This window comes from Paractinoplanes brasiliensis, from assembly GCF_004362215.1.
GTDB classification, from domain to species: Bacteria; Actinomycetota; Actinomycetes; order Mycobacteriales; family Micromonosporaceae; genus Actinoplanes; species Actinoplanes brasiliensis.
The window spans coordinates 3,672,965-3,730,635 of the sequence record NZ_SNWR01000001.1; the positions used below are offsets into that span (position 1 = coordinate 3,672,965).

Sequence of the window (57,671 nt, forward strand, 5' to 3'; positions counted from 1 at the left end):
ACCGCCGGATCCATGCCGACCCCGTCGTCCTCCACGGTGATATGGCATTCGGCGCCGGCGTCCTGGGCTTCGATGCTCACCATACCGACGCCCGGCTTGCGCGACAGCCCGTGGCGGACGGCATTCTCGACCAGCGGCTGCAGGCAGAGGAAGGGCAGGCCGACCGGCAGCACCTCGGGGGCGATCTGCAGGCGTACCTGCAACCGGTCGCCGAACCGGGCGCGTTCGATGGTGAGGTAACGGTCGATCGAGCGCAATTCCTCGGCGAGCGTGGTGAAGTCGCCGTGGGCGCGGAACGAGTAGCGGGTGAACTCGGCGAACTCGAGGATCAGCTCGCGGGCCCGCTCCGGGTCGGTGCGCACGAACGAGCCGATCGCGGTGAGGGCGTTGTAGATGAAGTGCGGGCTGATCTGCGCCCGCAGCGCCCGCACCTCGGCCTTGGCCAGGCGTTCGCGCGACGAGTCGAGTTCGGCCAGCGCGAGTTGGGAACCGGCCCAGCGGGCGGCCTCCAGGGTGGCCTGCACGAGACCAGGGGCGGGCTGGTCGTCGGCCACCGCCACCAGCGCGGCCGCGGCCCGGCCCTCGTCGCGGCTGGCCAGCGGCGCGATCACGGCGCCGCGCACAACGCAGTCGACCCGGTCACAGGGCAGGTCGGCACCGGAGAGCACCACCGAGCGTTGCGAGTCGAGGGCCCGTACGGCGGCCGCGGTGAACTGGTCGCTGTGGTGGCTGCCGCGACCGTCGAAGGCCAGGCAGGTCTCCCCGTCGGTGATCGTCAGCCCGGCCGCGCCGACCAGTGTGCGCAGCGGGCGGGCGGCCTTGGCGGCGGTTCCGGGGCTGAGCCCGGCCCGCAGTGGCTCGGCGGCAAGGGCGGCCGTGTGCAGGACGTCATAGGTGGCGCGTTGCATGGCGGTGGCGATGCCGCGGCGGGCGCGCAGGCGGACGACGGCCACCACCGCGGCGGCCAACGCGGCGAGAACAGCCACTACCGCCAGCACATTGCCCACTTGTCCCGCCACGGAGCAGATAGTAGGCGCAGCTAGTAAGCGCCCTTGCGCTTGAGCACCACGAAGATCGTGCGCCAGAGGATGCCGAGGTCGTACGTGAGGGACCAGTTGTCGACGTAGTACAGGTCCAGGCGTACGGCCTCGTCCCACGACAGATCGGAGCGGCCGGACACCTGCCACAGGCCGGTGATGCCCGGGCGCACCAACAGCCGGCGCCGAACGTCGCCCAGGTAGTCGCCGTCGTCGGCGGGCAGGGGGCGCGGGCCGACCAGCGACATCTCGCCCTTGAGCACGTTGATCAGCTGGGGCAGCTCGTCGAGCGAGGTGGCCCGCAGCTTCGCCCCGAACGCGAAGATCCGAGGGTCGTTCTTCATCTTGAAGAGCATGCCGTCGGACTCGTTGAGCTCTTCCAGCGTGCGCTTGCGTTCCTCGGCGTCGACGTACATCGTCCGGAACTTCCACACCCGGAACGTGCGGCCCTCGTGGCCGACGCGGGGCTGGCGGAAGAAGACCGGGCCGGGGTCGGAGAGCTTGATGCCGATCGCGATGGCGACCAGGACCGGGCTGATCAGCAGCAGGCCGAGGCCGGCGGCGACCCGGTCGAGCAGGTTTTTCACCAGCCAGCCAGGGCCGGACAGGGTCGGTTCCTCGACGTGCAGCAGCGGCAGGCCCTCGATCGGGCGGATGTGCACCCGGGGACCCGCGATGTCGGTCAGCTGCGGCGCGACGACCAGGTCGACGCCTGTGCCCTCGAGCTGCCAGGCCAGCCGCCGCAATTCACCGGGCTCGGCGCTGGCCGAACCGCACACCGCGATCGTGTCGGCGCCGACCTCACGCACCAGCGAGAGCACGTCACGGGCGGCGTAGACCGGCACGGGCGTCTCGATGCCACGAGCGGCCGCGTAGCCGTCGGTGATGTGGATCGCGACCGGGATCAGGCCGGCCGCGGGGCTGCGGGTGACCGCGGTGTAGACCTCGAGGGCCTCGGGCAGGGTGCCGACCAGGACCATCCGGTGGGCGCCGTGGCCCGTCCGGCGGCGGGCGAAGTGCAGCACCTGGCGGGCGGCGACCCGGCCGACCAGCAGGAACGCCACCGCCATCAGCGAGACCGCGGCCACCGTGCCACGCGACAGCGGCGCCTTGGTGGCGAACGCGAGCAGCGAGACGCAGGCGACGATGGTCACCGAGGTGCGGACGACGCGCTTGAACTCCTCGCTGCCCAGGCCCAGATAGCGCCGGTCGTACGTGCCGTTGGCCCAGAGCAGGATCATCCAGCCGAGCGGCAGCACCACGTACGCGAAGAAGATGAACAGCTCTTCGTTGTGCAGGAAGAACAGGCTCTTGCCGTAGAAACCCGAACGCGACTTCTCGATGTACGTGGCGGCCAGGTGGCTGGCCAGGACGACCGAGATGAGATCGAGGAACAGCAGGACCAGGGTGTACGGGCGGTGCCAGCGCGAGAGGCGCTTGTGCTGCCGGTTCCACGCGGATCGGGGTACGCCGTTGCTCGGTGACGGCTGCTGCTGCCACTCGAAGCTGTCGTACGGCACGCGTTTGCTCCGGCTGCTGTCGGTAACCGGGCGATGCAGGCTAGCGGTCACCTCGCCTACGTCCTCCCGCATCCGGAAAAGATTACGCACCGCGACGGGTTCGCAGGAAAGCCGCGCCGCAGAAACGTGGGACCGGGCCACTATACCGATGGATCGGGCGGAAAGAAGCCGACCTTGTGCACGCTTTCGCAAGCATGTACGTAGCGTGACCGATACACCGCTATCGGATCAACTTGGACAGCCGTCGATCGGCCAGCGGCTTGCCACCGGTCTGGCACGTCGCGCAGTACTGCAGGCTCTTGTCGGCGAACGAGACCTCGCGCACCGTGTCGCCACAAACCGGGCAGGGCAATCCCGTACGAGCGTGAACGCGCAGCCCGGCCCGCTTTTCGCCCTTGAGTTCGGCCGCCTTCATGCCCACCGACCGGGCCACGGCGTCGGTTTCGACCTCGCGCATCGCCGCGAACAGGGTGTCGATCTGCTCGTCGGTGAGTTTCCCGGTGAGCGCGAACGGCGACATCTTCGCCACGTGCAGGATCTCGTCGGAGTACGCGTTGCCGATGCCGGCCAGCACTTCCTGGTCGACGAGCACGCCCTTGACCTGCCCGTTGCGGCCCTTGATGCGCTCGGCGAACTCGTCGCGCGAGACGGCCAGCGCGTCCGGGCCGAGCCGCGACACTCCCGGAACGGCGGCGGGATCCCGTACGAGGTAAGCCGCCAGCGACTTCTGGGTGCCGGCCTCGGTCAGGTCGAACCCGGAACCGTCGTCGAGCCGCACCCGGATGGCGATCGGCCCGCTGCCCGGCTTGAGCGGCGCGGGTGACTTGAAGGCCTCGCGATAGTGCAGCCACCCGGCCCGGGCCAGGTGGACGACGAGGTGCAGGTCGTCGCCCAGTCCCACGTCGAGGAACTTGCCGTGGCGGCCGGCCGAGGTGACGGCCAGCCCGGCGACGGCGGAGGCCGGTGGGTCGTACGTCTTCAGCGCGCTGAACGAGGACACCTCGAAGCGCTGCACGGTGTGGCCGACCGCGCGCTCGCGCAAGTAGGCCGCGAGCGCCTCGACCTCAGGAAGTTCGGGCACGACCTCAACGGTAGCGTCTCAGGGCGTGAAGGTCGTCGTTGCGCACAACCGGTATCGGGAAGCGATGCCGTCCGGCGAGAACGTCATCGTCGACACCGAGATCGCCCAGCTCCGCGAGGCCGGCGTCGAGGTGCTGCCGTTCCAGCGCAGCTCCGACTCGATCGGTGACCTGCCCCTGGCCGAGAAGGCGTTGCTGCCGCTCTCCCCGATCTACGGCCGTGCGGCCCAGCGCGACCTGGCCGAGCTGCTGACGGCCGAGCGTCCGGACGTGCTGCACCTGCACAACCCGTATCCGCTGCTCTCGCCCTGGGTGGTGCGCACGGCTCATGCGTACGGGGTGCCGGTGGTGCAGACCGTGCACAACTACCGTCAGGTCTGCTCGTCGGGTCTCTACTTCCGCGACGGGCACAACTGCCAGGACTGCCGGGGCAAGCTCGTGGGCTGGCCGGCGGTCAAGCACAAGTGTTACCGCGGCTCGGCGGCGCAGAGCGCGCTGATGGCGACCACGCTGGCCGTGCACCGCCCGACCTGGCGCTCGGTCGACCGGTTCGTCGCACTGACCGACCGGATCGCCGCCCACCTGCGCGACTACGGCATTCCCGACGACCGCATCGTGGTGAAGCCGAACGGGCTGCCCGACCCGGGTGAACCCACCCCGTCGGGGGACGGCTTCCTCTACGGCGCCCGGCTCTCGCCCGAGAAGGGGCTGGGCCTGCTGGTCGAGGCGTGGCGGCGGCATCCCGAGGGATCGCTGGGCACGCTGCGCATCGCGGGCGACGGGGAGCTGCGGCCGCTGGCCGAGCAGGTGGCCGCCGAGCGTACGGACGTGGAATATCTGGGCATCCTCGACCGCGAGGGGATGCGCAAGGTCCGTGACGCGTCGGCCGTGGTGATCGCGACGCCGACCTGGAACGACGTCCTGCCCACGGTGATCCTGGAGGCGATGGCCGCGGGCCGGCCGGTGCTGGGCACCGCGGTGGGCGGCATTCCGTACCTGGTCGGCGAGGACGCCGGGTGGGTCGTCGCGCCGGAGGCTGATGCGCTGGCCCCCGCCCTTGTGCGGGCCCGAGCCGAGGCCGCGGCCGTGGCGCCTGCCGCTCGAGCTCGCTACCAGCGGCTGTTCCACCCCGAGGTGCTCACCCCGAAGCTGATCGGGATCTATCAAGGTCTGCTCCGCGGATAGATCTTGCACCGCTCGGGGAATGCCGCTGGAGGTGAGCATCTCTCGAAGGAACGTTCTGCTCGGTGTGGGTGGCGCCGCTGTGACCGGCGTCGGCGGCTATGCGCTCGGCCGTGCCCGTGACCCCGTTCCCCCTTCGGCATCTCCTCCTCCTTCTCCTCCTCCGAAATATCGCTCTCGCCCCGATTTACGCGCCTTGCCCGACGTCACGATCACCGTGGCGGCCGACGGCACCGTCCCGGGCTCGATCTTTCTCACCCCGGCCTCCGGCGCCGGCCTGTGGGGCCCGCTCATCGTCGACGAGACGGGCTCGCCGGTCTGGTTCAAAAAGGTGCCCGACCCGGCCACCGTCGCGATCGACCTCAAGGCCCAGCGATATCGGAACAAACCCGTGCTGACCTGGTGGGAGGGGACCATCGGGGGCACCGGAGGGCAGGGCGTCGGCCAGGGTGAGTTCGTGATCGCCGACCAGTCGTACCGGGAGATCACCCGGGTCCGCGCGGCCGGCACCGAGCAGGCCGACCAGCACGACCTCGTGATCACGCCGCAGGACACGGCGCTCTTCTGGGTCTACGACCCCATCCCGTACGACCTGAGCCCGCTCGGCGGTCCGGTCGACGGCGTGCTGCACGACGGCGTGCTCCAGGAGATCGACATCGCGACCGGGAAGAAGCTCTTCGAGTGGCGGGCGAGTGATCACGTGACGCTCGACGAGTCGTACGCGCCGCGCCCGGTCGGAGAATCGGAACACCTCCCGTACGACTATTTCCACGCGAACTCGGTCGGCCTGGCCGCGGACGGCAGCATCATCATGTCGGCCCGGCACACGTGGGCCGTCTACAAGATCGATCGCAGGTCCGGCGCGGTGCGGTGGCGGCTCGGCGGCAAGAAGTCGGATTTCGAGGTCGACGAGCGGACCAGGTTCTCCTGGCAGCACGACTTCCGGCAGCGGCGCGACGGGTCGTACGGGCTGTTCGACAACGGCGCCGGGGTGACCAAGGAGAAGGAGTTCTCGCGCGGCCTGGTGTTCCGGGTCGACGAGACCGCGCGGAAGACGACGTTCGTGGCCGAGTTCCTGCACCCCGAGCGCCTGTCCGCGCCCACCCAGGGCAGCTTCCGGGAGCTGGCCGACGGCGGCTCGTTCGTCGGCTGGGGACAGATGCCGCACTTCACCGAGCACAACCCGGACGGCACCGTACGCCTCGCCGGGCACCTGCCGCTCGACAACCAGTCGTACCGCGCCTACAAGGCCGAATGGGCCGGCTCCCCGCTCGACCAACCCGCCCTGGGGCTGCGGGTCGAGGGCGGCAACGTGATCGTCTCGGCCAGCTGGAACGGCGCCACCTCGGTGTCGCGGTGGCGGGCGCGGTGGGGCACCCAGCCCGGCGCCCTCGCCGGTGGCCAGGTCGAGCAGGCCCGGACGGGCTTCGAGACAACCCTGACCGTGCCGGGAATGCCCGAGTACGTGGTGCTCGAGGCGCTGGCCGCCGACGGAAAGGTGCTGGGTGTCTCATCGGCGATCCCCGTACGCGTTTGACATCTCCGGCTAACGGTATTAGCTTTTAGCTAACAACATTAGCTAAGGGGAGTTTGTCATGACCGAGTTCCTGACCGTCGACGGCGGCACCATCGCCTACGAACTGACCGGCGCAGGGCCGCTGGTCGTCCTCGCCCACGGCATGGGCGACAGCCGCGACGCCTACCGGTTCGTCGTACCCCAGCTCGTGGCGGCCGGCTATCGCGTCGCCAACGTCGACATCCGCGGCAGCGGCGAGTCCAGCGCCGCGTGGCCTTCCTATTCCCGTACGGACATCGCCGGTGACCTCATCGCGGTGGTGCGCCACCTCGGCGGTCCCGCCGTGCTCGTCGGCCACTCGATCTCCGGCGGGGCCGTCACCATCGCCGCCGCGCAAGCGCCCGACCTGGTCGAGGGGATCGTCGAGCTGACCCCGTTCACCCGCGCCCAAGCCATCAAGCCGGCCGACATACGGGTCAAGTCGTACCGGAGCGGGATGACGCGGCTGCTGATGACGAACGTCCTGGGCAGCGTGAAATGGTGGCACCGCTACCTCGACGCGGCCTTCCCCGGTCGCAAACCCGCCGACTGGGACTCACAGTTACAGCGCAACGCCACGTCACTGGCCGAACCCGGACGCATGAAAGCGCTGCAGAAAATGGGCCGCACCACACCGGCCGACGCCGCGGCGCAGCTGGCCAACGTACGCTGCCCCGTCCTGATCGTCGAAGGCTCGCTCGACCCCGACTGGGCCGACCCGCGCGCCGAAGGCGAGGCGATCGTCGCCGAGCTCCCCACAGGCCTGGGCAAACTCGAAGTGATCGAGGGGGCGGGTCACTACCCGCACACGCAGTACCCGGAGGAGACCGTCGCGGTGCTGCTTCCCTTCCTCAAGGCGTACGCCCGTGCCTAGGGCCGGCCTCGACCCGGCGGCCGTGACGCTGGCCGCCGCAGGCCTGGCCGACGAGGTGGGCCTGCACAACGTGACCATGGGCACGCTGGCCCAACGGCTGGGGGTGCGGGCGCCGTCGCTCTACAAACACATCGACTCACAGGCCGACCTCAACCGGCGCATCGCCCTGCTGGCCGCCGAGGAACTCGCCGACACGCTGCGCGAGGCCCTGCAAGGACGCGCCGGCCGTGACGCGCTCGCCGCGGCAGCCCACGCCATGCGCGCCTACTTCGTCGACCACCCCGGCCGCTACGCGGCGACTGTCCGGCTCGGCGTGACCGGGCCGGACGACCCGCTCGCGCTGGCCGGGGGCCGGGTATTCAACTCCTTGGCGGCGGTGCTGTCCGGCTACAACATCGACCCGGCCGACACCGTGCACGCCTTGCGGTTGCTGCGCAGCTTGTTCCACGGGTTCGCCACCATCGAGGCCCAGGGCGGCTTCGAGATGGACACCGACATCAACGAGTCCTTCGAGTGGCTCATCGACTTCATCGACCGGGGCCTTCAAAGCCCCAAATAGTTACGCAACTCAGGATGATCTGCGTTGCGCCTACCTTGGCCAGTATGGCGGCGGATTCCGGCGCGGGTCCACGATCGTGTAACGCTGACGCGTGGGGTCAATCCCCGTAATCGCGATCAACCGTTGGCCGTCCGCGTTGGCCAACTCCGCGACCACATCCGGCATCGCCGCTACCAGCGACGCGACCGCAGTGGCCAGGCCGCGCAAACCCGGGTGGCGCTGCCTGTAGGACACCCGGTGCATGCCGGTTTTCTTTACCGCCCTGCATTCGTCCGGGTCCGACATCTGAGCGGCATCATTTGTGACCACCACGTCGTAGCCGGCCCGCTTTGCGTCCTGGTAGAGCACCAGATCCTTCTTGCCGGCCCACTTGATCTCCTGGACGTGGTCGACGTCATGCCCTCGGAGCACGTGGCGCAACAGAGCTACTACCGGCCGCGGGACATCCTCATCAAGCAGAATCCGCATCAGGCTGCCGTGCGCCCCGCAGCACGATCAACGTAGTCAGCGAACGACACCGCATCACGGGCCGCCTCAGCGCTCACGCCGGGGTAGTACTCCTTGATCTCGGCAGGAGAAACCCCGTCACGGACCAGACCGGCAACGAGGTCATATCCCACCCGCGTGCCTGCGACCACCGGATAGCCTCGCCGCACCGCGGGGTTGACAGAGAGCTTCGGGCGAGGATGGGCAAGGTTCGGCACCTCGATGCTGTCGAGGGGGAACGACCGCAGCACGTCACCGAGCGCGAGCACAGTCAGTTGGTGTCCCGGCCTCTCGACCAGTTCAACGGCGCCCTCACCACTGCTCTGTACCAGAGCGATCCCGCGCCTGCCCTGCGTGACAAACCGATACTTCGAGAGATGCTCGGTCTCGCCAATGTCACGCAGGCTGTTCATTGCCTTGCGGATGGTCTGAAGCGGCCGAGACTCACGCAGGTACACGAACGTCCGCAGGGCGATCAGATCACGGAAGGAGTACAGCAGCGGTCGAGTGGCTGACACCTCAGGAACCAGCAGCTCCTCCCGGCGCCAGTAGTCCAACTGGCTACGAGTGGCACCGGACAGCGCGGAGGCGATGCGCGGTTCGTAGGCCATGGAAACAGGGTGTCACATTCACGTGTGTTCAAGACAGTTGCGCATGTCGGCAACTCTCCCGTGGCCTCAGAACCGGCTTCGTCAAGCGGGCGTCAGCAGGCAGAACTCGTTGCCCTCGGGGTCGCGCAGCACCTGCCAGTGGACGTTGGGGTCGTTCAGCTCGACGGGGGTTGCGCCGAGCTTCTGCAAGCGGGCCGCCTCCGAAGGCAGGTCGTCACCCTTGTAGGGGCGGATGTCGAGGTGCACCCGGTTCCACACCGTCTTCTTGTCCGGCACGCGGATGAACTCCAGGTACGGCCCCACCCCCTGCGAGGACCGTAACGAAGCAGCCTCAGCGTTCACCGCATGCACCGTCCAGTCCATGGCCTGCCCCCAGAAGTCGGCCAGCACCTGAGGGTTCGCGCAGTCGACCACCACGGCGGCGATGGGGCCTGTGTCCATGTACTCGGTCCGCGGCTCCAGGACGCAGAACTCGTTGCCCTCAGGGTCGGCCATCACCACGAACGGCACGTCCCCCTGGCCGATGTCCACCAACCCGGCTCCGAGGGATTGCAGGCGGGACACCTGGGCGGCCTGGTCGGCGAGTGAGGTCGAGGCCAGGTCGATGTGCACGCGGTTCTTGACCGTCTTGGGCTCAGGCGACGCGACCAGGTCGATGCAGACAGCAGTCGGGTCCGGATAGGAGAAGCCCACCGGTTCGAGGTTGGCCACGCCGGGCGCCTCACTGTCGAGGCCCCAACCGAGCGCGTCGGCCCAGAAGCGGCCCAGGGCGGCGTCGTCGTGGGCCTTCATGTTGATCTGCACGAGCCGGGTTGCCATGTGACCGATCTAAGCAGGCCGCAGCAGGACTCGGGGGCCTGTCCCCTCCGCGGCCAGGGCGTCGTCGGGGTTGATGAGTTTGCAGCGGTGCAGGGAGAGGCATCCGCAGCCGATGCAGCCGGACAGGTCGTCTCGCAGGCGCTGCATGAGGGTGATCTTCTCTTCCAGGCGGTGGCGCCAGCGGTCGGACAGGCGGGCCCAGTCGGCGCGGGTGGGCGTACGGTTCTCGGGCAGTTCGGCCAGGGCCGCGCGGATCTCGTCGAGGGAGACGCCGACTTGCTGGGCGATCCGGATGAAGGCGACTCGCCGCAGTTCGGCCCGTTCGTACCGGCGCTGGTTGCCGCTCGTACGGGTGGAACGGATCAGGCCTTCGCGCTCGTAGTAGCGCAGAGCGGACGGCGCGACCCCGCTGCGGGCCGCGAAGTCACCGATGCTCAGCGTCTCCAAAGCAGCTCCTTGAGTTGAAGTGAGCTTTAAGTTGCACTCTATCGCCATGACAGCGACAGCAGTGCACACCGACCGGCTGGGCCCCCTGCTGCACCGCATCACGGGGGACGAGAAACACGCACCGAGCGCCCATTCGACGCTGGACGTGCTGTGGGTGCTCTACGACCGGGTGTTGCGGATCACGCCGGAGACCGTCGACGCGCCCGACCGCGACCGCTTCCTGCTCTCCAAGGGGCACGGGCCGGCCGCCTACTACGCCGTTCTGGCCGCCAAGGGGTTCTTTCCCGAGTCGTGGCTCGACGACCTCGCCGGGTGGGACAGCCCGCTCGGCCATCACCCCGATCGCGTCACCGTTCCGGGTGTCGAGGTCGGCACCGGGTCACTCGGTCACGGTCTCGGGCTCGGCGTCGGCATGGCGCTCGGCCTGAGGGCCCAAGGCTTTGCCCGTACGCGGGTCTTCGTGCTCGTCGGGGACGCCGAGCTCGACGAGGGCTCCAACCACGAGGCCATCGCGTACGCCGCCGCGACGTGCCTGCCGATCACGGCGATCGTCATCGACAACCAGTCGTCGACGCACGGCTGGCCGGGTGGGATCGCCGCTCGGTTCCCGGGGTGGGACGTCGCAATTGTCGACGGACGTGACCGGAACAAGCTGGAACGGGTGCTGAGCCCGCGCCACGACCGTCCCAACCTGGTCGTCGCCACCGTCGAACGTAAGGGGAGCTGAGCCATGATGCGGGAAACGTTCGTCGCGGCCACGACCGCGCTGCTCGACGAGGATCCGCGGACGGCGCTGGTGCTGGCCGACATCTCCGCCGAGGCATTCGCTCCGGCGCGGCGCAGGCATCCCGACCGGGTGCTCAACGTGGGCATCCGGGAGCAGCTGATGACGGGCGTGGCGGGCGGCCTGGCGCTCACCGGGCTGCGGCCGTACGTGCACTCCTACGCACCCTTCGCGGTCGACCGGGCGTACGAGCAATTGAAGTTGGACCTTGGACATCAGGACGCGGGCGCCGTGGTGGTGACGATCGGCGGCTCCTACGACGGGTCGGCCGAGGGCTACACGCACCAGTCGCCCGGCGACGTCGCGCTGCTCGGCACGCTCGACGGCTGGACCGTGCACGTGCCCGGGCACCACGACGAGGTGCCGGCGATGCTCCGCGAGGCGGCCCGGCACGACGACCGGGTCTACGTACGGCTGAGCGTGCAGGAGAACAGCCAGGCCTACCCGGACGGCGGTCGGCTGCGCGTGCTGCGCCGGGGTGGTCCGCTGGTGGTGGCGGTGGGGCCGATGCTCGATCCGGTGCTGGAGGCCACGGCGGGGCTCGACGTCACGGTGGCGTACACGAACACGCCGCGCCCGCTCGACGCCGACGGCCTGCGGGCGCTGACCGAGGGCGAGGTCGTCATGGTGGAGCCGTACCTTGCCGGCACCTCGGCCGCCGCGGTGAGCAGCGCGCTTGAGGGCCGGCCGCACAGGGTGACGCACCTGGGGGTCGGGCGCACCGAGATCCGGCGGTACGGCAGCTGGCAGGACCACGCGCGGGCCCACGGCCTGGACGCCGCCGGCCTGCGGAAGTCGATCGTGGACTTCCTCGGGTGACGGACCTTACGCGGCGAGCGCATGCCGGGCGTGGAAGACCTGGCGCAGCCGCGCGTCCATGGTCCACACCGCCTCCGGGTTGGTCAGCCGCACCCGGAAGCGCTCGCGCACCCCGTCCACCGCCGTCGCCGCGATCTCGCACGTCGAGCGCGACACCTCCGGGCTCCACGAGACGTTGCTCAGGTGGCGCAGGTTGGCGTTGAGGTGCAGCCGCAACCGGTGCAGCACCCTGGTCTCCTGCGTCACCACGAGCCGCCGATGCGTCAGCACCAGCATGAACTCGCCCGACAGCGGGGCCTCGGGGCGCTGGCACCGGCCGACCAGCACGGTGGTCTCGTCCGGCTCGACGCAGCGGCGGAAAACGGGCATGTGCCGGCTGACGGTCGGGATGGCGACACCGGCCTCGGCCGCGGCGGGAAGGAACGTACGGGAGAACACGTCCATGTGGCGTTCAACGGTGACCGGACGAACAAGTCGCTGCCACCGGCCGATGAATGTCGAATTACAGAGCCTCGACAATTGTTGCGTTCGCCATGCCGGCGCCCTCACACATGGTCTGCAGGCCATACCTGATGCCGGACTGTCGCATGTGGTGCAGCATCGTCGTCATGATGCGCGCGCCCGACGCCCCGAGCGGGTGACCCAGCGCGATGGCGCCGCCGCGCGGGTTCATCCGTGCGCGGTCGGCGCCGGTCTCGGCCAGCCAGGCCAGCGGCACCGGGGCGAACGCCTCGTTCACCTCGTACACGCCCAGGTCGTCGATCTTCAGCCCGGCTCGGGCGAGCACCTTGGCCGTGGCCGGGATCGGCGCGGTCAGCACGATCACCGGGTCATCGGCGGCGATCACCGCGGCGTGCACCCGGGCCAGCGGGCGCAGGCCGTGCTCGGCGGCCCACTCCGACGTCGTGACAGCCAGCGCCGAGGCGCCGTCGGAGATCTGTGAGGCCGTGCCGGCGGTGATCCGCCCGTCCTCACGGAACGGTGTCCTGAGGCCGGCCAGCTTCTCGAGCGTGGTGTCGCGGCGGATGCCCTCGTCCTGTTTCACCCCGGCCAGCGGCTCGATCTCGGCGTCGAACTCGCCGGCGTCCTGGGCTCGCGCTGCGGCGGCATGGCTGGAGAGCGCGTACTCCTCCAGCTGGGCGCGGGAGAAACCCCACCGCTCGGCCATCATCTCGGCGCCGATGCCCTGATCGAACGAGTCCACGCCGAATCGGGTCCGGAGCGTTTCCCCGTACGGGTCGGCGCCCTGCCCGCTCGAACCCATCGGCACCCGGGTCATCGACTCGACGCCGCCCGCCACGACCAGGTCGGCCTGCCCCGAGATCACGGTGGCCGCCGCGAAGTGCAGCGCCTGCTGGCTGGAGCCGCACTGCCGGTCGATGGTCGTGCCCGGCACCGCCTCGGGCCAGCCCGCCGCCAGCACCGCGTTGCGCCCGATGTTCCACGACTGCTCGGCCACCTGCGAGACGCAACCCCACATCACGTCGTCGACGTCGGCCGGGTCGAAGCCCGTACGCTCCGACAGCGCCCGCAGCACGTGCGCCGACAGATCGACCGGGTGCACTGCGGCCAGGCCACCGCCGCGCCGGCCGATCGGGGTCCGTACCGCTCCGACGATCACAGCATCACGCATGACTCGACGGTAGCCCGGACTGCCATAGTGGTGACATGCAGTGGCGCATCAAGCCCGTTCTTCCGGTCAGCAAACTCATCGGCGCGGTCGCTGTCGGCGTACTGGCCGTCGCTTTCGCCGGTATTGACCCGGTTCGGTGGATTCTGACGGGGGTGCTTGTGGCGGCCCTGCTGCTGTGGGCGCTGCGTGACCTGCTGCGGCCGGTGCGTCTGGCCGCCGACGCCGAGGGGGTGACGGTGGTGACGGGTTTCCTGGGCCGACGCCGCCTCGGCTGGGACCAGATCGAGCGCGTACGGGTTGACCGCCGCACTCATCGAGGCCTGCGCAGCGAGTTCCTCGAGCTGGACGCGGGGGACGCGATCTACCTGTTCAGCGCGAACGACCTGGGCGACCTGCCCGAAGACGTGGCCGCCGCGCTGGCCGACCTGCGGGTCGCGAGCTAGCCGACAAGCACCATGGTGCGCATGATCGCGGCGATCAGCAGCGCCACGAACACGGCCGCACAGCCGGCCGCCTGGATCTGACTACGGTGCTTGGTGGGGGCGTACGCGAGAATGAAGGCCACCATCCCGCCGATCACCAGGCCGCCGATGTGCCCCGCGACCGAGATGTTGGGGACGCTGAACGTGAACAGCAGGTTGATCACGAGCAGCGGGATGAGCTGGCTGATGTCCAGCCGCAGCCTCCGGTTGACCACGATCATCGCCAGGACCAGGCCGAAGATCGAGGTCGAGGCGCCCGCGGCCGGGGCGTTGGGGACGGTGAAGACGTACGCCGCGACGTTGCCGCCGATGCCCGCGAGCAGATAGAGCGCGGCGAACCGCAGCGGTCCCAGCTTCTCTTCCAGATAACGGCCCAGCTGCCAGAGCAACATCATGTTGAGCAGCAGGTGCAGCACGCCGTAGTGCACGAACATCGCGGTGACCAGGCGATACCACTCGCCGGCGGCAATGCCGTGGGGCTCCCCGCCGATCACGTACGGCGCGTAACCCAGCACCGACGCCCAGCGGGTGACGTCGGTCTGGCCGCCCATCAGGCCGAACCAGCCGCCCGCGCCGGCGATCGCCCGGGGGCCGCCCACGACGGCCGACAGCACCATCACGGCCACGTTGATCCCGATCAGGGCGCGGGTCACGTAACCCGCCTGACCGAGGCGGCTGCCGCCGAACGCCGTACGGGCCTGGCGCTGGGTGCGCTTGCCCTCGGCCACGCACTCGGGGCACTGGTGACCGACCGACGCCTCGTTCATGCAAGCGGGGCAGATCGGCCGGTCACACCGCGTGCACCGGACGTAGGTCTCCCGGGACGGATGGCGGTAGCAGACCGGGACCGTCGAGGGAGCCTCACTCATGCGTCAAAGGTACTTCAGTGAGAATTATCCAGGGCGGTGGATCTGGCCGTCGCCGGCTGCGGCAAGTCGGTGGTCGCCGTATGCCCTGAACAACTCTCAGTCCTGAACGCGCTCGATCTCCACGCGCTCGATCACGACGTCCTCGCGCGGACGGTCGCCCGGACCGGTCGGCGTGTTGGCGATCGAGTCGACGACCTTGGCCGACTGCTCGTCCGCGACCTGGCCGAAAATGGTGTGGCGACGGTTCAGGTGCGGGGTCGGGCCGACCGTGATGAAGAACTGCGAGCCGTTGGTGCCCGGGCCCGCGTTCGCCATGGCGAGCAGGTACGGACGGTCGAACTGCAGCTCCGGGTGGAACTCGTCGGCGAACTGGAAGCCCGGTCCGCCGCGGCCGGTGCCCGTCGGGTCACCCATCTGGACCATGAAACCGGCGATGACGCGGTGCGAGATCGTGCCGTCGTAGTACGGCCCCGAGCCCTTCTGACCGGTGCGCGGGTCGGTGTAGTCCTTCGTGCCCTCAGCGAGCTCCACGAAGTTGCGCACAGTCGCCGGGGCGTGATCCGGGAACAGCTGCAGCCGGATCGGGCCATGGTTGGTGTGCAGGATGGCGTAAAGCTTCTCGGCCACGGGTACTCCTGTCTGTGTCACGGTCGCCCCGTGGCGTACCTCGGCGGGGCGATTGGACAGTTCCTTGCAGTTCGGATCCTCCCCCATGTGCCTGAAGCGGCAGCGAGGGGGTACCGAAACAGGGCACCATGCATGGCAAAGACATAGGAGGTGGGCACTGGTGATCACGACTATGCGCCGCAAGAGCCGCGGCCGGCGGATGAAGAACGAGCTCGGACAGGGCGTTGACCACTTCAAGCGCGCGGCTTCGCTCGCGGCGCAGGAGACCAGCGCGACGGTCGGACCGACGCTGAGCGCCGCGGTCGACCGGGTGCAGCCGGCCGCGGTCAAGGCCAAGGATGTGGCGTCGAGCGGCTGGGGCAGCGCGGTGGCGACGATCACTCCGCTGGTGGCGGCGGCGGGCGAGAGCGCCCGCAAGACGAGCGAGCTCAGCGGGCGCAAGGCCAAGAAGGCCGCCAAGCAGAACAAGAAGGCGGCCAAGACGCTGCAGAAGCGGGCCGACAAGGCGGTCGGCCGGGAGCGTGGCGGCCGGGGCAAGAAGCTGCTCGGCTTCGCGCTGCTGGGCACCGCGATCGGCATCGCCGCCGCGTACGCCGCCAAGCGCCGCCAGGCCGCGCAGTGGGACGAGTACGACCCGGCCGCGCCGATCACAACCGCTCAGACCGGCGCCGACGACGCCGCGTTCGAGCCCGAGGTCACCGAGAAGGAGATCCCGCAGGCGTACAGCTCGCAGAACGGAACCTCGCCGAACACCCCTCGGTAGAGCCGTGCTCGCCCGATCGGGCGGGTTGCCCATCGGTGACCCGCCCGTTTGTGGCGCCTACAACCAGCCGCTGCGGCGGAACACCCGATAGAGCAGCACCGACGCGACCAGGATGACCGTCCACCACGCGGGATAGCCGTACTGCCAGCGCAGCTCGGGCATGAAGGAGAAGTTCATGCCGTAGATGCCGGCCCCCGCTGTCCAGACGGTCGCGATGGCCGCCCACGCGGCGATCTTGCGCATGTCGTTGTTCTGGTCGACCGTGACCTGCGCGAGCCGGGCCTGCAGGATCGAGTTGAGCAGATCGTCGAAGGACGAGACCTGTTCCACCGTACGGGTCAGATGGTCCTGCACGTCCCGGAAGTACCGGCCGATCCGCTTCGGCACGATCGACACCACCATGCCCAGCGGACGCTGCAGCGGCACCACGGCCCGCCGGAACTCGACCAGCTCACGCTTCATCTGATAGATCGCCGGGATCGGGCTCGCGTGATCGCGTGAGAACACGCCCTCCTCGATCAGGTCGAGGTCGGCCTCGACCCGGTCGGCCACCGCCACGTAGTGGTCGACCACCCGGTCGGTCACCGCGTACGCCACCGCCCACGGGCCCTGCTCGATCAGGTCGGCCCGCTGCGACTCCAGGTCGGCCCGGACTGAGCCCAGCTCCGAGGCGTCGCCGTGGCGGACCGTGATGACGAACTGCTCGCCGACGAAAACCATCATCTGCCCGGTCTCGACCACCTGCGACGTCTCGGTGATCTCGCCGTGCGGCACGTACCGGGCGGTGCGCATGACCAGGAAGTGCACCGAGCCGAACTGCTCCAGCTTGGGCCGCTGCTCGGCCTTGACCGCGTCCTCGACAGCCAGCTCGTGCAACCCGTACGTACGGGCGATCGCGCTCATCTCCTCCAGGCCCGGCTCGTGCAGGCCGAGCCAGACGAACGCGTCGTCACGCTCGCGCGCCGCGCCCAGCGCCTCGTCCGGGGAGAGCCGGCCCGGCAGGCGCTGACCGGCGACGTAGACAGCGCAGTCGACGACCGCGCTGCCCTCCCGGCGCCTTGAGTTCCGGTCGTCGTGGCCGTCGGCCGTGCCGAGGATCCGGTTCATCGCGCGGACCGGGGCGGTGAAGGCCCGCGACAACGGCCGGGTCCGAGAACGATCGCTCACGATGACCTCCCCACTCGGACGACACAAACCGACCGAGGCTACGCCCGGCGGGCTCTTCCCGTACCCACCGGGCGTCCGGTCATCGCTGCCCGATCAGCCGCGTACCTCTTCGATGGCCTCGGCCAAGCGGCGTACGCCCTCGTCGATCTGCTCGACGGTGACGGCCGAGTAGGCCAGGCGGACCGAGCTGTGGCCGCCCTCGAGCAGGAAGTCGCTGCCCTTGACGATGGCCACACCCTTCTTCATCGCCGCCGGGAAAAGCTTGTCGACGTTGACGTCCGAGGGCAGGTCGACCCAGAGGAAGTAGCCGCCGTCGGGCTCGGTGAAGGTGGCGCCGGGGATGTGCTTGCGCAGCGACTCGCCCAGCACGCGGGCCCGCTCGCCGAGGGCGGCGCTGACCGTCGCGACCGAGCGCTCGATGTCGCCCGAGACGCAGAACTGGTGCACGATCGCCTCGGACACCATGCCGGGCGAGATGTAGAGGTTGGTGGCCTTCTTGGCGATCGCGTCGATCAGCGCTGCCGGGCCGACCAGGTAGCCCACGCGGACACCCGGGCACACCGTCTTGGTGAAGCTGGAGGCGTGCACGACGAGGTTTTCGGCGCCGTTGATCGATACAGCCTGCGAGAGCATCGAGGGCAGGGCGTCGCCGCGGAACCGGATGTCCACGTACGGGTCGTCCTCGAAGATGGTGAATTCGTACTGTGCGGCCAGCGCGAGCAGGGCCTGGCGCTTTTCGACCGACAGCGTGATGCCGGCCGGGTTCTGGTAGTTCGGGATGATGTGGGCGAGCTTGGGGCGAACGCCCGACTCGAGAAGCGTGCGCAGCTCGTCGACGTCGATGCCGTCGCTCTGCAACGTGACCTGGTGCACCTTGGCGCCCAGGTTCTGCAGGCTCAGCAGCGTACGGTCGTAGGTCGGCTTCTCCACCACGACGTCGTCGCCCGGCTGCACGAGGTGGTTGAACAGGAAGGCGTCGGCCTGCAGAGAGCCGTTCGTCACAATGACCTGATCGGGCGAGACGCCGTGCTTCTCGGCGATCCACTTGCGCAGCGGGACGTAGCCGACGGACGTGCCGTACGCGGTCACACCAGCGGGATCGGCGTCAAAGGCGCGCGCGGCGGCGGCCTTGAGGCCCTCGACGTCGATGATGTCCAGCGACGGAGCGCCCCGGGCGAAAGAGATCAGCTGCTCAGCGGTCATGCCGTCAAGCTTACGAGCCGCGTCCGCCGAATTTTTCTCCGCCTCGCACCGTCCGAGCCATGAGACTCCACCGGCTATTCTCCTGGGGTTCACCAGATAGAGGGAGAAACTCCGATGATCGGTCTGATACTCGCCGCCGGCGCCGGACGCAGGCTTCGTCCGTACACGGACACCCTGCCCAAGGCGCTCGTCCCGGTCGACGGTGAGACGACGATCATGGACATTTCGCTGCGCAACCTGGCCGCCGCCGGGCTCACCGACGTGACGATCGTGGTCGGCTACCGCGCCGAGGCCGTCGAGCAGCGCCAGGCCGCCTTCGAGTCGAAATACGGCGTCAAGATCTCGCTCGTGCACAACGACAAGGCCGAGGAGTGGAACAACGCGTACTCCCTCTGGCTCGCCCGCGACCACTTCGCGCAGGGCGTGTTGATGGTCAACGGCGACACGGTGCACCCGATCAGCGTCGAGGAGACCCTGCTGGCCCAGCGCGGCCCGAGCATCCTGCTCGCCATCGACGACGTGAAGAAGCTCGCCGACGAAGAGATGAAGACGACCTTCGGCGACGACGGGCGGCTGACCCGGATCACCAAGCTGATGGACCCGTCCGACGCCTTCGGCGAATACATCGGCGCCAACATCATCGAGGGTTCGATCGCCGGCGAGCTGGCCGACGCCCTCAAGGCGACGTGGGAACGCGACCCGAACCTCTACTACGAGGACGGTTTCCAGGAATTCGCGAACCGCGGCGGCGAGGTCCGTGCCGCCACCATCGGCGAGGTCGACTGGGTCGAGGTCGACAACCACGACGACCTGGCCAAGGCGCGGGACATCGCATGCCTCTACTAGCCCGGAGCGTTCAGGCCCCGCTGCACATCCACGTGCGCCGCGGCGCCATCGCCGACCTGGGCCGCCTCCTCGCCGACGGACGCATCTCGGCCGGCGGCGACGTTGCCGTGGTCGTCGGGCCCGGGCTGGGCGAGCGGGTTGTCGAGCTGATCCGGCCCTCGCTGCAGTCGGCCGACGTGTTCACCACCACCGGAGGCACCCTCGACGCCGCCCTCGAGCTGGCCGACAAGCTGCGCTCCCGGCAGTACGACGCGGTCGTCGGCATCGGCGGCGGCACCACGGTCGACACCGCCAAATACGCGGCCAACCGCTGGGGCCTGCCGATGATCTCGGTCGCCACCAGCCTGGCCAACGACGGCATCGCCTCCCCCGTGGCCAGCCTGATCAACGAGGGCGTCAAGGGCTCGTACGGGGTGCACATCCCGTTCGGCGTGATCGTCGACCTGGACTTCGTCGAAACCGGCCCCGACCGGGTCAACCGGGGCGGCATCGGCGACACGATCAGCAACATCAGCGCGCTCGCCGACTGGGAACTGGCCCGCGAGATTCGCGGCGAGCCGGTCGACGGCCTGGCCGCGTCGCTGGCCCGCATGGGCGCCGAAGCGGTGCTGACCATGCCGGGCGACCTCGAGGACGACGCGTTCGTGACGGTGCTGGCCGAGGCCCTGATCTCCAGCGGCCTGGCCATGGCGATCTGCGGCAGCAGCCGCCCGGCCAGCGGCGGCTGCCACGAGATCATGCACGCCGTCGACTCGCTCTACCCCGGCACGGCCTCCCACGGCGAGCTGGCCGGCCTGGGCGCCCTGTTCTGCACGTTCCTGCGCGGCGACGAGCGGCGCTTCGCCCAGATGTCCGACTGCCTGCTGCGCCACAGCCTGCCCCGCACCCCGTCGGACGTCGGCCTGACCAGCGAACAGTTCGTCGAGGCGGTCCACTTCGCGCCGCGGACCCGCCCCGACCGCTACACGATCCTGGAACACCTCGCCATGACCCCCGACGAGATCAGCAGAAAGCTGGCTTCCTATGTCGCAGCCGTCGCCGCCCGCTGACTCCGGCTCCGCCCCCACCGCAGCCGACTACTACGCCGTCAACCGCGGCGGCGGCCTCTTCAGCGAGGCGCTCAGCCAGCGACTGGGCGCGCAGGTCGCGGTGCACGCCCACAAACACCGCCTCGCCCCCACCGTGCTGACCGTGCTCAACCTGGGCCTCGGCGGCCTCGTCTCGATCGTCGTGATCGCCGCCGCCGAACCCATCGCCGACGGCCGCGTCTGGGCCTGGCCGATCGGTTTGCTGGCCCTGCTCGGCTGGCAGGTCGCCTACGCCTTCGACTGCGCCGACGGCCAGCTCGCCAGGGTCACCGGCCAGACCAGCCTCGCCGGCGCCCGCCTCGACGTCCTCTGCGACGTGGCCGTCCAGATCTCCCTGGTGGCCGCCCTGGCCGCGACGGCCGAGGCCCAGGTGCCCGACACCCCCGCCTGGCTGCTGGCCGCCTTCGCGGGCACGTGGATGGTCAACCTGGTCACCTCGGTCATGCAAACCGGCGACAAGGCCGCCAGCATGGTGACCAGCCGCTCCTTCCCCGTCCGCCTGATCAAACTGGTCCGCGACTACGGCGCGGTGATCGCTCTGGCCGGGCTCGTGCTGACCGTCGCCCCACAGTGGACGATCTGGTTCGTGGGCTTGTTCACGCTGGTCAACGCGGCCTTCCTGGCCGCCAGCGTCATGTTCTCAGCCCGCGAGGCCCTCCACTCCTGACGGCGGCGTCGCGCTCAGCCATCCCATGAACCGAAGATTCGTCGGCATCTCCCCGCACATAGCGAAGTCGTCGAACGCCTCCCGGTGACTGTTGGCTACGAGTGCTGTCCACCGAGCCCATGAGGCGTTGGGGAAACGCCTGCGCGACGTCCGGGGGTGACGCTGGACCGACCGACCGAGGACTCGCTGTCCTCGCCGATTGGCACAGCCCCAAGGTGTCCAAGATTGAATGCGGCAGACAGAGGCCCGCGTCGGCTTCGTACGTCATGCCCTCCAACCAATTCATCATGTTCGACAATGGCTGGTGCACGTGGAAGCGGTGCCGGCCGAGATCGCTGTTCCTCAGCCGCGAGAGATCGAGCTCCACTCTCGTTCGTTCGCGGCCTGGCGGTGCACGGCGTCGAAGCCCGGCCCGTGATCGTCGGGTGAACTGGACAGTCTCGACACCACATTGCCGCTCGATCGTGCGGAGGGCGTGGGATTCGAACCCACGAAGAGTTTCCCCTTACCGGTTTTCAAGACCGGCGCCATCGGCCACTAGGCGAGCCCTCCCGATGTTGCTGTCCCAGTGTGCCAGATCCGGGCCCGCAGCCATGACACAGGCCATGACGGAACTTTGTTCACGACCCTGAAAAGGGGTCTGAGCTGCTGAAACAAAGGATCAGTAACTGTTATAGGCGGTTGACACGGCATCGATGGATGTGGTTACAGTTCACGGCCTTTACCTTTTCCGGCCTAGGCCCCCCACCTCCGGCAAAGGAGTCCCCACCCATGTCCATCCCCAGGAAGATCGGGTGCGTGGCAGCAGCCGCACTCGTCTCTACGACCGTCCTTGTGGCGTCCGCCGCCGAAGCCGCCGGCGAGTCCGTGAACGTGTATCTGACCACCACCAGTGACAGCGGCGGACGTATCGTCACGCGCGGTTTGCAGCAGCAGTCGCCGGTGGCGTTCGGCAGCGGCGGCGGCTCGGCCAACCAGACGATCACGGTCAACGAGAACGTCACCTATCAGCAGTTCGAGGGCGCCGGCGCGTCGATCACGGACACCGCGGCGTTCAACATCCGGAGCACCACCGCCGCCACGCAGAACGATGTGATGACCAAGCTGTTCAGCCCCACCGCCGGCATCGGGGTGAGCGCGATCCGCAACGTCATCGGCTCGTCGGATCTGGCGCAGAACAACTTCTCGTACGACAACACGTGCTGCGACGTCAACGACTTCTCCCTCGCGCGGGATGCCGATGTCATGGCGCTCACGAAGCAGGCGGTGGCCCTCAACCCGTACGGCTTCGTGATGGCCTCGCCGTGGACGGCGCCGCCGTGGATGAAGGACAACAACGCGTACAGCCAGGGTTATCTGCAGGCGCAGTACTACAAGACGTACGCGCAGTACTTCGTGAAATACATCCAGGGCTACCAGTCCCAGGGCGTCCCGATCCGCTATGTCACCTCGCAGAACGAGCCGGGGTGCTGCCCGGGTTACCCGTCGATGCAATGGCCCGTTTCGGGTCTGCAGTCGTTCGCGAAGAACGACCTCATGCCGGCTTTGCAGGCGGCTGGGCTGAACACGAAGCTCCTCATCGGAGACTGGAACTTCGACACGTACGACCAGTGGGTGGCCCCGCTCGTGGCGGACTCCGCGATCCGCAACCACCCGAATTTCGGGGGCATCGCGTGGCACGACTACGGCGGCAACCCGTCGACCGCGAGCACCGTGCGCAACCAGTATCCGAACGTCAACATGTACATGACCGAGCATTCCGGCGGCACCTGGGTCAGCAACCAGCACGCCGAGGACATGGGCGACCTCATCGAGTATTTCCGGAACTGGGGCCGCGCCTGGACGAAGTGGTCGCTGGCGGTGGACCAGAACATGGGCCCGCACAACGGCGGCTGCGGCACCTGCACCGGCCTGATCACCGTGCAGCGCGGCGGCAGCCGTAACGGACAGGTCGACTACACCGTCGAGTACTACACGATGGGGCACCTGACGAAATTCGTGAGGCCGGGAGCCGTACGGATCGACTCGAGCGCCAACGCCACGGTTCCCAACGTCGCGTTCCGCAACAGCGACGGTTCGAAGGCCCTGATCGCGTACAACACCACCACAGGCACCCAGTCGGTCAGGGTGAATTGGGGTGGGCAGTCGTTCGTCCACAACCTTCCCGCCCGTACGTCGGTCACGTTCACCTGGAACGGCGCGCAATCGGGCGGCGGCGCCAGGACCGGCACCATCACCGGGCTGGGCAGCAAGTGCCTCGACGTCACCGACGGGTCGACCGCGAACGGGAATCAACCGCGGCTGTGGGACTGCACGCCGGGCAACACCAACCAGCAGTGGACGATCGGCGCCGACGGCACGATTCGTGGTCTGGGCAAGTGCCTCGACGTGGCGAGCAACTCGACGGCCGACGGCGCGGTGGTGCACCTGTGGGACTGCGTCGACGCGGTCGCCAGTCAGAAGTGGACGGTCACCGCGGCCCGCGACCTCGTCAACAATGCCTCCGGTAAATGCCTGGACGTGAAGGACAACAACACCGCCAACGGCGCGAAACTGCAGTTGTGGAGTTGCACCGGTGGCGCGAACCAGAAGTGGACGACGCCGTGACAGGGCAAGCTAGGAGCCATGCACGCGATCACTGTCGAGGACAAGCAACTCGTCCTGTCTGAGGTTCCGGATCCCGAGGCCGGCGACGGTGAGGTCGTCATCGACGTCACCGCCGCCGGCGTCAACCGCGCCGATGTCTCCCAGCGCCAGGGTCTCTATCCGCCCCCGCCCGGGGCCCCGCCCTACCCGGGCCTGGAATGCGCCGGTGTGATCAGCGCGGTCGGCCCGGGTGTGACCGACCGGCACGTGGGCGAGCGGGTCAGCGCGCTGCTGTCCGGCGGCGGATACGCGGAGAAGGTCGCGGTGCCGGCCGGGCAGTTGCTTCCGGTGCCGGCCGGGCTCTCGCTCACCGAGGCGGCCGCGTTGCCCGAGGTGGCCTGCACCGTCTGGTCGAACGTCGTCGATCGGGACCGCCTGCGCAAGGGACGGACGCTGCTGGTGCACGGCGGCGGCAGCGGCATCGGCACGTTCGCGATCCAGCTCGGCAAGGCGCTCGGCGCCTCCGTGATCGCCACCGCGCGGGCCGGCAAGCATGAGGCGCTGCGGGCCCTCGGCGCCGACCTGGTCATCGATTACACGACTGAGGACTTCGTGAGCGCCACTCGCGACTTCAACGGCAAGGGCGCCGACGTGATCCTCGACATCGTCGGCGCGAAATATTTGAGCCGCAACATCGACGCGCTCGCGCCCGACGGCCGGCTCACGGTGATCGGCATGCAGGGCGGCCGCAAGGCCGAGCTGGACCTGGGTCAGTTGATGGCCAAGCGTGGCTCGGTGTCGTCGACGTCGCTGCGGGCCCGGCCGCCCGCGGACAAGGCACGGATCGTCGCCGCCGTGACCCGTGACGTCTGGCCGCTGGTCGAGGCGGGGGCGATCAAACCGGTCATCAACGGCACGATGCCGCTCGCCCAGGCGGCCGAGGCGCATGCGCTCATGGAGTCGAGCGACCACCTCGGAAAGATTCTGCTAACCCCTTGAAATCCTCCTAAACCTACACCTTTGGGCGATTGATACGCGGATTTTGTGTGGGTTTGGACCCTTTTTGCGGCGCGGCGTAACGGTCTTGGAGGACAGGCCGCTCAGCATGGTGTCACTCGGGCCGAGTGATCGGCCGGCGGTCTCGCGGCTGGCGGGACCGCCCGACGAGCGACACCGGGAGGTCTCGTGACCAACACGCCGTTGCGCCCCGCACGATCGGCGCACGCCGATCGAGAACCGGCCGCCGAGCCGGTTCGACGCCGAAGGGCGCCGTGGGTTGTGGGTGGAGTGTTCGCCCTGCTGGTGGCGGGGGCTGGGGGGTATGCCGCGATGAGCCCGGGCGGTGAGACGGCCCCGGTCGAGACGACGGCCGCGGCGACCGCAGCGCCCGCGCAGGCGGCGCAACTGACCGTGGACGCCGAGCCCGCCGCGCTTCCGGAAGGCCGGAAGGGCACCGAGGGAACACTTTCGATCGTGGTCACCAAGACCGAGTGCGGGGTCGCCGAGATCGGCCCGCCCGACCTTCCGCTGGCCGCCGATGGCGAGTTCTGCCTGGTCAGCGTCGCGGTGCAGAACACCGGGAAGGAACCGCGCCTGCTCGACCCGGGCGCTCAGCGCGGACTCGACCGGCGGGGCCGCGCCTATCAGGTGGCCGAGCAGGCAGCCGTCTTCCTGAACGACCAGGACCCGTCGCTGCTCGACGAGATCCCGCCGGGTGCGATCCGCCAGGGCGTGATCCCGTTCGATGTCCCCGAGGGGGTCCGGCTGGCGCAGTTCCTTCTGCACAAGTCGCCGTACAGTACGGGCGTACGGGTTCCGTTGCCCTGATTGCGGGCCATTTTCGGGTATCCATCATCACCGATGGAGTGCGTAACTCGCATTCTTTTCTCGATTGAGTGCGGGTGATTGTGTGATTTCGGCCGCGCAACATTCCTGATGTGTGTTGGCATGGTCGACGGAATTAACCAGCAGTCCGGGTTCCCATTGCCGTCCGTACGGGTGGCGCCGGCGCGGTGCACGCCATTGCCACGCCGACGGGATTCGCGCGAGAGCCCCGGACCGATGTCGGAGGCAACACTGCACTGTCCGTCCCCGAGCCGGGCCTTCACCGCCGGCGCACTCGCGCTGGCTGTCCTCTCGCCCGCTCTTGACCCGACCGAGCACGCTGCCGAGGCCGTGCCGCCCACGAATCCGATGGGACCCCAGCCCTCGGACGACATTCGAATCGAGGAGCGCACCAATACTGCCGAGCGTGCCTCACGCGCCGCTCCCCGGCGTTTCTCGCTCGCCCGAGCCGCGACGACGACCCGGGCCCGGATGAATCCCTTCGCCGCTCCGGACGGTGGCCAGGCCCTGCGGGAAGCCGTGCAGCTGGCCGTGGCCGACGAGCGTGAGGCCTTGCGTACCGCCGAGACCGCGGCTGCGGTCGAGATGCGGCAGAGTTTGCGCGGCGGCAAGGTAAGGACCGAAGAGGCCGTTCCCGTCACCGCCGAACTGCTCAGCGAGGCCGACAAAACCGCTCGGGAACTGGCCGCGCGGCGAGCCCAGGCCGAGCGGAAAGCCCGGGCGGCCGCCCGGGAGGCCGCTCGAAGCGCCGCTCAGAGCGCCGCCGAGGCGGCCGTTGGTGTCGGCGGCGAGGCGCCCCGGGCCCGTGCCGCCGGGCGCCACCAGCACCGGCGCCACGTGACGGTCCGGTACGCGACCGCCAAGCCACAGGGCCAGCGGGTCGTGCAGCTGGGCAACGGGATGAACGCGGTGATCGCGTTCGCCCGGTCGCAGGTCGGCAAGCGCTACGTGAGCGGCGGGACGGGCCAAGGGGGTTTCGACTGCTCGGGGTTCACCAAGCGGGCGTACGCCCTGGCCGGCATCAGCCTGCCGCACTCGTCGGGGGCGCAGGCGGCCCGTTCGCGCGGCGTCTCGCGTTCGCAGGCCCGTCCCGGTGACCTTGTCGTCGGGCCCGGCCACGTGGGCATCTACATGGGTCGCGGAATGATGATCGACGCGGGCAACCGCCGCACCGGAGTGGTGTACCGCAAGGTGTATTCCGGATTGCGGGTCGCCCGTGTCGCCGGCCGTTAGCCGTTAGCCGTTCACCGGAAAGCGCCGGGCGCCTACAGCAGTCGGCACCCGCCTCGATGGCGGGTGCCGACTTGCGTATCGCCACCGGGCACGGGGATCTCTGCCGCTCGCACCCGGTCGGATGTCAGACAGAAGCATCACCTGTCACCCTGGTTCGCGTGCGCACCGGCTGTGCGTCCGCCCGATCGGGTGACGGCGGCCGGCAATCGATGTGAAAGGCAGGCGATACCCGAACGGACTACTCTTCGTCCGGAGAAGGCCTGCATATCGCCGGAGGACATCACGATGAGTCTCGAACGCGCCGTTGCCCCCGATCCGTACGATCTTCTGCCCGCTGTCCCGTCCTTCACGGTGACCAGCGCGGACATGACCGACGGCCGGCCGCTCGACGAGTTGTTCGCCCATACCAGCGTGGGCGGCAAGAACCTCTCACCCCAGCTGTCCTGGTCGGGCTTCCCCGACGATACGCGCGGCTTCGTGGTGACCTGTTTCGATCCCGACGCCCCGACCGGCAGCGGCTTCTGGCACTGGGTGCTGGTCAACGTGCCGGTAACCACGACCGAACTGGAACGCGGCGTCGACCCCCTGCCGGGTGACGCGTTCTGCGTCCGCAACGATTACGGCGACCGGGCCTACGGCGGTTCGGCCCCGCCGCCCGGTGATCGTCCCCACCGTTACGTTTTCGCGGTGCACGCGATCGACGTCGACAAACTCGAGGTCCCGTCGGAGGCGTCGCCCGCGTACGTCGGCTTCAACCTGGCCTTCCACACGCTGGCGCGGGCCACCATCCGCCCGACCTTCCAGGTCAAAGGCTGAGTTTCCCCGTACGGGGTGAAGGCCGCCGTCCATCGGACGGCGGCCTCTCGATTCCTGTCGTCAGGCGGGTGTGCGCGCCACGACGAAGACGGACTGCCCGAACGGCGGCTTCACGACGCTCTCGGCGGCCTTGGTCACCGGCAGCACGAGCGTGTCGTACACCTTGACCATCGGGCCTTCCTTCGGGGCCAGCTTGAAGATGCTGGTCGCGCCGTAGTAGCCGATGAGGCCCAGCGCGTTCGCGTAGTGCATCTTCTCGATCTGCAGGCCGGCCTCGGTCATCGCGGCGCGCATCGTCTTCTTGGTGTAGCGGCGGATGTGCCCGGTGGCGATGTCGACGTTGCTCATCGCGAACATGAAGGCCGGGACGATGATGATGATCCGCCCACCCGGGCGCACCAGGTCGGCCATGCTGCGCAGCGCGCCGACGTGGTCCTCGATGTGCTCGAGCACGTTGTACGAGACGGCCGCGCTGTACTCGCCGTTGGCGTCCGGCGACGGCAGCAGCATCTGACGCACGTCGATGTTGGGGCGGTCGGCCATGCGCTCCTTGAGCAGCACGAGCCTGTCCGGGTCGGCTTCGGTCGCCGTGAACCGCGGAAGGTGCTCCGCCCACTCGAGCGCGTAGTCGCCAAGACCGCTGCCGATCTCGATCGGGTTGTCGCCGAGATACGGAAGAGCGAGCTCGACGAACCACCGGCGGTGGTTCACGGCCGTGGCAAGGCCCTCGAGCACTTCGGACTGGATCCGCTGGTCTCCAGTGATGTCTGCCATATGTAAGGTTCCCTCGTCTTGCCGATCCGAGCTGACAGCGGGACCGGAAGAGTTAACCATCCCGTCGTGACAACCGAAAGTTGAGGCCGGGGCAGGCCCCCATTATTTGCCTGATTGAGACATGGCGAGCTGGGTACTGCCCGAGGTCGCTTCCCATGCGCCGGACCGTACGGATGTCGTGAATACACCGTTGATATCGGCTCGATCACGCATGGGGCTCTCGTCACTGCAACGTTACCAACCTCGGTTAGGCTCGCCCTCGCTATGACGATTACGGGTAATGCCTCGACAGGCCAACCGGCCGGCGGGAACGTGCTGCCGCCCCGGCAAGTGACCGAAACCGAGGATCTCGACGCGGAGCTCATCGCGCTCCGGACCGACGTCGCCCCGACCGTCCCGGTGCCGGTCGCCCCCGATGTCGAGGTGGCCCCTGAGCAGGGTGAAAAGCCTGCCAAGCGCTGGTGGAGGCGGCGGCCGGACTGGCGCGACGTCCTGGCGACAGCGACGTTCGTCGTTGTCGCGCTCTACCTGACGGCGCCTTTGTGGCTCAATCTCGATCATCAGTTGCGGGACGATCCACAGGATCAGGCTTTCTTTGAGTGGATGATGGCTCATGGTGCGCGCGTGCTCACCGATGGCGCATATCCGTTCTTCTCCGATCGCATGAATTACCCCGATGGGGTGAACATGATGGCCAACACCTCGGTGCTGGCCGTTTCGTTGCCGATGACGCCTGTGACACTTCTGTTCGGGCCGCATGTGGCGTTCAACTTATTTCTTACGCTCGCGTTGGCACTTACCGGCATCTCGTGGTATTTCGTGCTGTCCCGCGTGTTCGTCTCGTCACGTCTCGCGGCCTGGGTAGGAGCGCTCTTCTGCACATTCGCGCCGAGCATGGTTTCGCACGCCGGCGGTCATCCGAACATCGTCTCGCAATTCCTGGTCCCGCTGATCATCTGGCGGACCCTGCGCCTGCGGCAGCCGGGCCGGGCGGTGCGCAACGGCCTCATCATGGCGGCGCTGCTGATCTGGCAGGCGTTCATCAACCTCGAGGTCTTGTTCATGACCGCGGTCGGGCTGGGCGTGTTCTGCCTGATCATGGCGGTCGCGCGGCGCAAGTCGCACCCGGGTGAGACCCGCCGGTTCCTGCGCGGTCTGGCCGTCGCCGGCACGGTGACGCTGGCCGTCCTGGCCTACCCGCTGTCGGTGCAGTTCTTCGGCCCGCAGAGCTATCACGGCCTGCCGCAGTTCGTCCGTAACTTCGGCGCCGACCTGGGCTCGTTCACCGCCTATTCGAGTCACTCGGTCGCCGGTAATGCGGTCATCGCCGAGCGGCTGGCGCAGAATCCGGCCGAGGAGAACGCATTCTTCGGCTGGGGTCTGGTCATTCTGTTCTTCGGCTTGATCGTGTGGATGCGCCGCTCGGTCGCGGTTCTCTCGCTGGGCTTCGTGGCGCTGCTGTTCGCGGCAATGTCGCTCGGTCCGCGAATTTTCCTCAACGGCATCAACACCGGCATCCCGGGCATCTGGGCCGTTCTGCACAGTGTGCCGGTGCTCAACTCGGCCGTGCCGACCCGCTGGGCCATGGCCATCGCGCCGGTCGTCGGGATCCTGCTGGCCCTCGGCGTGCAGCGCGCGATCGACCTGGTGAAGGCCCAGCCCGCCGCCCGCGGCCCGATCCGGGTAGCGATGATCACGGCGGTCGCGATGGCCCTCGTACCGCTCGTGCCGGTGCAGCTCAAGACCGCGCCGATGGCCCCGACGCCGGAGTTCGTCACGTCGGGCGCCTGGAAGCAGTACGTCGACGACAACCACACCGTTGTCACGCTGCCGCTGCCCGACTCGGGTTACCCCGACCCCCTGCGGTGGACGGCGATCACCGGGCAGGACATGCGCATCGCCGGGGCGTATGCGCTGCTGCCCAACCAGAACCCGCTCAACCCGGGCGACCGTACGGCGTTGTTCTCGCCGCCGTGGCGCCCGACCAGCGGCCTCATGGCCTCGATCCGTCAGGGCAATCCGATCCCCGAGATCAACGACACGCGCCGCGAGATGACGCTGGCCGACCTGCGTTACTGGAAGGCCGCGGTGATCGTGCTGACGCCGCAGCTGCGTGACACCGAGATGCTGCGCGCGATGACCGGCCTGCTCGGCTTCCAGCCCGCCTGGACGGGCGGCGCCTGGGTCTGGGACGTCCGCCACCTGGTCGACGACCCGAACGCGGTGCTGACCGGCCCCGACATCGGCTGATCGCGACGACGAGGAAAGGCGGCCCCAGTCCGGGACCGCCTTTTCTCACTCATGTGCCGGTCGGCGGCGGCACCTGTGTGCCGATCAGCGGCGCCGGCTCTGGAATCTGGCCAGCAGGCTGCGCAGCTTGCGCTGATTCTCGGGCTTGGCGAGCTGCCGCCGCCCCTCGTCGATCATGCGCCGGCCTTGGGGACCGGCAACAAACGCGCGGACGCGTTGGGAAAACGACGGCATCCGTGGCTCCTTTCGTCGGGTGCGGCGAGTGAACACGGATCCTTCTAGGTATGCCCACTTCTGCGCCTCGTTACGCCGCAGCCCTCAGCGGAACCGGGCCCGTCAGGACTTGATGCAGCAGCCCTGGCAGACCTTGGGCTGGGGCAGCGTGAAGGCCAGGCAGCACGTCTTGCGCTGGACGTCGAGCTTGCCGTTGCTGCCCGGCACCAGCTCGATCAGGTCTTCGACGCCGAGGGCGTTGTGGAGCTGGGCGATAGTCTCGGCGGAACGGCCGGGCAGCACGTCGGCCGAGCGGAGCACCCCGTACGCCACGCCGGAGGAGAGCGAGCCCAGCAGGGTGCGCTTGCCGAGGCGTACGCGGTCATGAATGGCATCGAGCAGCGGGGACAGATGCTGGTCGAGCAGCGAGCGTCGCAGTTCGACCAGCAGGGCGGCCTCGTCGGGGACCACGCGGACGTGCGGCAGGCCGGAGAGCGCGAGGGGATCGCCGGCGAGGACGGCGACCGGGGTGCCGGCCCGCAGGCCGACGGTGATCAGCGGCCGGGGGTCGTCGAAGTGCGTCAGCACGTTGTCGGCGGTCAGCAGGGGCACGCGGCGGGCCGAGGCGTAACCGAGCACGGCCGGCAGGGCCACCCAGTAGGTGTACGCCTTCCACGCCAGCGCGGCGGCGGCGTGCGGCTGGGCGTTCCAGCGCCGACGCGACGACTCGAGCAGGATGTCGAGCTGTTCGCCGGCCAGCGCGCTCGCGGGTGTCCAGTCCGTGGGATCGTGGACGACCAAATCGGGAGCGACGCCGGGCAGTTCGGTGCTGGTGCCGAACATCGCGCGCAGAGTCGCCTTCACCGGGGCCAGAGGGTCGGCGACGGTGACGGTGCGTGTGGTGCGGTGGAGAGCGGTGGTCACCGGTGGCACCCGCTCCGCGGTGACGTCAGCACCTGGGTCACCGCATTCACCTCGCCAAATTCGATAGCGGTCGAAGAACTGACACGCAGGCCGAAACGCCTCCGTGACGACGACCCACCGTACACCTGTAAGGCTAGCCTAACCAAGCCCTCTGTTCGGACGAATACCCGGCGCAAGGGTCACCTAACCGGTCGCGCGCACGTTGCCTGATTCGTCAAGGTATCTGTCGTGTACGCGCTACTAGCACCATCCGGACACGACCGGCGGCGACACTGAAATTCTCGTCCGCGAAGGGGACATCGATGATGACCACCTCGCCCGTCGAGCGGGCCGCTGACCAGTTCGTGACGGCGCTGGCGCATTGGCGGGTCGAGCGGGGCATGAGCAAGAAGCAGCTCGCCGCGCGCATGGGTTTCGACCCCTCGTACGTCAGCCATGTCGAGGGACGCCGGCACAAGCCCACCGAGGACTTCGCCCGCCGGGCCGAGGCGGTGCTCGGGGCGGGCGGGGTCATCTGGCAACGTTTCCAGGAGTACGACGAGCTGCGACACGCCCGCAGCACGGCCCTGCACAGGGACCCGCCGGTGCCGGTGCAGTGGCTCCCGCCCGGAACCGGGCTCATCGTCGAGCGTGAAGTGGCCGAACTCACGTACGAGGAAGGGGTCTATCGCTGCCGGGTGCGGCGAGCCCTGTACAACGCCGGGAGCGAGCCGGTGACGCGCTACCTCGTGAAGATCGCCGTCGACCGCTACCCGAACGACCCGACCGGCTCCAACCGCCACCACCGGGACAACCCGCTCACCTTCGACGAGCTGGCGCTGAGCGCGTGCGCGGGCGAGGGCGACGCGGTTGAGCCCATGCAGTGGCGGATCAAGCTCGACCGGGACGCGTCCAAGGAGGTGTGGCTGCTCTTCGCCAACGAGCGCGGGCAGTTCGCTCTCTATCCGGGCGAGCGGACCACCATCCAGTACGAATACACGATCGGTGTGGAGAAGTGGGGCCAGTGGTTCCAGCGCGCGGTGCGGCTGCCCACCCGGCGGCTGACCGTCCGGCTCAACTTCCCGTCATCCTTCGACCCGCAGGTGTGGGGCGTCGAGACGTCGCTCGCGGCCGAGGTGCCCGTGCGTACCCCCATGGAACGGCACAACGAGGGCGACCGGGCGGTCTTCGAATGGTCGACCGACTCGCCGCAGCTGAACGCGCGCTACCGGCTCGAATGGCGGTTCCGGGCCGCGGGGGCCCCGGCCTGCCCCGCGCTGGCGCCGGAGAGCAACGGCAACGGCCAGCCCCGGGTGTCCGGGCAGATGCGCGGCATCGGGATCGTGCAGCGCGGCTCGGAACTGCTGCGGCAACGCGCCCGGCACTACCAGTTGCCGCGTGAGGCGACGGCCGCCCGCGAAACGGTGGCGGCGTTGCACGCGGCGCTCGGCCGGCTCGAACAGGTGCACGACTTCACCAAGGGCGTGGGCCTGTCGGCGCCGCAGATCGGACGGTCCGCGGCGGTCGCGGTGGTGCGGCCGGCCGACCGCGACGCCGATCCGGTGGTGCTGATCAACCCCCGGGTGGTCGGCGAGTCCGGCGAGCGCGACGAGCAGTACGAGGGCTGCCTGTCGTTCTTCGACTACCGCGGTCTGGTGCGGCGGCCGCTGACCATCGACGTCGAGCACGCCCGGTACGACGGCACCCGCATGATCACGCGGTTCGAACGGGCGCTGGCCCGGCTGGTCGCGCACGAGATCGACCACCTCGAGGGGCGGCTGTACGTGGACCGGATGAACGCGGAGTCGAACCTCGTTCCGGACTACACCCAGAGCGGGCGGCCCTGGGCGTACTGAAAGATCTGCTCAGAGGTCGCTGAAACTGTCGTACTTGATGCGGATCGACGGCACCTGCAGCTCGGCCAGCGTCTTCAGCGTGGCCTTGACCATCTGGCCCGAACCCGAGACGAAGAAGTCGTGCTCGCTCCACGGGCCGTAGCGCGCCACCACGTCAGAGATTTGCCCCTGCTCGCCCGGGAAGGTGGGATCGTCGCTGCACGCGGTCACCACCGACAGCCACGGGTAGCGCGCCGCCAGCCGGTTCAGCTCGGCCATGTCGTACAGGTCCTCGCGGTTGCGGGCGCCGAAGAACAGGTGCACCCAGCGGGTCCGGTTGTAGCGGGTGAGCTCCTCGAGCAGCGACTTGATCGGCGCGAGGCCGGTGCCGCCCGCGACGAACACGGTGTCGCGAGTGGAACGGCGGTCGAGGTTCATGCTGCCCATCGGCGCGGCCAGCCGGACCATGTCGCCGACCACGAGACGGCGTACGAGGGCACTGGACACCCAGCCGGCGCCGAGGGCCCGTACGTGGAACTCCAGGGTGTTGTCGCGGCGTGGGGCGTTCGCGACCGAATAGGTGCGCCACAGCCGCGGCTGTATTCGTGGGCACTCGACGCTCAGGTATTGGCCGGCGCGGAACTCCAGGGGTTGCAGGGGCTGGACCGTGAACACGGCGATGTCCTTGGCGCGGCGCTCGTGAGCGACGACCTCGGCGTACCAGTAGGGCGGGTTGGTGTCGGCCTCCGCACCGCTCAGCATCTTCGAGGCGATGGTCGCGTACGCGTCGGCCCAGGCCTGGTCGTACTCGACGCTCCACCGCTCGCCCGCGTACTGCCGCATCGCCTCGATCAAGGCGCCACCCACCACCTCGTAGTGTTCTGGTTCCACGTGGAACTTGCGATGATCGCGGCCGAGCGCGCGCAGGTACTCGTCGAACTTCTCCGGATCCTCGAGCGTCTGCACGGCTCGCACGATGGCGTCCAGCAGCCGCGAACGCTGCACGTCCATGTGCACCGGGAACAAGTCACGCAGCGCCGGATTGGACAGGAACAGCCGCGCGTAGAAATAGCTGGCGACCTTGTCCTGATGCTCCTCGACGAGGCTCCAGCTCTCCTTGAGCATGCGTCCGAGGTCTCCCATGCCCTCAGCGTGGTCAGAAGAGTCGGAAAGACGACGCACGGCACGTGCGACTCGTCTCCTTTGCGCCGCGACGCTTGCCCGGATTCGTCCGTTTACGTGGAGGGTCGGAGTGCCCATGCTCCTACAGTTGGCGCGTGACTCTAGAGCGCCAGCAGGCCACCCGGCCGATCCTCACCGCCGAGATCGTCATCGTGCTGTTGCTGTCGCTCGGGCAGAGCGCGGTCTATTCGGTGGTCTCGCTGATCGCCAAGCTGACCGCCGACAAGCCGCTCTCCCAGCAGGCGGCCGTGCTCAACGCGTCCCAGTCGCCGCGCCCCTACCTCGACCTGACCTACCAGCTGCTCGGCACGTTCTTCGACCTGATCCCGGTGGCGTTGGCGCTCTACCTGCTGCTGCGGGACCGCATCTCGCCGCGCGACGAGCTCGGCCTTTCCTTCGACCGCACACGCTTCGACTGGAGCCGGGGCGCTTTGCTGGCCGCCTGCATCGGGATTCCCGGACTCCTTCTGGTGTACGTGGCCAAGCTGCTCGGCATCAACGCCCAGATCGTGCCGGCGGCGCTGCAACCCGTGTGGTGGGCGGTGCCGGTGCTCATTCTCGCGGCCATCCAGAACGCTGTTCTCGAAGAAGTGATTGTCGTCGGGTACCTGATGACCCGGCTCCGGCAGTGGGGCATGTCCACCGTCGCGATCGTGGCGACCTCGGCCGTGCTGCGCGGGTCCTATCACCTTTACCAGGGGTTCGGCGCGTTCATCGGCAACGCCGTCATGGGGGTGGTGTTCGCGCTGTTCTACCTCAGGTACAAGCGGGTGATGCCGCTGATCGTGGCGCATACCCTGCTTGATGTGGTGGCCTTTGTCGGTTACGCCCTGTTGCCCGAGTCCTGGTTCAGTTGGGTGTAGTTGCGGACTGCTCCAGCCGCGGGCCGCTCAGCTGTGCGTGGCGGGGGGCTGTTCCGGCTGTGCGTGGCGGGCCGCTCAGCTGTACGTGGCGGCGGGCTGTTCCGGCTGTGCGTGGCGGGTCGTTCCGGCTGTGCGTGGCGGGTCGTTCCGGCTGTGCGTGGCGGCGGGCTGTTCCAGCTGTACGTAGTGGCGGCCACTTCAGCCGTTTGTACTGGTGGCCGTTTCAGCTCTGCGTAGTGGCGGGCCGTTCTTGCCGGGCGTAGTAACGGGCGGCGCGGGCCGCGGTGGCCTGAGCGTCCGCTGCGCTGGTGAGCACGGCGCCGAGCAGGCTGACGCCCGGGTAGTAGCGGTTGATCGCCCGCAGGACCGTCCATCTGCCGCTGCGCTGCACGAATCCGCGCCCCAGCCGCAGCGCGGCATCACCCAGCCCGCTCGTAGCCGGCTCCTCGTTCAGCGTCGCGGCCAGAGCCTCCTCGGCCTCCGCCACGGTCTCGTGCACCTGCGTGATCACCAGCAGGTCGACGGCCCGCCGCGGGTCGGTGGGGTCGAATCCGTGGGCGGCCGCCAAATGCAGGATCAGCTCGGCATCGGTCAGGGTCCGGGTCGAAACCAGGGCAATTGACGCGTACGAACCGGCAAGCGCGCCGAACACACTGGCGAGCGCGCCGAATCGGGTGAACTGCCGGGTCGCCAACCGGGCCAGTCCGGCGGACGTGGCAGCCGGATAAGTGGAGCTGATGTCGGAGGCCCACTCCCGGGCGCGGGGGCCGATCGTGGAGACGGCGGCCAGGGCCAGGATCTCGGGTGTGTGCAGGGGGTCGGCGATCAGGCGCGCCCAGCGATCCGTCTCAGCTTTCGCCGCAATGACGTTCATGGGGGCTTGCCGACCGGACTCGACGTCCCCAGCCGTCGAGGGCTCGCCGGAGGTGGCAGGTTCACCTTGTACGGGCTTGGCTTGTTCCAGTTCGGCTTTTGTGGCTGTCGCGGGCTTGTTGCCGGTGGTGGACGGGGCTTGGGTGGCTGTCGCGGGTTTGCTTCCGGTGGTAGGCGCAGCTTGGGTGGCTGTCGCGGGCTTGTTTCCGGTGGTGGACGCGGCTTGCGTGGCTGTCGCGGGCTTGCTTCCGGTGGCGGGCGCGTCTTGCGTGGCCGTACTTCCGGCTGCCGGCCTGGACTTGGCGCCGGTGGTGGGCACCGCCTTAGCAGGCGGGGGCGTGGTCTCGTTCGCCTGCGAAGGGGCCGTGCTCGCAGGTTTGGGCTTGTCTGCCGGAGCCGCTGGCTTGGGCTCCTCGGCGGGCCGAACCGCTGACGGCGTGGTCTCGTCGGCCGGGGTGACACTCGCCGACACCGGGGTGCCTTTGTCGGCCTCCAGTGATGTGGTCTTGTCGGCCGGTGCCGGTGCCGGTGCCGGTGCCGGTGCCGGTGCCGTGACCGCGCTTGCGGGTGCGGGCTTCTCGGCAGCTGCGGAGCTCGCGTTCACGGGCTTGCTGGTCGGCGCGCTCGCAGGCGTTGGCTTGGTGGCGGGGACCGGCGCGGAACCCGCGCTCGCGGAAGCGGGCTCGGGAGCGGGCGCGGCGCTTGCGGGCCTGCGAGTGGGGGTGGAACTGGTGCTCGCGGAGGCGCGCTCGGGCTCAGAGGCAGGGGCGGCGCTTGCGGGTGTGGGCTTGGCGGCGGGAGCTGCCGGCTTCGGCTTGGCGGCGGGCACGGGCGTGGGGTTCGCAGTGGCAGGGGCGGCGCTTGCGGGTGTGGGCTTGACGGCGGGAGCTGCCGGCTTCGGCTTGTCGGCAGGCACGGGCGTGGGGTTCGCAGTGGCAGCCGTGTCGCCCGGCGCGGGATTCGCAGTGACAGGCGTGTCGCCCGGCGCGGCTTTCGGGGGCGTTGGTTTGGGCTTGTCCGCGGGCGGGGGCGTCGCCGGTGTCGGCTTGGTGGCCTGGGCCGGTGTTGATTTCGTCAGCGTTGTGGGCCGAGCGGGCGCGGCTTTCGCAGGCGTCCCGGTGGTGGCAGCCGCAGACGGGTCTGTGGCCTTCACCGGCTTGTCGGCGGGCGGGACCGCGGCGGGGGTCGCCTTCTTCGCGGGAGTGGCCTTTTTCACCGGTGTGCTCTGTGCGGCAGCGGCGACCTTCTTCGCCGGGCGCTTCTGAGCCCTTTTGGCGGGCGGCTGAGCATCCGGGCTCGTCTTGCGGGCACGCGGCGTGGCCTGGCCGGTTGACTCCGGCCCGGCCGGGTGCGGGCGCGTGACCCCCGTACGGGAAGGCTCTGGGGGGTGATTTTCGGCACCCGGCGGCTGGAAGGTGACCGCGGGCGGGGCCTTCCTGGGCCGCTTCGGAGGCGCCTCGGACTCGCTCGGCGCGTTGAAGGGCGGCTGTGGCGTGCGGGCACGCGCGGCCTTACGGCGCTCGGGGGGCGAGTTCTCCTCCATGCCGCAGGAGCCTATCCCCAACAGCAACATTTCACCTGTTGGAGACGGGTCCGACCCGCCGGACGGCAACCTCTTTGTGCGGCGGCGAACGGGTCCGGTATCCTCAACCGTCGGTGGCCGTCACGGTCACCGGGGAGACTTCGCCTAGTCTGGTCTATGGCGCCGCACTGCTAATGCGGTTGGGGTTTTATAGCCCCTCCCGGGTTCGAATCCCGGAGTCTCCGCGTGTAGAGCCGGTGTGTATGCTGGCAAAGCACCACGAGCAAGACCAAGCGCCCGTAGCTCAATGGATAGAGCATCTGACTACGGATCAGAAGGTTAGGGGTTCGAGTCCCTTCGGGCGCGCATCTTCGTTTAGGGCCTGAGCTGCGGGAAAGCGGTTCGGGCCTTTCTCGTTGCCCCGCCTTTGCGGAGGTTGGGTGGCGTGTGGGTGGCACATGGGCGCCGTCACTTTATGTGATGGAACGGGTTGCGGCGGCCGCCTGACCTGCGGCTCGCTTCTTGTGGGTGGGCCGTTTCTCTGAAGGTGTTTCTTTTTCCACCGCGACCTGTGGGCCGGTTTGTCGCGGCCTTTCCGTGGTGCGTTTGCGGGTGTGCCGGGCTGCGGCCAGCACCAGGGCGGCGTTGGCGTCCGCGCAGCGGCGCTGCGAATCGGGAAGGACGCTGGTGTAGGTGTCGGCGATGACGACGATGCTGGAGTGCCCGAGCAGATCTTGCAGGGTCTTCAAGTCCGTGCCGGCTTCGTGGGCCAGGGAGGCGGCACCGTGGCGCAGGTCGTGCAGCCGGACCTGGGGCAGCCCGGCGCGGTTGGTGAGTTTGCGGAATCGGGTGGTGGCGTAGCTGGGGTTGATCGTTCGCCGTCTTTGCGGGTGAAGACCTAGCCGGAGTCGATCCATACCTGGTTGCGGTCCAGCCCATCACCGCAACGCTGGGTGGCGCTGTCGGCCAAGCAGTCCTCCCGTGCCGTGCGGGCGGCTACCCGGGAGACGTACCCGCCGCGGCGGCTTTCGATCGGAGCGGCCGAACAGGTTCGGAGCCGAGCACTGGAAGTACCAGGAGCCGTGGCCGCGCTCGGATAGGCGGGGGCAGCGTTTTTCCAGGCGTTTTACCTGCTAGTTGCGGCATCCGCATCGTTTGAAGGTCTTGCCCGTGCTGGCCATCGCTGTCCTCCGCCGTCGCGCCCCTTTCATCGAGCGTGATGCCTGCGGACCCCTGAAGGATGCCCCCGAGAGGGGGACATGAGTTGCCGGTGGGACAGCGCCGGCAACGGGCCCAGCAGGCTCAGAGGTGACAGCGCCGCAGGAATCACACGCCTCTCACGGTGAGCCGCATCTGTCTTTGGGGGATGGGTCTCGCAAGCACCGCTCTGGCCGGTCCTGAGCGATCGCTGGTGCTCGGATGGTGATCGGACGCCGTCGGGGCTGCCTGGGCGGAGCCACGCTCGTTGGATCCTGCACCTCAGTCGGGCTTGTTGTGCGCGCGAGCTGGTCCTGATCGGCGAGGCGGCGACCGCTACCGAGGCCAATGTGCTCGACCGCCTCGCCGAGACGCTCGAGGCCACCCGCGACGCCTGCCGCCAGGCTGAGGTCGTCCGCCGGCAGAGGTGTAACCCGGGGTCACGTCGCGGGCGCGGGGGTGGATCGATGTGCGTGGCATAATCCCCGCTCGATGACGACAAATATTCACGCTCGTAACGACGTGACTACCCAGATCACACCGCCGGGGCCGGTTGGCTCCCCGCGGCGGCTTACCGGGTGGGCCGTCGCCGCGCTGGCCGCCGTAGCGGCGTTCGGTGCGAGCCTTTGGTCGGCGCTGAACAACGACGTGACCTATGCCTTGGGCGGCATGGAGACCGCGGGCAAGACCGGGGTGAGCATCTGGGACGTCTTCGTGGCTCGCCCGGTCGCGTATCGCCTTCTGTTGGCTGTTCTGGATGCGCCTGTGGCGCACGCGCCGCTGCGGGTCGCGCACGCGGTCATCCGGTTCGAGACCGCGCTGCTCGTCGTCGGCGTCGCGGCTGTGCTGTTCTTCGGGATGCGGCGTTACCTCGACGTGCGGGCGGCCGCCGCGGTGTCCGCGGCCGCCGGCCTTGCGCTGATCATCGCGCCGCAGTGGCACTTCCTCGAGCCGGACTGGGTGGCCGCCATGTTCGCGGTGCTGGCCGTTGGCGCGGCCTGCGCGCCTCGCCGCGTCTGGGTCGGCGCCCTTCTGGGTGGATTCGCGGCTTTTCTGGCCATCGCCGTCAAGCTGGCCACCGTGCCGATCACGTTGTTGGCCCTGGTGCTGGTCGGCGTGCTCAGTGTTCGCCGCGCGGCCTGGGCGGCCGTGGCCGCGGCGGGGTCCGCCGTGCTGTGGTACGCCGCGACCAAGCGCTTTTTGCCGTGGGAGTGGACGTGGCTCGACGACCAGGCCAACCTGGTCGCGGATTCGCCGATCCACCACGGGTTGCGGTGGGAGGACTTCCACCTGCTGCTGGTCGGGCTGGGTGACGTGGCCCTGCTGAGCCCGGTTGTGGCCGTGGCCCCGGCCGCCGCGGCCGCCCTGATCCGGCGCCTGCCGCCGGGCCGCCCGCGGTGGATCGGCGCGGCGGTCGCCGTGGTCGCCGGTGGGCTGTCGGTGGCCTCCGCCTACGGCCAGGGCGAGTTCTACATGTATCACTACGCGGTTGTACCGGTGCTGGCCGCCGCGGTCTGGGGTGTCGCCTTCGCTCTGTGCCCCGGCGCCCGTACGTCCCTGTTCGTGACCACGGTCGTCTTCGCCGTGGCCAGCTTCGTGCTGCTGGCCCAGCCACCCGAGTGGCGACTCGACAATGTCACCCCGGTCTCGCTCAGTTACCTTGTGTTCGCAGTGCTGGCCGCCGTTGCCACCTGGGCGTTGGAGCGCAGGGCAACGCCGCTGGTTCCGCCTCAGGCCGGCGCGATCGCCCTGACCGCCGCGCTGGTGCTGGCCACCCTGCCCAACGCGCCGCTGGCCTTCAGCGGCTACAACTACGCGTTGTCCAACGAGAGGCCGTCCGCTCCCGGCTACGCCGCGTTGCGCGAGCGGATCGGCCCCGACACTCCCGTCCTCTATCTGGCCTTTGGCTCGATCAACTATCTGCTGCGTAACCCGTCTACCTGCCGTTATCCGTCGCCGCAGTGGGTGCAGCGGGGTGCGCACTTCAAAGCGGTGCGAACCTATCCGTCATATCGGGACAACCTGCGCTGCCTGACCGAGGACGATCGCGCGGGGTACCTGGTGCTGCAGCCGTCATGGTTCCCGTGGAAAAAGGCCAGCCCTGACGTACGTACCGTGATTTCCGCTCGTTTCGACTGCTCGGTTGAGGCCCGTGTCCCGGCCCCCAAGGGGCTGGTTGTCTGCCCTGCCCGGCGCTGACCCGTCCCACAACAACGGCCCGCCGGTTGTCCGGCGGGCCGTTCTCGTTATCCCGTTCTCCGTGTCACGGCAGGTCGGGCAGGTAGGCCACGTGGGCCCGGCCGTCGCCCGAGACCCAGCTGACCAGGTTGGTCGGCTTGGCGGCCGTCGTGAAGGAGCTCTGAGCGGTTTCCCACGTGCCCGCCGCAGTCCGTACGCGGTGGGTCACCGTCGTGCCGGCGCCGGCGGTGTCGACGACTATCGAGCCGTCGGGTGCGCCGGCGGCGGAGACCGCGCTCGGGCTGCCGTTGTTATCGAGCACGGTGGCCGAACCCCACACATCGGTGCTGCTCATCGTGCGGTCGTAGACGCCGAAGCCGGGATAGACCGTCACCGAGTGCACGGTGTTGTCGGGCAGGCCGACCGCCGCCACGTCGGTCAGGTTGCCCTGCTGGTCGAATCGGGTGGCCGCACCCCAGGTCCCGCTGCTGGAGCGGCTGCGGCTGTAGACGCCGTAACCGGGCAGCAGGGTCAGCAGGTGCGTGCGGCCGTCGGGGGTGGCGGTCGAAGCGATCTTGCTGATCAGGGTGCTGGCGTCGAAGTTGGTCGCCGCGGACCAGACACCGTCGGCGCTGCGGGTGCGGTTGTAGACGCCGTACGCGGGAAGCAAGGTCTGCAACTGGATCGAGCCGTCGGGCAGGGCGGCCGCGGCGAGGTCGGTGATCTGGGTGCTCAGGTCGATGCGTACGGCGTCGCCCTGCCACGTCCCGCCCGCGCTGCGGCTGCGATACCAGACGCCGCTGCCCGCGACCATGTTGAAGACGTGGACGACGCCGTCGGGAGTACGGGTGATCGCGCTGGTGGTGATGGCCGGGTTGCTGTCGATCATCGACGGGGTCTTCGACCAGGTGCCGTCGGCGCCGCGGACTCGGTCCCACAGGGCGTCCTGGAACTCCGCGATCGGCCAGATGACCGTGTCCCACGTCTGCACCTGGGAGATCTGACCTTTGAAGGCGTACCCGTGGGTGCCTGCCGCTGTCTGGGTGTCGCCGATCCGGAAGCTCTTGGCGGCCGACCACGGCGTGGTGTGGGTGGCCGACGAGATCCGCTTGTCGTCGACGTAGAGCGTCATCTTCGCTGTTGACGCCTTGTAGGTGACTGTCAGATGGGTCCAGACGCCGAGCTTCGCGGTGCCGGGCGCCGAGACAGCGATGTCCCAGGTCGCTCCTGAGTACGCCTCGTCGGCCTTCTGCATGCCGAAACGCCACGAGTTGTCGAGCCCGGACGGCCACACCTTGAAGCCGGTGCCGTTGACGCCGTCCTGCGAGACGACGATCCCCTCGTACGCATCGGGCTTGGCCCACACCGAGACGGAGAAATCGGCGTTGGTCGTGACCGCCTTGGTGGCGGTGGAGATCACGGTGCCGGCTGTGCCGTTGAACTCGGCGGCCGGGTCGAACAGGTCGCCCGAGGTCCAGCTCGTCCCACCGGCGCCACTGGCGTGCAGCGAGCCGGCGGTGTCCTTGGCTCCGGCGGCGCCGATGATGCCCGTCTCAGCGTCGTCGAGCTTCCAGGTGTGGGTCGGTGGCGTGAAGACCTGCCACGGCTGAGCCGAGAGGGTTCCGGTGCCGCCGCTCAGGTCGCCGACCAGCAGACCGGTGACTTCACCGTTCTCGTTGACCGCCCACAGATCGGCTGTCCCGTCGCTGTTGAAGTCAGCGGCGCGCAGGGTCTGCTTCTGACCGGTCTTGAAGTTCTCCGACAACAGGTACTGGTCGAACTCGAGGCCGGTTCCGCCCGCCCAGACGACGTCGTTCCAGAGGTAAAGCTTGCCCGTAGTGGCCTGCCAGAGGAACAGGGCGGTGCCGGTCGCGGTCTGGGCGCTGGTCAGGGTCCAGGTGTTCCAGTCCGTGCCCCCGGTGGGAGTGGGCTGGCTGAGCTTGGCCGACAGGTCGAACTGTCCGGTTCCGCCCAAGGCGGGGTGGTAGGTCAGGCGGTACCCGTCGGGATCGTTGAGCACGCCGAGCAGGTCCGGGCCGAGCCATTCAGTGGTGTGGGACCCGGCGTTGACGAGTTGGAGCAGGCTGCTGCCGTCGGGTTCCTCGTTGAGGAAGATCGGCTCAATGGTGTGGCTGTTACCGTCCAGCTCGGACTTGATCACGGAGCCGTCACCGTTGCCCCGCAGGATCACCGCGGTGCCCTGCGAGTCACTGCGGCCCACGACGCCGGTGGGGTAGAAGGCCAGCAGGTCCTGCAGGCCAGTGCCACCGAAGTGCCCGGTGATGATGTCAGCGCTGTTGAAGTCGGCCGGCACGTTGTTCTGGCCTGCCCCGTGCGCGCCGAGGTTCGTCGCGATCGGCGCGATCTGGCCGGTGCCGCGGCCGATGGAGGTCCAGACGCCGGCGGGTAGCTTGCTCTTGCCGCCGATCACGGTCAGGTCGGCCAGGTTGTCACCGGTGAGATCACCGTCAGAGGCCACGGCGGCCGGGTCCGCGTTGAAGATCTCTTGGGTGGCCTCACCGACGTTGCCGCCGGCGCTGAGGCTGGTAACGCTCAGCGTGTTGGTGAACCGGGCCGGTTTGAGGTTTTTGATTTCGGCGTTGCCGTTGGTTGCGGCCACGGTGGCGTAGGGGCCGCCGTTGAGCTGGTAGAGGTAGCTGGTCGGCACCGGGGTGACGACCTTGCCGTTCTCGTCCGCCGGCGGCTTGATCCCGATGGTCAGCGGGACGCCGATCTGCGGGGTCACGCCTTCCGGCATCGCGATGGTGGGGCCGCCGGGACGGGTCGCGTCGAACCGGAACCGGCAGGTCGCGGACGTCTCGCTCCACATGTTGTAGTCGGTTGCGCGGACATTCCACTCGAAGGTCGCGATACCGGTGCCGGCCGCGGCTTTGAGCGTCTTCATCGGGATCTTGAGGACTGCGGTGGAGCCAGAGGAGTACCAGAGCAGGTCGGGATTCGACCGCGCGAGCACGGTGCCGGACGCGCCCTGTTTCCAGAGTTTGAACTCCACGCCGAGCGCGTTCTTGTTGCGGTCGGAGACCGGGGCGTACAGGGTGACGTCGGTCTGACCGATGATCGTGGGTGTGGCGGCGCTGCACGAGGTGGCCGGCGAGGTCTTCATTCCGGTCGGTTTGTTCGGTTTGTGGTTGTAGGTGATCGCGAGCGTCGGACTGGTCTGGAGGAACTCCTTCCAGCCGTTGGTGTCCGACTCGCTTGCGGCGACCAGCGCCAACGTCTGGACGGTCTTGTTGGACGCGACGGCCGCGGTGACCGCGGACTTCACGTTGAACGGCACGCCGTCGGCCGGGCAGGAGGAGTTGTAGCCGTTGGCGACGGTCGCGTAGGCGACGACCGAACCGAGATCCACGTTGGCCCAGGCGTTCCAGAAGGCGTTGGTCTGGGTCAGCACCGGCGTCGGGGCATGCACGTTGACCCGGGTCGGATTGCACGAGTAGGACCAGGTCTGTGTGATCTTGAAGGTCGCGGTGTTGATGTTCGCGTCGCGCAGGGTGGCGATGGGGAGCGTGAAGTTGATGAACGTCCGTGATTTGATCTCACCGGAGTTGCCTACCTGCATGCGGCCCCGGGGATCGGGAGTGGTGTTCCAGTACTTGGTCTGTGGGAAGTCGGCCGGCAAGGTCGCCCAGCCGTTGCGGGCGCCGGCTGCCGGTGACCACGCGAAGGTCGGGTCGAGGTAGACCGGGTACTTCGTCGTCGCGCCGGTGAGCAGGTTCTTGTCCGGGGTGAGGGTGATCTGGTCGGACTTCACGGCGGTGGCCAGGCGTGCCTTGCGGGCTGAGGAGCCGGGCCCTCGGGTGGTTGACGTGGTGGCTCGCGCGCCGGCGGCGGCCCTGGCCGGGGGAGCGGAGTCCCACATCATCGGCGTCGGCGCAGTGAGCACCGGGCTGCCCCAACGGTCGTGGCCGACGAGGTTGCCGTGGGCGTCCGCCTTGAGCGTGAGCCCCTTGGTGTTGGTGCCGAAGGACAGTTCGGCCAGGGCCGGGTTCTTCGCCGCGGCTGCGTCGCGGACGACGAAGACCTCGGAGAAGCCGCCGGTGGCGAGGGCCGTGACCTGCAGGTCCACACCCGGCAGGACCGCATTGTAGGTGGCGGTCGCGCCGGTCACGGTCGGCTCGGGCAGCTTCGTCGGTGCGGTGAAGGCCGCGTTGACGGCGGCGTCGCCGACGGTGGCCATCGGCCCTGTCCCGCCGCCCGAGAGCCGCAGCGGCGTCAGGGCGGTCTTGGGTGACCAGGTGCCGTCGGTGTTCCGGGTGAGCGTGGCGTCGAGCTCGCGCCAGGTGTCACCGACTCGTTTGCGGACGGGCGCCGCCGACTGCACCAGTGTGACCGTCCCGTCGGGGTTGGCCGTGCTCGTCGACGTGGCTGTGGTGGCCTCGGTCACTTCGACCGGCTTGCGGGTGCGGTGAGCCTCGGCCAGCGCCCCCTCGACCGAGCCGCGTGTGGCCCCCGCGGGTGGCGGCGCGGGCGGCTCGGCGGCCGCGGGGGACGCCACGAACATTCCTGACAGCAGACCGGAAATGGTCAGAGCAGGCAGAATACTAGATCTTTTCATGTACGCAGATCGCCCCCGTGAGCAACTCAATGCTGATCGTGTGGGGCGCAGCTTAAGGGCGTACTTGCCGGGGCTGTCTATACGGTGTTCAGACAGTCATACATCTAAATATTTCCGTTACCGGATCTTTACCCTGCGTTGTATCCATCCCGTTCGGAATCTGTCAGTGTCCGTTCGCGACCACTCGATCATGGGTCGCTGGGCATGCTCTGCCCGTACGGGGAGGAAGAGATTCATGCGGCGTTCCGCGCTGTCGTTTTTCCTGTCGGTGACCTGTCTGGTGAGTGTGGTCGTGTCGGTGCCCGCGTACGCCGCGGAGCCGGTGACCGACCTGCCAAAGCCCTCGCCCGGGCGATCGGTGGCAACCAGGCCCGTCCCGTACCGCTTCGCGGTCCCGCACGACGATTCCCGGACCTCCTACAAGCCGGCCGCCACGACTTTGCCTCAGGCCTCCACCGCGTCGGTCAGCCTCTCCCCGGTGCGGAAGAAGGCCCCGGGTGCTCCGGTGTGGGCGCAGGCGGTCAGCGGCTTCGGCGCTGACACCCAGGCCGACGTGCGGATCCCCGGCCCGGCCGTGGCCGAGAAGGTCGGGGTGGCCGGTGTGCTGATCGCGGTCACCGTCCGCGATCAGCGGTCCGGCCGGGCGCGGGTGGGCGTCGACTATGCGGGCTTCGCTCAGGCGTACGGAGGCAACTACGGCTCCCGGCTGAGGTTGGTACAGCTGCCGTCCTGCGCGCTGACTACGCCCGATCTGGCCGTCTGCCAAACCCGGACGCCGCTCGTGTCGGCCAACGACCCGGCCGCGAAGTCGGTCTCGGCCGAGGTTTCGCTCGCGGCCGGCACGTCCGTCGTCGTGGCCGCGGTGACCGACCCCGCCACCGAGGGCGGCAAGGACTCCGGCGGCAGCTACGCGGCGAGCGACCTCAAGCCGTCCGGCTCATGGGCCGGGGGCAGCAGCACCGGCTCGTTCACCTACAGCTACCCGATCAGCGTGCCGCCCGCCCCGAGCGGGCTCGTACCCTCGGTCGGGCTGTCGTACGACTCCGGTTCGGTCGACGGGCAGACCGTCTCGACGCAGGCCCAGGCGTCCTGGGTGGGCGACGGCTGGGGCACCCCGAGCTCGTACGTCGAGCAGACGTTCGTGTCCTGCTCGGACAACCCGGGCGGCGAGGCTGCGCCGGAGAAGACCGCCGACCTCTGCTACGACGGCCCGATCATGACGCTGTCGCTGAACGGCAGTACGCAGCGGCTCATCTGGGACGAGGGCAAGAAGGTCTGGAAGGCCGAGGACGACAAGGGTGAGGTGATCGAACGGAGCACCGGGTTCGACAACGGCACCACGGCCGACGACAAGAACTACTGGACTGTCGTTACACGCGATGGCACCAAGTACATGTTCGGGCGTAATCGGCTGCCCGGGTGGAGTTCGGGCAAGCCGGTGACCAAGTCGGTCGACACGCTGCCGGTGTACTCGCCGCACGCGGGTGACCCCTGCTACGACGAAACGTTCAAGGATGCGCAGTGCACGATGGCTCGGCGCTGGAACCTCGACTACGTCGTGGACGTCAGCGGCAACGCCATGGCGTACTACTACGACCAGAAGACCAACTTCTACGGCCGGCACAAGGGCGACACCGACACCGAGTACGTCCGTGACAGCTACCTGGACCGGATCGACTACGGCTTCCGCGACAACGGCGCCTACGGCACGGTGCCCAACCAGGTCAAGTTCGAGACAGCTGGGCGGTGCGTTCAGGCGACTTGCGCGGCGCTCAGTTCGACAACCAAGGCGAGCTACCCGGACGTACCGTTCGACCTGATCTGCGAGGCGGGCAAGAACTGCACGCCCCAGGCGCCGTCGTTCTTCTCGACCGAGCGCCTGACCCAGATCGTCACCAAGCAGTACGACGTCGCTGCGGCCAAGCACCTGCCGGTCGACACCTACGACCTCGCGCAGACCATCCCGACGACGGGGGACGGCACCTCGCCCACCCTGTGGCTGTCGTCGGTGACCCGCACCGGTCATGAGGGCAACGCCTCGATTGCCCTGCCCGCGATGACGTTCGCCAGCACCCGGCTGCCCAACCGGTCGGTGGCCACCGACGGGTTCCCGGAGTTCTACCGGCACCGCCTCACCTCGATCACCACCGAGACCGGCTCGGTCATCTCGGCCGCGTACGAGCTGCCGAAGCCGTGCGCGTCGGTCAGCGCCCTCAACCCGGCCACTAACACCAGCTCTTGCTATCCGGTGCGATGGACCCCGGACGGGCTGTTCGAGCCGAAGCTGGACTGGTTCAACAAGTACGCGGTGACCCGGGTGACCCAGACCGATCCGACCGGCGGCGCCGCGGCCACGGCCACGAGCTACCAGTACGACGGCGGGGCGGCCTGGCACTTCGACGACAACGAGGTGGTCAAGGCCAAGTACCGCACGTACGGCCAGTTCCGCGGCTACGCCAAGGTCACCACGTACGAGGGCGACGGCGTCAACGACCGCCGTACGAAGTCCGAATCGCTCTTCTACCGCGGCATGTCGAAGAACAACAACAGCACCGTGGTCAACCTCGAGGACTCGCTCGGCGGTCAGCACGAGGACCACAACGAGCTCGCCGGACGGGTCCTGGAGACGCTCACCTATCAGGGTGAGGGCGGGCCGCTGGACAACTCCGCCGTCACCTCCTACTGGGTGTCGGGCGCGACCGCCACCCGGTCCCGTACGGACCTGCCCGCTCTGACCGCCAACTGGGTCGCCCCGGTGCTCAACGTCAGCCGGCAGCGGATCACTAGTGCGACCGGGACGACGTGGCGGACCCATGCGGTCGACACCAGTTACGACACCACCCCCGGGTCGCTGACTCTCGGCTCGGTCAAGCACGTCTACAGCCACACCGTCCCGGCCGACGCCAAGTACGACCGATGCACGATCAACAGTTACGCCCCGGCGAACCTCACGGCCAATCTCGTCGACCTGGTGTCGCAGATCGAGACCCTGGCCGTTCCGTGCGGTGGCTACACCGCGGGCTCGCCGGTCTCCGTGCCCGGCTCGGTCAACACGCTGACCGCCCCGGCCTCGGTCTCTCGCCCGGCCCAGGTGGTTTCGCTGACGCGCAAGTCCTACGACGACTACACCTGGTCGGAGACCTTCCCGCAGACTGTCCTGGTGTCCCGTGGCCTGGTCACGATGGAGCGGCAGGCCAAGGACTATGTGAACGGCGCGTACACCTGGCAGATCCTCGGCCGCACCCACTACGACGCGGTCGGGCGGGCCGACGACGCGTACGACGGCAAGGGCAACAAGACCCACACCGACTACACCGTCAACTCGGTGGGCCTGGTCACCGGCATGTCGGTCGCGCAGCCGCTCGACCACACCACCTCGTCGACTGTCAACCCTCGCCGCGGCCTGACGGTGACCAGCACCGACATCAACGAGGTGGTCTCGACCCAGGCGTACGACGCCCTTGGCCGGACGACCAGCGTGTGGCTGAACAACCGCACCACTGCGCAGAACGCGAACTACAAGTTCGGCTACACGGTGTCCAAGACGGGCATCAGCGCCACCACAACCGAACGGACCAACAACAGCAACGCCTACCTCAAGTCGGTCACGCTCTACGACGCGCTGCTGCGGCCCCGCCAGACCCAGGCCGAGACCCCCCAGGGCGGCCGGCTCGTCAGCGACACCTTCTACGACACCCACGGTTGGGTGACGAAGGAGTACGAAGGCTACTGGGACGACAACGTCGAACCCACCGTGGGCAACGTCGTCGACCCGTACGACCCGAACGTCGACATCCCGGTGCCCAGCCAGAACTACACCACGTACGACGGTCTCGGCCGCGTCGTGATGGTCGAGCGTATGAAGGACAACCAGAGCGTTTCCAGGACGTTCACGGTCCACAACGGTGACCGCACCACGATCGTCCCACCCACCGGCGGCACCGTCACCACCACCGTCGCCGACCCGCTGGGCCGCACCACGACCATGCGGGAATACACCACCCGGCCGTCGCTGAACACGCCGTCGGACTACTTCACCGGAACGTTCAGCGTTTCCGGTGGAACGTCGCTGGCCACCACATACGAGTTCGACTCGCGGGGCTTGCAGGGCAAGGTCGTCGACACCAAGGGCAACCCCTGGACGACGAAGTTCAACCTGCTCGGCCAGATCACCGAGAAGACCGACCCGGACGCCGGCGCGACCAAGGACATGCAGTACGACGCCAACGGCAACCTGACCCAGTCGACGGACGCCCGCGGCAAAACCATCTCGTTCCAGTTCGATGCCCTGAACCGGCCGACGGCCAGCTTCGCCGGGACAACCCAGCTCACCAAATCCGTCTACGACAACTCGAACAACGCCGTACCCGGCATGACGTTCCCGAAGGGTCAGCTGACCACGAGCATCGCCTACTCCGCTGGGCTCGAGTACAAAACGCAGGCGGCCAACTTCAACGTCTTCGGCTCCTCCCTGGGTGAGACCGTGAGCATCCCGGGACAGAGCGCGCTGGCCGGCGACTACGCGTTCACCCACTTGTACTACCCGAACAACGGCCTGCTTTTCCGCGACACCTTCCCGGCCAAGGGCGGCCTGCCCGCCGAGACCGTCGCGTACTCGTACGACAAGTTCGACCAGGTCCAGGTGATGACCGGCCTGAACCCGTACCTGCAGTCGACCACCGAGGACGCGTACGGCCGGATCAACCAGACCGTCATAGGGACGGGAACCAACCAGGCCGCGGTCGACAATCTCTACGACGAGCACACCGGCCTGCTCAAGAAGCAGACCACGACTCGCAAACCCACGGCGCCGTCGGGCATTGACGAGCAGGAGTTCAAGTACGACCCGGCCGGCAACCTGCTCGCGCAGACCAGCACCCGGCTCGCCGCGAACAGCATCGCCGAAACGCAGTGCTTCGCCTACGACGGACTGCGGCGGCTCACCGAGGCGTGGACAGCGACCGACAAGTGCGCGACCACGCCCACGAGCACCAACCGGGCGATGCTCGGCAACACGATCGGTGGCGCCAGCGCCTACTGGACCAGCTGGCGCTTCGACGACCTCGGCAACCGTACGAGCGAGGTCAAACACGCGCTCACCGGTACCAACGACACGACGACGACCTACAAGTACGACGAGAACGGCGCAGGGCAGCCGCACACGCTGACGTCCACCGCCACCACCGGCGCGACCACCGGTAGCGCGACCTACAAGTACGACGTGGCCGGCAACATGACTGTCCGCAACGCGGGCAACGGCAACCAGACCCTCGCCTGGACCGACGAGGGCAAGCTGGGCAGCGTCACCAGCGCGGCCGGCACGAGCACAAGCATCTACAACGCGAACGGCGACCTGCTGCTGCAGGACGACCCGACCACGACCACGCTGTATCTGGGCGCTCAACAGCACGTGCTCACCAAGGCCACCGGCGCCGTCACCGGCACCCGCTACCAGACACTCGCGGGCGCGGGGACGGTGATCAGGACCGGTTCCGGTACGGCGTACACGTTCGCCCTGGCCAACACACAGGGCACCCCAACTTTGTATCTGAACAACACCGCGCAGACACCCACCTGGCGGCAGTACACCCCGTACGGCGGTCCCCGCGGCGCGACCATCACGGCGCCCGACAATCGTGGCTTTCTCAACAAGCCGCTGAACGCGAGCACCGGCTTGACCAACGTCGGAGCCCGCGAGTACGACCCGGTTATAGGCCGCTTCATCTCGGTCGACCCGATCCAGGACCTGCAGGACCCGCAGCAGTGGAACGGCTACGCCTATGCCAACAACAATCCCACCACGCTCAGTGACCCGTCCGGCCTCATCGCCAAGGAACCCCGCGAGGGTGGCGGTGGCACCGGCTATCACGAGCAGCCCGGGGACATCGGCGGAGGCGGGGATAGCGCCGGCAATGGGAATGGCGGTGGTTCCAGCGATTCCGGTGACCACGGCAGCAACAACGACGACGGCGGCGGGAACTGGTTCAAGAAGACCTGGAAGAAGACCAAGAAGGTCATCACCGACCACCCGCAGATCACCGGCTTCGTCGCCGGCGCCGTCACCGGTGCTGTCTGCTTGGGCGCGGGCGGCATCGCCGCCGGCCCCGCCGGCCTGGCCGCCTGCGGCGCCATCGCCGGCGCAGTAGGCTCCATCGCCACCGACTGGGCCGCCGGCACCAGCACCAAGGACATGCTGGTCAACGCGGCCGAATCAGCCGCCCTGGGCGGCGCCGCAGGCGTACTGATTCCCAACGCCGGCAGCGTGGCTCGCAATGCCGGCAGCATGGCCCGCGGCGCAAAAGCCTTCATCACCGGCGGGACGCGTCAAACAACCCGCCAGGCGGAATCCCAGGCGGCCAAGACCGTGCTGAGCCGGGAATCATCCGAGGCGGGAACCACACAGGCGGGCAAGTGCCTTCACAGCTTCGCGCCGAATACGCCGGTCCTTCTAGCCGGGGGCTCCGCCAAGCCCATCGAGGACGTCGAAGTCGGTGACGAGGTCGTCTCCACCGACCCCGGGACCGGCACCACAACGGCCAAGACGGTCGAGGCGCTGCACATCAATGAGGACACGGATCTGACCGATCTGACCGTCAGTACCGAAGACGGCGAACAGGTCACCCTGAACACGACCCAGCACCACCCGTTCTGGAGCATCACCCGCGACGAATGGGTCGATGCGGCCGAACTCCGGCCGGACGAGCACCTTACTGAGGTCGACGGCGCTCCGGTGACGGTGGTCGCGGTCAAGAACTTCAGCGGCAACCGCCTGATGCGTGACCTCACGGTAGCGGACATCCATACGTACTATGTGCTCGCCGGCAGAACACCGGTGCTCGTGCACAACTGCGGCGAGACCATGGACTTCGCCCATGGGACCACGACTGCTCACGCCGAAAGCATCGCCCAAAATGGTCTCAGTTCCACGGCTGCAAAAGCTTCGTCTAGCGGTGGTAGCGTTGCTCAGCCCGGAAATTTCTTCACCTATCGCGTTACTGGTGGGGGCGATCCGAACCTGAGCGTTGCTGCTCAGTGGGGTGTCACCAGGAATGGCGGTGCCCGAGAAGGGGCCTCTGTGGTGATTACCCGGATGTGTAAGTGCACCTATGATCGTCTGGTCAAAGAGGGGCACATCACCACACGTGTGACAGGTGAGGGGATGCCGGAGGAGACAATCTTTGGTCCAGGTGCGCTACCGTTCCTTAAGCCTGTGACACAATTCCCCTTGTAGCTGCTCGCAGATGGGACAGGATGCAGCGATGAGTTTTGACTGGTCAGGCGAAAAATCGCTCAGAATCAACGTCGTATCCTGGCCAATCTCCGAGAAATCCGACGGCTTCAAAGAGCTGGCGCAATGGAAGCTTAAGACGCTGGATATCCTATCCGTTGATGAAATAAGGACCCGCCTGGCGGAACTTTCATCGTTGCCATCTGCTTCCAGCATGGATGTAAGAGTCGAGGTTGTTTCGGCAGATGAGCTATTGATGACCTGTGAGTATGACAGCTCTATCCCGGAGCCGATGAGGCTAGGGGCGGCATCCGTGACCTGGCGATTCCTTGACGAGGAGCTTGCCAGGTTGTGGATGATAGGGGATTCGCCACGGAGTCATTTCCCGGAGTTCATGCGCCAGCGACGAGCCCAGTTGGATGCCATATCCTCAATGCAACGCCTCTATTTGATGTTCGCATCAATCATCAGAGTCGAGCCGTTAATAGCAGCAGCGGCCGGAGCGGTGTTGGGTTCCTCGCGTCTACTGGCCGGTCGCCTTGCGGAAGCGGATGGCCGAGAGGCATTGCTAGGACGCTTCACTGATTTGGCATCCCGGCTTGCTGTCAGTCTTGAAGGGCGGGGCGTCCGGAGAAACTCTGGCCATCTTGAAAAAGCGGATCTGGGGTCGCTGATGTTAGGTCTAGGAGATCATTTAAAGCGGGCCATAAGCACCCGTGAATCAAGTGACATCGCCCAATGTATCGAAATGGTATTCGATTCATTCTACCTTTTTGATGAGCATTATAGCGTGGCTCCCCTCTCCCTTGCGCGGAGCGAGGATCGCGATTACCGCGACGACCTCGATCTGCTCTTGACTGGGAATTCCAATGCTTTCGAGGTGATGCTGGAAAGGTCGCTCATTAGTGCAGATTCGATCCGGAAGGTGATTGTTGGCGCTGATGTCCGCCGGCAGCTACTAAACGCGATCATCTGACGAGCGGCATCAGGGCTTCGTTCGGGCGCGGCAGTTGCGCTACGTGGTCAGCATGCCGCTGTGCGCCCAGGCGGCCGCTGCTGCCTGTTGAACGTTGCCGTCATGGTTGCCGTCAGTATGGAATCCTCATAGCTGGACATCGATCAAGTGCTCCACCCGGCTTGTCGTCGGCCAACCGTCGGACGTCGGTGGGTACGTATTCGTGCCGACGAAGGTGGGCGTGCGCGTGGGGCCGTAGGTCTGTAGCGCGTGCGCGCGGCCCGGCCATCGGCCGGGCCGTTCTTGATTACGTGAAGCAGTTTTGGGCCAGCGCCGACCGTAGTCAGGTCGTCGGCTTGCGAGGGCGGCGTGTTCTCTTGGCGGTTGGCGGCTTGCTGGTCGGCTCGTCTTCCGCGGTGTCCGGGACGTCGTCGCGGAGCATGTGCGCTGGTGGCGTGGCGTAGTTGCCGTGGTCGGCGTGGTATTTGATCACGTCGTCGATGAGTTGGCCGTGTGTGTCGGCTTGCTGGACTAGGTCGTTGAGGGCGGCGTTGCGGTCGTCGGGGGTGCGTGCGGCGTGGAAGCGTCGGGTGATGGCCTGTTGTTCGGTGAGGTAGGCGGCGACCCGTCCGCGTAGTCCGGGGTCGGCGATGGGTTCTTGCATGACTCCGCCGCGGAGTAGGTCGAAGGCGTCGGGGTGTACGAAGGTGCCTTTGCCGGCGGCGCTGTAGGTGATGCGCCGGTTCTGCAGTTCGCGTAGGGCGCGTTGGGCGGTCATGGAGGCGACGCCGTAGAGGTCGGCCATCTTGCGGGCCGAGGCCACCATGCCGAACACCGCGCGGGCGACCTTGCCGTCGACGGCGATGACCCGCCGCCACCAGTGACCACCGGCCGGGACCGGCGCCGTCCGCGACTGCAGCCAGCGGGCCAGGACCTGTGACAACGCTTCCGCGTCGATACGGATCAGCAGCCGCCACACCGTCGTCGCGGCCGGCACCCGAGCCTCGAATCCAAGCCGGGCCCAGACAGCGCGGTCCTGGAAACGCACCCAGTCACTGACCGCGGCGAACGTGCACGCTCCGGCGATCACCGCGCACACCGCCGCCGCCAGGATGGCAACGAGGGGATACCGGCGGCCCCGCAGATCCCGCGGATCCGACACCGCCTCCAACGCGACGAACAGGCTCCGGCGGTCACCACCGGTGACCACCGTCGGGCACGGCATACCCGGGGGTCGCTGCGGCAGCATGATCTCAGCCAGTGATGATGTCATCAGCGGGTGCGTCCAGTTCTCGATCACGGTTGTCTTCGCAAACACCATGATCACGAACGGGTCGCACCCGTCCTACATGGACCCGGTCTTCCCGCAGAGCTACCAAAAACCCCAGCTCACAGACCCCTCAACCGATTACGCAACCGCCCTGGGTGCCGACCCGAGCGCTCAATCAAGTGGCTTCACGTCGACCGCCCGAAATCAGGGCGGCGAACTCTGCGCTTGCCGTGTCAATGTTGATTCTGCGGCCGGCGAGCCGGTTCAGGAACGACTCGCCCTCGAAGCGCAGCAGGCGCTGGTAGCGCATGGCGTACGCCGCGACGTGGGTAGCTGGGTGGCCGTCGTAGTGAGCCAGAAGGGTGTAGCTGATCATCTGGTCGATCAGCTGAGCAAGGTAGCGGTCGTCGTCGAGACGACCACTCTTGACCTCAAGGACTGTGGTGCCGATCAGAAGATCAGCGCATCGGCGTCCGCCGAGCAAGGCCACCTGAGCCGTCGCGTTCCCGTACGACCGCAAGGCCGCCTGAAAGCTGGCGCTGTAGCTCGCCCACAAATCGCGGAACCCAAGCCACTGGAACTTCGCGTCCCCACGGCGGAAGGGAAGTGCCTGGGGGTGCCGGCCAAGGAGGCGGGCAATGGTTCGAGGGTCGGGTTGCTCGCCTCCTTGGGGGTTGAGCAGCTGGTTGGCCTGCGCGAGACGGTAGGCAGTGAGAAAAAGACGGAGCGGCGAAGGCGTGGTGTCGCTTCGCTGCCAAGACGTCTGACCAGTGTCCTCGCGGGATTCATCCGCTTCGTAGCCTGCGGAGCGCAGCAGACGGGCGGCACGGTCGCCCCCGAGCACCCGAAACAAGTCTTGGTACGGGGCCTCATCGCAAAGTGAAAGACCGATCGCGCGCTCCGCCAGATCACCGAACAGTGATTTGCCGGGGACATCGACGGGAATGGCGGCGCAGCTACGCAGATCTGCGCCGATCTCGGCGCAGATCCTGTGCCGAAGCAGGAAGGTGCGCTCGAGCCACAGTTGCTCGGGGCTCTTCCGCATCCGATTCGTTGACATGGTCTGGCTCCTCTCGCGGGTGAGACGGCGGCGGTGTGGCCGCGCGTCGGCGAGACGAGCGATCCGTCCAGCAGACGAAAGCGTCGATCACATGAAGGAGAAGTGCCGCGAGCGGGTTCTTCAGCCCTCGGCACGAACGGCCGTGTCGGGCTCCGCGAGAGGAGGCGGCGAGCCGAAGCTCAGCTCAGTGTGGGTTGGGAGGCGGACGGACCGCTGTCCCATCCCGAGCGTAGGCGCTTTGAGTTGGTTGCCGGGTTCGGCATTCGAGCACCGGGTCCAGCGCGTCGACCGCCGGCTTCCACAAGGGGCACTTGTGAGGGGCGATCGGCCCTGTAGGACAGGCGCGGCTGCGCGGCAGGGTTGGAGTGTGAGGCCGCCTTGCCCCGCCGCCGCGGTGTCGAGCGGCTCGGTGCACTGACAGGCCATGGGCGGCAGACGTATCTGAATGGCGGCAGTAGGCATGGCTGTTCGAGAGGGGAAGGCGCCGGTAGTGGCGATGGTCTGCTCGACTGGCGGGCTCGATGCCGTCACCCGGATCCTGGGGTCGTTACCGCGTGACTTCCCCGCGTCGGTGATCGTTTTGCGTCACCATGATCCGCAGGCCCGCAATCGGCTCGCGTCCATCCTCCAACGGCATACGGTACTGCCGGTATCAGCGGCTTGCGACGAGGACCACCTGGTCGCCGGTAGGGTCTTCGTGGCCCCGACCGGGTATCACACGTTGGTCACCAGCGATGACAGGCTGACACTGATCGTGTCCGGTGACCGGCCCCCGTACCGGCCGTCGGCGGATCTGCTGCTCGTCAGCCTGGCTGTGTCCGTTGGTCCACGCGCGATCGCCGTGGTGCTGTCGGGTTATGGCATCGACGGCGCCACCGGGGCGACCGCCGTACACCGCTTGGGTGGCGTCGTCATCGCCAGCGACAAGGCCAGCTCGGCGGTGTTCACGATGCCGTACGCGACTATTACTCGTGACGAGATCATCAACTACGTCATGCCAGTGGACGATATCGCCGCGCTGCTGATCAGGCTGGTCGCAGATGCGCCGGCACTGGGGCTTGAGGCTCAGGATCGGGAGGGCCATGGCGAGGGCTGAGCGTGGCTGTAGTCCTCGCGATCCCGGTGGGCCGGGGTCCGTCTTCGCCGGCCCTTCCGGATATCACCAGCAGTCGGCCGCGGATGCTCGCCGCCGCAT

The 57,671-nt window shown here is 68.1% G+C and carries 46 protein-coding genes and 3 tRNA genes (1 of these 49 cut by a window edge); 26 read left to right on the forward strand and 23 right to left on the reverse strand.

The genetic code is table 11. The features are described 5' to 3' along the window. The 3 genes from C8E87_RS16425 to C8E87_RS16435 all read right to left on the reverse strand — a co-directional run. Nucleotides 1-1,028: the 5' portion of a sensor histidine kinase gene (locus tag C8E87_RS16425; RefSeq protein WP_133876867.1), read on the reverse strand. Its footprint begins 178 nt before the window's first position; the window shows 1,028 of its 1,206 coding nt (coding positions 1-1,028); its start codon is at nt 1,026-1,028; its stop codon lies off the left edge, out of view. Nucleotides 1,029-1,039: 11 nt separating this feature from the next. Then, complete coding sequence (locus C8E87_RS16430; protein ID WP_133873912.1) at nt 1,040-2,629, reverse strand: sugar transferase; 1,590 nt, start codon at nt 2,627-2,629, stop codon at nt 1,040-1,042. 148 nt (nt 2,630-2,777) lie between these two features. Then, nucleotides 2,778-3,638: an Fpg/Nei family DNA glycosylase gene (locus tag C8E87_RS16435; protein ID WP_133873913.1), complete on the reverse strand. Its 861-nt coding sequence runs from the start codon at nt 3,636-3,638 to the stop codon at nt 2,778-2,780. Between the two features lie 25 nt (nt 3,639-3,663). Between C8E87_RS16435 and C8E87_RS16440 the strand changes: the two genes are divergently transcribed. The 4 genes from C8E87_RS16440 to C8E87_RS16455 all read left to right on the forward strand — a co-directional run bounded on the left by C8E87_RS16440 (nt 3,664) and on the right by C8E87_RS16455 (nt 7,806). Further along, on the forward strand, nt 3,664-4,821 hold the full coding sequence (locus tag C8E87_RS16440; RefSeq protein WP_133873914.1) for a glycosyltransferase family 4 protein: 1,158 nt from the start codon (nt 3,664-3,666) through the stop codon (nt 4,819-4,821). A gap of 193 nt (nt 4,822-5,014) precedes the next feature. Next, nucleotides 5,015-6,355 carry an arylsulfotransferase family protein gene (locus tag C8E87_RS16445; RefSeq protein ID WP_239080222.1) on the forward strand — a complete coding sequence of 447 codons (1,341 nt, stop codon included), beginning with the start codon at nt 5,015-5,017 and terminating at the stop codon, nt 6,353-6,355. Nucleotides 6,356-6,413: 58 nt separating this feature from the next. After that, nucleotides 6,414-7,247, forward strand: a complete 834-nt coding sequence (locus C8E87_RS16450; RefSeq protein WP_133873916.1) for an alpha/beta fold hydrolase — start codon at nt 6,414-6,416, stop codon at nt 7,245-7,247. Then, the gene (locus tag C8E87_RS16455) at nt 7,240-7,806 is read left to right on the forward strand and encodes a TetR/AcrR family transcriptional regulator (RefSeq protein ID WP_133873917.1); all 567 of its coding nucleotides are present in this window, start codon (nt 7,240-7,242) and stop codon (nt 7,804-7,806) included. Before C8E87_RS16450 ends, C8E87_RS16455 begins: the two co-directional genes overlap by 8 nt. Nucleotides 7,807-7,836: 30 nt before the next feature. Here the strand turns inward: C8E87_RS16455 and C8E87_RS16460 are convergent, their stop codons facing one another. The 4 genes from C8E87_RS16460 to soxR all read right to left on the reverse strand — a co-directional run bounded on the left by C8E87_RS16460 (nt 7,837) and on the right by soxR (nt 10,169). Then, nucleotides 7,837-8,274 (reverse strand): DUF5615 family PIN-like protein, encoded by a 438-nt coding sequence (locus C8E87_RS16460; RefSeq protein ID WP_133873918.1) that lies wholly within the window; start codon nt 8,272-8,274, stop codon nt 7,837-7,839. After that, nucleotides 8,274-8,903, reverse strand: coding sequence for a DUF433 domain-containing protein (locus C8E87_RS16465; protein ID WP_133873919.1), 630 nt, complete (start codon nt 8,901-8,903; stop codon nt 8,274-8,276). Before C8E87_RS16465 ends, C8E87_RS16460 begins: the two co-directional genes overlap by 1 nt. An 81-nt stretch (nt 8,904-8,984) precedes the next feature. Next, complete coding sequence (locus tag C8E87_RS16470) at nt 8,985-9,722, reverse strand: VOC family protein (protein ID WP_133873920.1); 738 nt, start codon at nt 9,720-9,722, stop codon at nt 8,985-8,987. A 9-nt stretch (nt 9,723-9,731) separates the two neighbouring features. Continuing rightward, entirely contained in the window at nt 9,732-10,169 is a 438-nt protein-coding gene (soxR, locus tag C8E87_RS16475; RefSeq protein WP_275409070.1) for a redox-sensitive transcriptional activator SoxR, read from the reverse strand. Between the two features lie 46 nt (nt 10,170-10,215). Between soxR and C8E87_RS16480 the strand changes: the two genes are divergently transcribed. Together C8E87_RS16480 and C8E87_RS16485 are read left to right on the forward strand one after the other, a co-directional pair. After that, nucleotides 10,216-10,896 carry a thiamine pyrophosphate-binding protein gene (locus tag C8E87_RS16480; protein ID WP_133873922.1) on the forward strand — a complete coding sequence of 227 codons (681 nt, stop codon included), beginning with the start codon at nt 10,216-10,218 and terminating at the stop codon, nt 10,894-10,896. 6 nt (nt 10,897-10,902) lie between these two features. After that, nucleotides 10,903-11,772, forward strand: a complete 870-nt coding sequence (locus C8E87_RS16485) for a transketolase family protein (protein WP_133876868.1) — start codon at nt 10,903-10,905, stop codon at nt 11,770-11,772. A 6-nt stretch (nt 11,773-11,778) separates the two neighbouring features. On the opposite strand, the gene C8E87_RS16490 is transcribed toward C8E87_RS16485, so the two are convergent. Together C8E87_RS16490 and C8E87_RS16495 are read right to left on the reverse strand one after the other, a co-directional pair. Beyond that, nucleotides 11,779-12,216 carry a hypothetical protein gene (locus C8E87_RS16490; protein ID WP_133873923.1) on the reverse strand — a complete coding sequence of 146 codons (438 nt, stop codon included), beginning with the start codon at nt 12,214-12,216 and terminating at the stop codon, nt 11,779-11,781. A 58-nt stretch (nt 12,217-12,274) separates the two neighbouring features. Further along, nucleotides 12,275-13,405, reverse strand: a complete 1,131-nt coding sequence (locus C8E87_RS16495) for an acetyl-CoA C-acyltransferase (protein ID WP_133873924.1) — start codon at nt 13,403-13,405, stop codon at nt 12,275-12,277. Between the two features lie 35 nt (nt 13,406-13,440). Here C8E87_RS16495 and C8E87_RS16500 point away from each other — a divergent pair, with 35 nt between their 5' ends. Beyond that, a complete protein-coding gene (locus C8E87_RS16500; protein WP_133873925.1) occupies nt 13,441-13,848 on the forward strand; it encodes a PH domain-containing protein in 408 nt (135 codons plus the stop codon). On the opposite strand, the gene C8E87_RS16505 is transcribed toward C8E87_RS16500, so the two are convergent. After that, nucleotides 13,845-14,756, reverse strand: a complete 912-nt coding sequence (locus C8E87_RS16505) for a rhomboid family intramembrane serine protease (protein ID WP_133873926.1) — start codon at nt 14,754-14,756, stop codon at nt 13,845-13,847. The two genes, C8E87_RS16500 and C8E87_RS16505, sit on opposite strands and share 4 nt — an antisense overlap. 96 nt (nt 14,757-14,852) lie before the next feature. Continuing rightward, on the reverse strand, nt 14,853-15,383 hold the full coding sequence (locus C8E87_RS16510) for a peptidylprolyl isomerase (RefSeq protein WP_133873927.1): 531 nt from the start codon (nt 15,381-15,383) through the stop codon (nt 14,853-14,855). A 160-nt stretch (nt 15,384-15,543) separates the two neighbouring features. Between C8E87_RS16510 and C8E87_RS16515 the strand changes: the two genes are divergently transcribed. Beyond that, nucleotides 15,544-16,146 (forward strand): hypothetical protein, encoded by a 603-nt coding sequence (locus C8E87_RS16515; RefSeq protein ID WP_239080221.1) that lies wholly within the window; start codon nt 15,544-15,546, stop codon nt 16,144-16,146. Between the two features lie 57 nt (nt 16,147-16,203). Here the strand turns inward: C8E87_RS16515 and C8E87_RS16520 are convergent, their stop codons facing one another. Continuing rightward, nucleotides 16,204-17,253, reverse strand: a complete 1,050-nt coding sequence (locus tag C8E87_RS16520) for a magnesium and cobalt transport protein CorA (RefSeq protein ID WP_133876870.1) — start codon at nt 17,251-17,253, stop codon at nt 16,204-16,206. A gap of 153 nt (nt 17,254-17,406) precedes the next feature. After that, entirely contained in the window at nt 17,407-18,516 is a 1,110-nt protein-coding gene (locus tag C8E87_RS16525) for an aminotransferase-like domain-containing protein (RefSeq protein ID WP_133873928.1), read from the reverse strand. A gap of 114 nt (nt 18,517-18,630) precedes the next feature. On the opposite strand from C8E87_RS16525, the gene C8E87_RS16530 reads away from it, so the two are divergent. The 3 genes from C8E87_RS16530 to C8E87_RS16540 are packed head-to-tail and all read left to right on the forward strand — an operon-like array spanning nt 18,631 to nt 21,117. Next, nucleotides 18,631-19,362, forward strand: a complete 732-nt coding sequence (locus C8E87_RS16530; protein ID WP_133873929.1) for a phosphocholine cytidylyltransferase family protein — start codon at nt 18,631-18,633, stop codon at nt 19,360-19,362. Beyond that, nucleotides 19,350-20,411, forward strand: coding sequence for an iron-containing alcohol dehydrogenase family protein (locus C8E87_RS16535; RefSeq protein WP_133873930.1), 1,062 nt, complete (start codon nt 19,350-19,352; stop codon nt 20,409-20,411). Before C8E87_RS16530 ends, C8E87_RS16535 begins: the two co-directional genes overlap by 13 nt. Beyond that, nucleotides 20,386-21,117, forward strand: coding sequence for a CDP-alcohol phosphatidyltransferase family protein (locus C8E87_RS16540; protein WP_133873931.1), 732 nt, complete (start codon nt 20,386-20,388; stop codon nt 21,115-21,117). The genes C8E87_RS16535 and C8E87_RS16540 overlap by 26 nt, the downstream gene beginning before the upstream one ends. A gap of 467 nt (nt 21,118-21,584) precedes the next feature. Here C8E87_RS16540 and C8E87_RS16545 read toward each other — a convergent pair. Next, a tRNA-Ser gene (locus C8E87_RS16545) sits at nt 21,585-21,669 on the reverse strand. A gap of 219 nt (nt 21,670-21,888) precedes the next feature. On the opposite strand from C8E87_RS16545, the gene C8E87_RS16550 reads away from it, so the two are divergent. The 5 genes from C8E87_RS16550 to C8E87_RS16570 all read left to right on the forward strand — a co-directional run bounded on the left by C8E87_RS16550 (nt 21,889) and on the right by C8E87_RS16570 (nt 27,597). Next, nucleotides 21,889-23,724 carry a ricin-type beta-trefoil lectin domain protein gene (locus tag C8E87_RS16550; RefSeq protein WP_133873932.1) on the forward strand — a complete coding sequence of 612 codons (1,836 nt, stop codon included), beginning with the start codon at nt 21,889-21,891 and terminating at the stop codon, nt 23,722-23,724. Between the two features lie 18 nt (nt 23,725-23,742). After that, nucleotides 23,743-24,702: an NAD(P)H-quinone oxidoreductase gene (locus tag C8E87_RS16555; RefSeq protein WP_133873933.1), complete on the forward strand. Its 960-nt coding sequence runs from the start codon at nt 23,743-23,745 to the stop codon at nt 24,700-24,702. Nucleotides 24,703-24,888: 186 nt separating this feature from the next. Then, complete coding sequence (locus tag C8E87_RS16560; protein ID WP_133873934.1) at nt 24,889-25,530, forward strand: DUF4352 domain-containing protein; 642 nt, start codon at nt 24,889-24,891, stop codon at nt 25,528-25,530. A 234-nt stretch (nt 25,531-25,764) separates the two neighbouring features. Continuing rightward, complete coding sequence (locus tag C8E87_RS45560; RefSeq protein ID WP_239080220.1) at nt 25,765-26,781, forward strand: C40 family peptidase; 1,017 nt, start codon at nt 25,765-25,767, stop codon at nt 26,779-26,781. Nucleotides 26,782-27,066: 285 nt separating this feature from the next. Then, nucleotides 27,067-27,597 (forward strand): YbhB/YbcL family Raf kinase inhibitor-like protein, encoded by a 531-nt coding sequence (locus C8E87_RS16570; RefSeq protein ID WP_133873935.1) that lies wholly within the window; start codon nt 27,067-27,069, stop codon nt 27,595-27,597. Nucleotides 27,598-27,657: 60 nt separating this feature from the next. On the opposite strand, the gene C8E87_RS16575 is transcribed toward C8E87_RS16570, so the two are convergent. Beyond that, nucleotides 27,658-28,371, reverse strand: a complete 714-nt coding sequence (locus tag C8E87_RS16575) for a class I SAM-dependent methyltransferase (protein ID WP_133873936.1) — start codon at nt 28,369-28,371, stop codon at nt 27,658-27,660. A 264-nt stretch (nt 28,372-28,635) separates the two neighbouring features. On the opposite strand from C8E87_RS16575, the gene C8E87_RS16580 reads away from it, so the two are divergent. Next, the gene (locus C8E87_RS16580) at nt 28,636-30,621 is read left to right on the forward strand and encodes a DUF6311 domain-containing protein (protein WP_203720663.1); all 1,986 of its coding nucleotides are present in this window, start codon (nt 28,636-28,638) and stop codon (nt 30,619-30,621) included. 84 nt (nt 30,622-30,705) lie between these two features. Here the strand turns inward: C8E87_RS16580 and C8E87_RS43720 are convergent, their stop codons facing one another. Next, complete coding sequence (locus C8E87_RS43720) at nt 30,706-30,855, reverse strand: hypothetical protein (RefSeq protein WP_166661179.1); 150 nt, start codon at nt 30,853-30,855, stop codon at nt 30,706-30,708. Nucleotides 30,856-30,957: 102 nt separating this feature from the next. Next, a complete protein-coding gene (locus C8E87_RS16585; protein WP_133876873.1) occupies nt 30,958-31,677 on the reverse strand; it encodes an IucA/IucC family C-terminal-domain containing protein in 720 nt (239 codons plus the stop codon). 386 nt (nt 31,678-32,063) lie between these two features. On the opposite strand from C8E87_RS16585, the gene C8E87_RS16590 reads away from it, so the two are divergent. After that, entirely contained in the window at nt 32,064-33,593 is a 1,530-nt protein-coding gene (locus C8E87_RS16590; RefSeq protein WP_133876874.1) for a peptide deformylase, read from the forward strand. 9 nt (nt 33,594-33,602) lie between these two features. Here C8E87_RS16590 and C8E87_RS16595 read toward each other — a convergent pair whose 3' ends face one another. Beyond that, nucleotides 33,603-34,715: a globin domain-containing protein gene (locus C8E87_RS16595; protein WP_133873937.1), complete on the reverse strand. Its 1,113-nt coding sequence runs from the start codon at nt 34,713-34,715 to the stop codon at nt 33,603-33,605. Between the two features lie 134 nt (nt 34,716-34,849). Here C8E87_RS16595 and C8E87_RS16600 point away from each other — a divergent pair, with 134 nt between their 5' ends. Beyond that, nucleotides 34,850-35,617: a CPBP family intramembrane glutamic endopeptidase gene (locus C8E87_RS16600; protein WP_133873938.1), complete on the forward strand. Its 768-nt coding sequence runs from the start codon at nt 34,850-34,852 to the stop codon at nt 35,615-35,617. Nucleotides 35,618-35,840: 223 nt separating this feature from the next. On the opposite strand, the gene C8E87_RS16605 is transcribed toward C8E87_RS16600, so the two are convergent. Next, nucleotides 35,841-36,491: a hypothetical protein gene (locus tag C8E87_RS16605; protein ID WP_133873939.1), complete on the reverse strand. Its 651-nt coding sequence runs from the start codon at nt 36,489-36,491 to the stop codon at nt 35,841-35,843. A gap of 454 nt (nt 36,492-36,945) precedes the next feature. Here C8E87_RS16605 and C8E87_RS16610 point away from each other — a divergent pair, with 454 nt between their 5' ends. The 3 genes from C8E87_RS16610 (at nt 36,946) to C8E87_RS16620 (ending at nt 38,378) form a co-directional block, all read left to right on the forward strand. Then, entirely contained in the window at nt 36,946-37,755 is an 810-nt protein-coding gene (locus C8E87_RS16610; RefSeq protein ID WP_133873940.1) for a hypothetical protein, read from the forward strand. 411 nt (nt 37,756-38,166) lie between these two features. Beyond that, nucleotides 38,167-38,257: transfer RNA gene (locus C8E87_RS16615), tRNA-Ser, on the forward strand. Between the two features lie 48 nt (nt 38,258-38,305). Beyond that, a tRNA-Arg gene (locus tag C8E87_RS16620) sits at nt 38,306-38,378 on the forward strand. Between the two features lie 107 nt (nt 38,379-38,485). On the opposite strand, the gene C8E87_RS16625 is transcribed toward C8E87_RS16620, so the two are convergent. Further along, nucleotides 38,486-38,929 carry a tyrosine-type recombinase/integrase gene (locus C8E87_RS16625; protein WP_133873941.1) on the reverse strand — a complete coding sequence of 148 codons (444 nt, stop codon included), beginning with the start codon at nt 38,927-38,929 and terminating at the stop codon, nt 38,486-38,488. An 802-nt stretch (nt 38,930-39,731) separates the two neighbouring features. Here C8E87_RS16625 and C8E87_RS16630 point away from each other — a divergent pair. After that, entirely contained in the window at nt 39,732-41,408 is a 1,677-nt protein-coding gene (locus tag C8E87_RS16630) for a hypothetical protein (RefSeq protein WP_239080219.1), read from the forward strand. A gap of 64 nt (nt 41,409-41,472) precedes the next feature. On the opposite strand, the gene C8E87_RS16635 is transcribed toward C8E87_RS16630, so the two are convergent. Next, nucleotides 41,473-45,903 (reverse strand): LamG-like jellyroll fold domain-containing protein, encoded by a 4,431-nt coding sequence (locus C8E87_RS16635; RefSeq protein WP_133873942.1) that lies wholly within the window; start codon nt 45,901-45,903, stop codon nt 41,473-41,475. A 295-nt stretch (nt 45,904-46,198) separates the two neighbouring features. On the opposite strand from C8E87_RS16635, the gene C8E87_RS16640 reads away from it, so the two are divergent. Together C8E87_RS16640 and C8E87_RS16645 are read left to right on the forward strand one after the other, a co-directional pair. Next, a complete protein-coding gene (locus C8E87_RS16640; protein WP_133873943.1) occupies nt 46,199-53,194 on the forward strand; it encodes an RHS repeat-associated core domain-containing protein in 6,996 nt (2,331 codons plus the stop codon). Between the two features lie 28 nt (nt 53,195-53,222). Continuing rightward, nucleotides 53,223-54,167 carry a hypothetical protein gene (locus C8E87_RS16645; RefSeq protein ID WP_133873944.1) on the forward strand — a complete coding sequence of 315 codons (945 nt, stop codon included), beginning with the start codon at nt 53,223-53,225 and terminating at the stop codon, nt 54,165-54,167. 322 nt (nt 54,168-54,489) lie between these two features. Here C8E87_RS16645 and C8E87_RS16650 read toward each other — a convergent pair whose 3' ends face one another. Together C8E87_RS16650 and C8E87_RS16655 are read right to left on the reverse strand one after the other, a co-directional pair. Continuing rightward, nucleotides 54,490-55,467, reverse strand: coding sequence for a transposase family protein (locus tag C8E87_RS16650; protein ID WP_133873945.1), 978 nt, complete (start codon nt 55,465-55,467; stop codon nt 54,490-54,492). Between the two features lie 124 nt (nt 55,468-55,591). After that, complete coding sequence (locus tag C8E87_RS16655) at nt 55,592-56,476, reverse strand: hypothetical protein (RefSeq protein WP_133873946.1); 885 nt, start codon at nt 56,474-56,476, stop codon at nt 55,592-55,594. A 460-nt stretch (nt 56,477-56,936) separates the two neighbouring features. Between C8E87_RS16655 and C8E87_RS16660 the strand changes: the two genes are divergently transcribed. After that, the gene (locus C8E87_RS16660; RefSeq protein WP_133873947.1) at nt 56,937-57,572 is read left to right on the forward strand and encodes a chemotaxis protein CheB; all 636 of its coding nucleotides are present in this window, start codon (nt 56,937-56,939) and stop codon (nt 57,570-57,572) included. Nucleotides 57,573-57,671: the final 99 nt, after the last annotated feature.

What these genes read in the sequence shown, in the direction of transcription:
- C8E87_RS16495 (WP_133873924.1), bottom strand. Translation starts at nt 13,405, where the DNA reads ATGCGTGATGCTGTGATCGTCGGAGCGGTACGGACCCCGATCGGCCGG.
- C8E87_RS16525 (WP_133873928.1), bottom strand. Translation starts at nt 18,516, where the DNA reads ATGACCGCTGAGCAGCTGATCTCTTTCGCCCGGGGCGCTCCGTCGCTG.
- C8E87_RS16650 (WP_133873945.1), bottom strand. Translation starts at nt 55,467, where the DNA reads ATGGTGTTTGCGAAGACAACCGTGATCGAGAACTGGACGCACCCGCTG.
- C8E87_RS16430 (WP_133873912.1), bottom strand. Translation starts at nt 2,629, where the DNA reads ATGCGGGAGGACGTAGGCGAGGTGACCGCTAGCCTGCATCGCCCGGTT.
- C8E87_RS16530 (WP_133873929.1), top strand. Translation starts at nt 18,631, where the DNA reads ATGATCGGTCTGATACTCGCCGCCGGCGCCGGACGCAGGCTTCGTCCG.
- C8E87_RS16500 (WP_133873925.1), top strand. Translation starts at nt 13,441, where the DNA reads ATGCAGTGGCGCATCAAGCCCGTTCTTCCGGTCAGCAAACTCATCGGC.
- C8E87_RS16645 (WP_133873944.1), top strand. Translation starts at nt 53,223, where the DNA reads ATGAGTTTTGACTGGTCAGGCGAAAAATCGCTCAGAATCAACGTCGTA.
- C8E87_RS16575 (WP_133873936.1), bottom strand. Translation starts at nt 28,371, where the DNA reads ATGGCAGACATCACTGGAGACCAGCGGATCCAGTCCGAAGTGCTCGAG.
- C8E87_RS16625 (WP_133873941.1), bottom strand. Translation starts at nt 38,929, where the DNA reads ATGGATCGACTCCGGCTAGGTCTTCACCCGCAAAGACGGCGAACGATC.
- C8E87_RS16470 (WP_133873920.1), bottom strand. Translation starts at nt 9,722, where the DNA reads ATGGCAACCCGGCTCGTGCAGATCAACATGAAGGCCCACGACGACGCC.
- C8E87_RS16485 (WP_133876868.1), top strand. Translation starts at nt 10,903, where the DNA reads ATGCGGGAAACGTTCGTCGCGGCCACGACCGCGCTGCTCGACGAGGAT.
- C8E87_RS16535 (WP_133873930.1), top strand. Translation starts at nt 19,350, where the DNA reads ATGCCTCTACTAGCCCGGAGCGTTCAGGCCCCGCTGCACATCCACGTG.
- C8E87_RS16505 (WP_133873926.1), bottom strand. Translation starts at nt 14,756, where the DNA reads ATGAGTGAGGCTCCCTCGACGGTCCCGGTCTGCTACCGCCATCCGTCC.
- C8E87_RS16590 (WP_133876874.1), top strand. Translation starts at nt 32,064, where the DNA reads ATGACCACCTCGCCCGTCGAGCGGGCCGCTGACCAGTTCGTGACGGCG.
- C8E87_RS16660 (WP_133873947.1), top strand. Translation starts at nt 56,937, where the DNA reads ATGGCTGTTCGAGAGGGGAAGGCGCCGGTAGTGGCGATGGTCTGCTCG.
- C8E87_RS16655 (WP_133873946.1), bottom strand. Translation starts at nt 56,476, where the DNA reads ATGTCAACGAATCGGATGCGGAAGAGCCCCGAGCAACTGTGGCTCGAG.
- C8E87_RS16570 (WP_133873935.1), top strand. Translation starts at nt 27,067, where the DNA reads ATGAGTCTCGAACGCGCCGTTGCCCCCGATCCGTACGATCTTCTGCCC.
- C8E87_RS16480 (WP_133873922.1), top strand. Translation starts at nt 10,216, where the DNA reads ATGACAGCGACAGCAGTGCACACCGACCGGCTGGGCCCCCTGCTGCAC.
- C8E87_RS16460 (WP_133873918.1), bottom strand. Translation starts at nt 8,274, where the DNA reads ATGCGGATTCTGCTTGATGAGGATGTCCCGCGGCCGGTAGTAGCTCTG.
- C8E87_RS16605 (WP_133873939.1), bottom strand. Translation starts at nt 36,491, where the DNA reads ATGAACGTCATTGCGGCGAAAGCTGAGACGGATCGCTGGGCGCGCCTG.
- C8E87_RS16555 (WP_133873933.1), top strand. Translation starts at nt 23,743, where the DNA reads ATGCACGCGATCACTGTCGAGGACAAGCAACTCGTCCTGTCTGAGGTT.
- C8E87_RS43720 (WP_166661179.1), bottom strand. Translation starts at nt 30,855, where the DNA reads ATGCCGTCGTTTTCCCAACGCGTCCGCGCGTTTGTTGCCGGTCCCCAA.
- C8E87_RS16450 (WP_133873916.1), top strand. Translation starts at nt 6,414, where the DNA reads ATGACCGAGTTCCTGACCGTCGACGGCGGCACCATCGCCTACGAACTG.
- C8E87_RS16465 (WP_133873919.1), bottom strand. Translation starts at nt 8,903, where the DNA reads ATGGCCTACGAACCGCGCATCGCCTCCGCGCTGTCCGGTGCCACTCGT.
- C8E87_RS16595 (WP_133873937.1), bottom strand. Translation starts at nt 34,715, where the DNA reads ATGGGAGACCTCGGACGCATGCTCAAGGAGAGCTGGAGCCTCGTCGAG.
- C8E87_RS16580 (WP_203720663.1), top strand. Translation starts at nt 28,636, where the DNA reads ATGACGATTACGGGTAATGCCTCGACAGGCCAACCGGCCGGCGGGAAC.
- C8E87_RS45560 (WP_239080220.1), top strand. Translation starts at nt 25,765, where the DNA reads ATGTCGGAGGCAACACTGCACTGTCCGTCCCCGAGCCGGGCCTTCACC.
- C8E87_RS16550 (WP_133873932.1), top strand. Translation starts at nt 21,889, where the DNA reads ATGTCCATCCCCAGGAAGATCGGGTGCGTGGCAGCAGCCGCACTCGTC.
- C8E87_RS16540 (WP_133873931.1), top strand. Translation starts at nt 20,386, where the DNA reads ATGTCGCAGCCGTCGCCGCCCGCTGACTCCGGCTCCGCCCCCACCGCA.
- C8E87_RS16585 (WP_133876873.1), bottom strand. Translation starts at nt 31,677, where the DNA reads ATGTTCGGCACCAGCACCGAACTGCCCGGCGTCGCTCCCGATTTGGTC.
- C8E87_RS16490 (WP_133873923.1), bottom strand. Translation starts at nt 12,216, where the DNA reads ATGGACGTGTTCTCCCGTACGTTCCTTCCCGCCGCGGCCGAGGCCGGT.
- C8E87_RS16520 (WP_133876870.1), bottom strand. Translation starts at nt 17,253, where the DNA reads ATGAACCGGATCCTCGGCACGGCCGACGGCCACGACGACCGGAACTCA.
- C8E87_RS16640 (WP_133873943.1), top strand. Translation starts at nt 46,199, where the DNA reads ATGCGGCGTTCCGCGCTGTCGTTTTTCCTGTCGGTGACCTGTCTGGTG.